This is a genomic window from Methylomonas sp. Kb3 (genome assembly GCF_002834115.1).
Taxonomy (GTDB): domain Bacteria; phylum Pseudomonadota; class Gammaproteobacteria; order Methylococcales; family Methylomonadaceae; genus Methylomonas; species Methylomonas defluvii.
The window spans coordinates 1-57671 of the sequence record NZ_PIZT01000008.1 but is presented as its reverse complement, the minus strand read 5'-3'; the positions used below and the strand labels follow the sequence as shown (position 1 = coordinate 57671).

44 protein-coding genes, 1 pseudogene and 2 riboswitches are annotated in these 57671 nt (G+C 52.2%); of the genes and pseudogenes, 12 read left to right on the top strand and 33 right to left on the bottom strand.

The window, feature by feature from the left end:
* The first annotated feature begins 50 nt into the window (after window positions 1-50).
* From CWO84_RS06770 to CWO84_RS06750, 4 genes are all read left to right on the top strand, one after another.
* Window positions 51-908 carry an NADP-dependent methylenetetrahydromethanopterin/methylenetetrahydrofolate dehydrogenase gene (locus CWO84_RS06770; protein WP_033158995.1) on the top strand — a complete coding sequence of 286 codons (858 nt, stop codon included), beginning with the start codon at window positions 51-53 and terminating at the stop codon, window positions 906-908.
* Between the two features lie 17 nt (window positions 909-925).
* The gene (locus tag CWO84_RS06765) at window positions 926-2281 is read left to right on the top strand and encodes a glycerate kinase (RefSeq protein WP_101052128.1); all 1356 of its coding nucleotides are present in this window, start codon (window positions 926-928) and stop codon (window positions 2279-2281) included.
* Window positions 2282-2305: 24 nt separating this feature from the next.
* Window positions 2306-3565, top strand: coding sequence for a serine hydroxymethyltransferase (gene glyA, locus CWO84_RS06760; protein ID WP_101052127.1), 1260 nt, complete (start codon window positions 2306-2308; stop codon window positions 3563-3565).
* A gap of 407 nt (window positions 3566-3972) precedes the next feature.
* Window positions 3973-4692 carry a hypothetical protein gene (locus CWO84_RS06750; protein WP_033159041.1) on the top strand — a complete coding sequence of 240 codons (720 nt, stop codon included), beginning with the start codon at window positions 3973-3975 and terminating at the stop codon, window positions 4690-4692.
* Between the two features lie 540 nt (window positions 4693-5232).
* Here the strand turns inward: CWO84_RS06750 and lolD are convergent.
* The 3 genes from lolD to fur are packed head-to-tail and all read right to left on the bottom strand — an operon-like array spanning window position 5233 to window position 7596.
* On the bottom strand, window positions 5233-5931 hold the full coding sequence (gene lolD, locus CWO84_RS06745) for a lipoprotein-releasing ABC transporter ATP-binding protein LolD (RefSeq protein ID WP_033158998.1): 699 nt from the start codon (window positions 5929-5931) through the stop codon (window positions 5233-5235).
* A complete protein-coding gene (locus CWO84_RS06740) occupies window positions 5924-7171 on the bottom strand; it encodes a lipoprotein-releasing ABC transporter permease subunit (RefSeq protein WP_033158999.1) in 1248 nt (415 codons plus the stop codon). Before CWO84_RS06740 ends, lolD begins: the two co-directional genes overlap by 8 nt.
* 2 nt (window positions 7172-7173) lie before the next feature.
* Window positions 7174-7596 (bottom strand): ferric iron uptake transcriptional regulator, encoded by a 423-nt coding sequence (fur, locus tag CWO84_RS06735; protein WP_026146882.1) that lies wholly within the window; start codon window positions 7594-7596, stop codon window positions 7174-7176.
* Between the two features lie 115 nt (window positions 7597-7711).
* On the opposite strand from fur, the gene bamE reads away from it, so the two are divergent.
* A complete protein-coding gene (gene bamE / locus CWO84_RS06730) occupies window positions 7712-8266 on the top strand; it encodes an outer membrane protein assembly factor BamE (RefSeq protein WP_033159000.1) in 555 nt (184 codons plus the stop codon).
* A gap of 18 nt (window positions 8267-8284) precedes the next feature.
* Here bamE and CWO84_RS06725 read toward each other — a convergent pair whose 3' ends face one another.
* The 5 genes from CWO84_RS06725 to CWO84_RS06705 are packed head-to-tail and all read right to left on the bottom strand — an operon-like array spanning window position 8285 to window position 11090.
* Window positions 8285-8758 (bottom strand): NYN domain-containing protein, encoded by a 474-nt coding sequence (locus CWO84_RS06725; protein ID WP_033159001.1) that lies wholly within the window; start codon window positions 8756-8758, stop codon window positions 8285-8287.
* 7 nt (window positions 8759-8765) lie between these two features.
* Window positions 8766-9080 carry a pyrimidine/purine nucleoside phosphorylase gene (locus CWO84_RS06720; protein ID WP_033159042.1) on the bottom strand — a complete coding sequence of 105 codons (315 nt, stop codon included), beginning with the start codon at window positions 9078-9080 and terminating at the stop codon, window positions 8766-8768.
* 36 nt (window positions 9081-9116) lie between these two features.
* Window positions 9117-9704, bottom strand: a complete 588-nt coding sequence (locus CWO84_RS06715; protein WP_033159002.1) for a class I SAM-dependent methyltransferase — start codon at window positions 9702-9704, stop codon at window positions 9117-9119.
* Window positions 9679-10734, bottom strand: coding sequence for an FAD-dependent oxidoreductase (locus tag CWO84_RS06710; RefSeq protein WP_033159003.1), 1056 nt, complete (start codon window positions 10732-10734; stop codon window positions 9679-9681). The genes CWO84_RS06715 and CWO84_RS06710 overlap by 26 nt, the downstream gene beginning before the upstream one ends.
* A gap of 5 nt (window positions 10735-10739) precedes the next feature.
* Window positions 10740-11090 (bottom strand): HopJ type III effector protein, encoded by a 351-nt coding sequence (locus tag CWO84_RS06705; protein WP_033159004.1) that lies wholly within the window; start codon window positions 11088-11090, stop codon window positions 10740-10742.
* 366 nt (window positions 11091-11456) lie between these two features.
* On the opposite strand from CWO84_RS06705, the gene CWO84_RS06695 reads away from it, so the two are divergent.
* Genes CWO84_RS06695 through CWO84_RS06680 form a run of 4 tightly spaced genes read left to right on the top strand, consistent with a single transcriptional unit; the run spans window position 11457 to window position 15877 of the window.
* On the top strand, window positions 11457-11966 hold the full coding sequence (locus tag CWO84_RS06695) for a polysaccharide biosynthesis/export family protein (RefSeq protein WP_033159006.1): 510 nt from the start codon (window positions 11457-11459) through the stop codon (window positions 11964-11966).
* A 25-nt stretch (window positions 11967-11991) separates the two neighbouring features.
* The gene (locus CWO84_RS06690; protein WP_033159007.1) at window positions 11992-13332 is read left to right on the top strand and encodes a TonB-dependent receptor; all 1341 of its coding nucleotides are present in this window, start codon (window positions 11992-11994) and stop codon (window positions 13330-13332) included.
* 1 nt (window position 13333) lies between these two features.
* Window positions 13334-15076 carry an LPS biosynthesis protein gene (locus tag CWO84_RS06685; RefSeq protein ID WP_033159008.1) on the top strand — a complete coding sequence of 581 codons (1743 nt, stop codon included), beginning with the start codon at window positions 13334-13336 and terminating at the stop codon, window positions 15074-15076.
* 18 nt (window positions 15077-15094) lie between these two features.
* On the top strand, window positions 15095-15877 hold the full coding sequence (locus CWO84_RS06680) for a CpsD/CapB family tyrosine-protein kinase (protein WP_033159009.1): 783 nt from the start codon (window positions 15095-15097) through the stop codon (window positions 15875-15877).
* Window positions 15878-15925: 48 nt separating this feature from the next.
* On the opposite strand, the gene CWO84_RS06675 is transcribed toward CWO84_RS06680, so the two are convergent.
* From CWO84_RS06675 to CWO84_RS24335, 21 genes are all read right to left on the bottom strand, one after another.
* Window positions 15926-18313 (bottom strand): tetratricopeptide repeat protein, encoded by a 2388-nt coding sequence (locus CWO84_RS06675; protein ID WP_033159010.1) that lies wholly within the window; start codon window positions 18311-18313, stop codon window positions 15926-15928.
* A 154-nt stretch (window positions 18314-18467) separates the two neighbouring features.
* Entirely contained in the window at window positions 18468-19127 is a 660-nt protein-coding gene (locus CWO84_RS06670) for a hypothetical protein (RefSeq protein ID WP_033159011.1), read from the bottom strand.
* A gap of 11 nt (window positions 19128-19138) precedes the next feature.
* A complete protein-coding gene (locus CWO84_RS06665; RefSeq protein ID WP_101052126.1) occupies window positions 19139-20833 on the bottom strand; it encodes a putative porin in 1695 nt (564 codons plus the stop codon).
* Window positions 20834-20851: 18 nt separating this feature from the next.
* Window positions 20852-21514: a TonB C-terminal domain-containing protein gene (locus CWO84_RS06660; RefSeq protein WP_240617987.1), complete on the bottom strand. Its 663-nt coding sequence runs from the start codon at window positions 21512-21514 to the stop codon at window positions 20852-20854.
* An 11-nt stretch (window positions 21515-21525) separates the two neighbouring features.
* Window positions 21526-21930 (bottom strand): biopolymer transporter ExbD, encoded by a 405-nt coding sequence (locus CWO84_RS06655; RefSeq protein ID WP_020482301.1) that lies wholly within the window; start codon window positions 21928-21930, stop codon window positions 21526-21528.
* 86 nt (window positions 21931-22016) lie between these two features.
* Window positions 22017-23804: a DUF2341 domain-containing protein gene (locus tag CWO84_RS06650; protein ID WP_101052124.1), complete on the bottom strand. Its 1788-nt coding sequence runs from the start codon at window positions 23802-23804 to the stop codon at window positions 22017-22019.
* Between the two features lie 193 nt (window positions 23805-23997).
* Entirely contained in the window at window positions 23998-34575 is a 10578-nt protein-coding gene (locus CWO84_RS06640; protein ID WP_101052122.1) for a filamentous haemagglutinin family protein, read from the bottom strand.
* A 42-nt stretch (window positions 34576-34617) separates the two neighbouring features.
* Window positions 34618-34696: riboswitch (cyclic di-GMP riboswitch) on the bottom strand.
* A 565-nt stretch (window positions 34697-35261) separates the two neighbouring features.
* Window positions 35262-36851, bottom strand: a complete 1590-nt coding sequence (locus CWO84_RS06635; protein WP_240617986.1) for a ShlB/FhaC/HecB family hemolysin secretion/activation protein — start codon at window positions 36849-36851, stop codon at window positions 35262-35264.
* A gap of 109 nt (window positions 36852-36960) precedes the next feature.
* Window positions 36961-38520 (bottom strand): hypothetical protein, encoded by a 1560-nt coding sequence (locus CWO84_RS06630; protein ID WP_101052120.1) that lies wholly within the window; start codon window positions 38518-38520, stop codon window positions 36961-36963.
* Window positions 38521-38620: 100 nt separating this feature from the next.
* Window positions 38621-39412 carry a hypothetical protein gene (locus CWO84_RS06625; RefSeq protein WP_101052119.1) on the bottom strand — a complete coding sequence of 264 codons (792 nt, stop codon included), beginning with the start codon at window positions 39410-39412 and terminating at the stop codon, window positions 38621-38623.
* A 39-nt stretch (window positions 39413-39451) separates the two neighbouring features.
* Window positions 39452-39530: riboswitch (cyclic di-GMP riboswitch) on the bottom strand.
* A 696-nt stretch (window positions 39531-40226) separates the two neighbouring features.
* Complete coding sequence (locus CWO84_RS06620) at window positions 40227-40742, bottom strand: type II secretion system protein M (protein WP_165786275.1); 516 nt, start codon at window positions 40740-40742, stop codon at window positions 40227-40229.
* Window positions 40723-41916: a type II secretion system protein GspL gene (gene gspL / locus CWO84_RS06615; RefSeq protein WP_101052117.1), complete on the bottom strand. Its 1194-nt coding sequence runs from the start codon at window positions 41914-41916 to the stop codon at window positions 40723-40725. The genes CWO84_RS06620 and gspL overlap by 20 nt, the downstream gene beginning before the upstream one ends.
* Complete coding sequence (gene gspK, locus CWO84_RS06610) at window positions 41909-42844, bottom strand: type II secretion system minor pseudopilin GspK (RefSeq protein WP_101052116.1); 936 nt, start codon at window positions 42842-42844, stop codon at window positions 41909-41911. The genes gspL and gspK overlap by 8 nt, the downstream gene beginning before the upstream one ends.
* Window positions 42841-43419 carry a type II secretion system minor pseudopilin GspJ gene (gspJ, locus tag CWO84_RS06605; RefSeq protein WP_101052115.1) on the bottom strand — a complete coding sequence of 193 codons (579 nt, stop codon included), beginning with the start codon at window positions 43417-43419 and terminating at the stop codon, window positions 42841-42843. Before gspJ ends, gspK begins: the two co-directional genes overlap by 4 nt.
* Window positions 43409-43786 (bottom strand): type II secretion system minor pseudopilin GspI, encoded by a 378-nt coding sequence (gspI, locus tag CWO84_RS06600; RefSeq protein ID WP_033159024.1) that lies wholly within the window; start codon window positions 43784-43786, stop codon window positions 43409-43411. Before gspI ends, gspJ begins: the two co-directional genes overlap by 11 nt.
* Window positions 43783-44325, bottom strand: a complete 543-nt coding sequence (gene gspH, locus CWO84_RS06595; RefSeq protein ID WP_129871374.1) for a type II secretion system minor pseudopilin GspH — start codon at window positions 44323-44325, stop codon at window positions 43783-43785. The genes gspI and gspH overlap by 4 nt, the downstream gene beginning before the upstream one ends.
* On the bottom strand, window positions 44310-44741 hold the full coding sequence (gene gspG, locus CWO84_RS06590) for a type II secretion system major pseudopilin GspG (RefSeq protein WP_033159026.1): 432 nt from the start codon (window positions 44739-44741) through the stop codon (window positions 44310-44312). Before gspG ends, gspH begins: the two co-directional genes overlap by 16 nt.
* 96 nt (window positions 44742-44837) lie before the next feature.
* A complete protein-coding gene (gene gspF / locus CWO84_RS06585) occupies window positions 44838-46049 on the bottom strand; it encodes a type II secretion system inner membrane protein GspF (protein ID WP_101052114.1) in 1212 nt (403 codons plus the stop codon).
* 6 nt (window positions 46050-46055) lie between these two features.
* Window positions 46056-47567 (bottom strand): type II secretion system ATPase GspE, encoded by a 1512-nt coding sequence (gspE, locus tag CWO84_RS06580; RefSeq protein ID WP_101052113.1) that lies wholly within the window; start codon window positions 47565-47567, stop codon window positions 46056-46058.
* On the bottom strand, window positions 47554-49458 hold the full coding sequence (gene gspD / locus CWO84_RS06575) for a type II secretion system secretin GspD (protein WP_033159029.1): 1905 nt from the start codon (window positions 49456-49458) through the stop codon (window positions 47554-47556). Before gspD ends, gspE begins: the two co-directional genes overlap by 14 nt.
* A 21-nt stretch (window positions 49459-49479) precedes the next feature.
* Window positions 49480-50025, bottom strand: a complete 546-nt coding sequence (locus CWO84_RS24335) for a type II secretion system protein N (RefSeq protein WP_165385939.1) — start codon at window positions 50023-50025, stop codon at window positions 49480-49482.
* Window positions 50026-50176: 151 nt separating this feature from the next.
* Here CWO84_RS24335 and CWO84_RS06565 point away from each other — a divergent pair, with 151 nt between their 5' ends.
* From CWO84_RS06565 to CWO84_RS24595, 3 genes are all read left to right on the top strand, one after another.
* Window positions 50177-51316, top strand: a complete 1140-nt coding sequence (locus tag CWO84_RS06565; protein WP_033159031.1) for a hypothetical protein — start codon at window positions 50177-50179, stop codon at window positions 51314-51316.
* Between the two features lie 57 nt (window positions 51317-51373).
* Window positions 51374-53623, top strand: a complete 2250-nt coding sequence (locus CWO84_RS06560; RefSeq protein ID WP_101052111.1) for a hypothetical protein — start codon at window positions 51374-51376, stop codon at window positions 53621-53623.
* Between the two features lie 655 nt (window positions 53624-54278).
* Entirely contained in the window at window positions 54279-54584 is a 306-nt protein-coding gene (locus CWO84_RS24595; RefSeq protein WP_225893066.1) for a T6SS effector amidase Tae4 family protein, read from the top strand.
* Between the two features lie 572 nt (window positions 54585-55156).
* On the opposite strand, the gene CWO84_RS24135 is transcribed toward CWO84_RS24595, so the two are convergent.
* The 4 genes and pseudogenes from CWO84_RS24135 to CWO84_RS24330 all read right to left on the bottom strand — a co-directional run.
* Window positions 55157-55873 carry a hypothetical protein gene (locus tag CWO84_RS24135; RefSeq protein ID WP_133120654.1) on the bottom strand — a complete coding sequence of 239 codons (717 nt, stop codon included), beginning with the start codon at window positions 55871-55873 and terminating at the stop codon, window positions 55157-55159.
* 293 nt (window positions 55874-56166) lie between these two features.
* Window positions 56167-56820: a metal-dependent hydrolase gene (locus CWO84_RS06550; protein ID WP_101052110.1), complete on the bottom strand. Its 654-nt coding sequence runs from the start codon at window positions 56818-56820 to the stop codon at window positions 56167-56169.
* Between the two features lie 3 nt (window positions 56821-56823).
* Entirely contained in the window at window positions 56824-57312 is a 489-nt protein-coding gene (locus tag CWO84_RS06545) for a transposase (RefSeq protein ID WP_240617985.1), read from the bottom strand.
* A pseudogene (locus CWO84_RS24330) lies at window positions 57197-57671 on the bottom strand (IS110 family transposase); the annotation flags it as partial. The gene CWO84_RS06545 and the pseudogene CWO84_RS24330, both read right to left, overlap by 116 nt.

Genomic DNA, 57671 nt, shown 5'->3' with positions numbered 1-57671 from the left:
GCGGCTAACCTTCTCCCACCGGGCCACCATTATTCATATCAGGTAGCTTAATGAAAAAATTGTTATTCCAGTTCGACACCGACACCCATCCCTCGGCTTTCGATACCGTAGTCGCTTACGACGGCGGCGCGGACCATGTCATTGGTTACGGCAACATTACCCCCGATAACGTCGGCGGCCTGGTCGACGGTACGATCTTCACTCGCGCCCCCAAAGACAAAAAAAACACGGCGATTTTTATCGGCGGCAGCAATATCGAGGCCGGCCAGCGTTTACTGATAGCGGTGCAAAAACATTTTTTCCCCGGGTTTCAAGTGTCGGTGATGCTGGACAGTAACGGCAGCAACACTACAGCCGCCGCCGCCGTCGCCAAACTGGGCAGCAGCGCAAGCCTGGCCGGCAAAAAAGCGGTGGTATTAGCTGGTACAGGTCCGGTCGGTCAACGTGCGGCGGCAATGATGGCGCTGGAAGGCGCGCATGTCAGCATCACGTCCCGACACATATTTAACGCGGAAAAAGCCTGCTTCGCGATGAAGGAGCGTTTCGGCGTAGATCTGACACCCATAGAAGCCGCCGATTACGACAGTCGCGCCGCCGCCATCCAAGACGCCAACGTCGTATTAGCGACCGGTGCTGCCGGTGTCCAATTATTAAAGCCGGAACATTGGCAAAACAATCCAAATCTGCAATTGTTGGCGGACGCCAACGCCACGCCGCCTGTCGGCATTGGCGGCACGGATGTACTGGATAGAGGCGAACAACGACACGGCAAAATCGTCTGGGGCGCCATCGGCTTCGGCGCGCTAAAACTAGCCCTACACCGCGCCTGTATCACCAAGCTATTTGAAAGCAATAAGCAGGTGTTCGACGCGGAAATCATCTTTGCACTCGCTAAAGCCATGGCTTAAGGTTCTGCCGGATCGATATGTCCGCAGTTCAGCCAAGTTATCGTGAACAGGCAGCCGCCATTTTTCGCGCCGGCGTTGCGGCGGCTGATCCGTATCTTGCCGTAAAACGTTTTCTCAGAGCCGATAGCGAACTGCTGCATATCGGTTCGGAACAAACCGGCTACCGCAGCGGCGACTGGCGGCGCATTCATTTAATATCTTTCGGTAAAGCTGCTTGCGCAATGGCCGATACGGCACAAACAATAATTCCCGAGTCTTGGCTTGCCGCTAAAGGCATTGTCGTGACCAATTACGACAACATTGATGTCGTCGAAAACTGTCAGGTATTCGGCGCCGGCCATCCGCTGCCGGACGCCGCTGGCTTGCATGCGGCAAAAGCCATCGCTACCCGCCTGAGCAACACGAATCCCGGCGAGTTGGTGTTGGTGTTGATTTCCGGCGGCGGCTCGGCATTGCTGCCCTACCCGGCCGTCGGCATCAATTTGGCGGATAAAATCGCCACCACCCGTCTATTACTGGCCTCCGGCGCAACCATCAACCAGATCAATTGCGTCCGCAAACATCTGTCTCGACTCAAAGGCGGCGGTCTTGCCCGATTTGCCGCACCCGCCGACTTGCACGCACTGATTTTATCCGACGTGCTGGATAACGATTTGAGCGCCATCGCCAGTGGCCCCACCGTGCCCGACGACACCACTTTCATAGACGCCGTCGCAATATTGGAATCGTTCGGCATATGGCAGAAAATACCATCCAGCGTGCAAAACTATTTGCAACAAGGCGCTCAAGGCTTGCAAATCGAAACGCCTAAAGACAGTGACCCGCTCTTCCGGCAGACGAGCCACCATTTGCTTGGCAGCAATGCCATTAGCGTTGACGCTGCAATCGATCAAGCATGCAAATTGGGCTATGACACCCAGCTTTACAGCAAACAGTTGGGCGGCGAAGCGCGCTTGGTTGCCGAGCAAATAGCACTGCATGCGCTATCCGCAACAGCCGGCATGACGCAACCGACAGCCGTCATCGCCGGCGGCGAAACCACTGTTACCTTAAAGGGCAATGGCAAGGGCGGCCGCAATCAGGAAATGGCTCTTGCCTTCGCCCTGGCCGCCGAAAAATACGGGCTGAACGGCGCTTGGACCTTTCTCAGCGGCGGTACTGATGGCCGCGACGGCCCTACCGATGCCGCCGGCGGCATCGTCGATGACGGCACTTTGCCACGCATCCGCGCCGCCGGACTCGACCCGGCGGCCTTGCTCGACGATAATGACTCATACCCTGCCTTGCAAGCGGCGAACGATTTACTGCTGAGCGGCGCAACCGGCACCAATGTCGCCGACCTGCAAGTCCTGCTGCTGCATCCCCACGAATAACCCGAACTTACTTTAGGAGACCCCATGTTTAGCGAATCGATGACCATCAAAGGCTTTGACGACGAACTATTTCAAGCGATGGAACAAGAACGCCAACGCCAGGAATACCATATCGAACTGATCGCCTCGGAAAACTATGCCAGCCCCCGAGTTTTGGAAGCCCAGGGCACGGTGCTGACCAACAAATACGCCGAAGGCTATCCGGAAAAACGCTACTACGGCGGCTGCGAATACGTCGATGTCGTTGAGCAATTGGCGATCGACCGCGCCAAAGAATTGTTCGGCGCCGATTACGCCAACGTGCAAGCTCACTCCGGTTCGCAGGCCAATATGGCAGTTTTCATGTCATTGATTCAACCGGGCGACACCATCCTGGGCTTGAGCCTGGCCGACGGCGGCCATTTAACCCACGGTGCCAAACCCAACTTTTCCGGCAAAATCTACAACGCCATCCAGTACGGCTTGAACAAAGACACCGGCGAAATCGATTACGAACAGGTCGAAGTCCTGGCCCTGGAACATAAACCTAAACTGATCATCGCCGGTTTCTCGGCTTATTCCCGCATTTGGGACTGGCAACGTTTTCGAAACATTGCCGATAAAGTTGGCGCTTACTTCGTCGTAGACATGGCCCATGTCGCCGGCCTAGTCGCAGCGGGTTTATATCCCAATCCGGTGCCGATTGCGGACGTGGTCACCAGCACCACCCACAAATCCCTGCGTGGCCCGCGCGGAGGCTTGATCTTGTGCAAACACAATCCGGACCTGGAAAAAAAGATCAACTCCAACATCTTCCCCGGCATCCAAGGTGGTCCGTTGATGCACGTGATCGCCGCCAAAGCCGTAGCCTTTAAAGAAGCGCTGACCCCGGAATTTAAAACGTATCAGCAACAAGTGGTGAAAAACGCCCAAGCCATGGCGGCGGTTTTTATCCAACGCGGTTTTGATGTGGTTTCCGGCGGCACCGACAACCACTTGATGCTGGTGTCTTTAATCCCCAAAGGCATCACCGGCAAAGCCGCCGACGCCGCATTAGGCCGGGCCCACATCACCGTCAACAAAAACGCGGTACCCAACGACCCGCAGTCACCGTTCGTCACCAGCGGCATCCGCGTCGGCACCCCTGCTCCCACCTCGCGCGGCTTCAAGGAATACGAAGTCCGTCAAGTGGCGGAATGGATGTGCGATGTGATGGATAACCTGGGGGATGAGAGTGTGATTGATGCGGTTAGGGAGAAGGTGCATTTGTTGTGTGCTAGGTTTCCGGTTTATTCAGCCAAATAGGATTTGATTTTATTCAGTTGATATTGTGTCGCTACCGCGACGGTTTATTTTGGTGTCGGGTCTCGGCCCGACGGCCGAGATACTTTCTTTTGCTCCGCCAAAAGAAAGTATCCAAAGAAAAGGCGGCCCGGATGCCGCTTTGATCCTGCGCTCCTCGCTTTTGAACGGGGTTGCCGAAAGGGGCTTCCTGCCCCTTCGGCAACGCGATGCATCCCTGCATCGCCCCTAACGGGCTGATCCGTTCAAAAGCTCCGGTGCTCGGCGCGACATACGGGAGAAACCCAAGCGCAAATCCCACCGCTTGTGCTCTTCAAAATTTTGTAGGGTACGTTAACAATAGCGTAATGCACCGAACGATCCAGAATCACAACTTAGCCTTAAGCAGCCAATTTATTTATGGAGGATTTATGAAAAAAGCCTGGATTTTTACGCTCACGACACTTCTAGCAGCTTGTTCCGCAACTGATATGCGGCCCCATCTGGAACAATCGATTGGAGACACTCCAAGAACTCAGTTTTCCACCGCTACAACTGTGGAAGAAATTAGAAATTTGCGCCCGCAGGCAACGATCCCATTGAAAGTCGCGGTAGTACCAGCCAACCACCGTCGAACGGAAATTTCAAAAGAAGAGCAAGAGGCTATAAACATTTGGGGCGAAAAGTTTAAGGCCTTGGGTTTTATTAAAAGCTTTGACATTGTCCCTCAATCCTTAATATCAAATTGTGGCTATCGAAGCGAAGGCAGTTGCTTCTCCAACGAATCACGCCTAGCCGGCGCAAGGATGGGAGCCGACACCATCTTGTTCATCAACGATAGTACGGATACAGATTCATACTTAAATCCATTGAGTATGTTAAATATATCCATCATTGGAATGTGGTTAGCTCCTGGGCACCACCGAGACTCATATTCGATATACGAGGCCTCCCTTCTTGACATAAACAATGGGTATTTGTACGGATTCGCACGGGATAGCGGCGAGTACAAAGCAATCCGTCCGTATATGTACGCGAACCGTAATACAGGGCAAAACGAAGCTCGGCTGGAAGCGTTGAACAAAGTTTTTCAAAAACTCTATGCCGCAGCCGAAGAACAGATGCATAAAGGTTTAAGTTTGCACAAATAGCCTAGATGAAACTCAGCGAAATCCAGAATCATTGAAGCCACCAAAACCTCGATTTCGTTTCACTCCATCGCAGTTTCATTGTTCCCTAACCGACTTTTAATTCCGGGACGATTTTTTATCCCGTATGCCGCGCCGAGCACCGGAGCTTTTGGCGAGAATTGCCCGAAGGGGTGCGGCAGGGATGCCGCACGTCGGCGGAGGGGCTGGGAAGCCCCTTCTGCCGACCCTCGTCAAAAGCGAGGAGCGCAGGGAATAAGCGGCATCCGGGTGGCCTTTTCTTTGGATACTTTCTTTTGGCCACGCACAAATTCGTCTGGAAGGAATTTGAACAGCCGACAGGCTGGCCCGAAGGGCGAAAACCAAGGATGGTTTTCGTAGCGAAAGTATCTCGGCTGTCGGGCCGAGACCCGACATTAAATCAAGCCGTCGCGATAGCGACACAACCATTTGAATCTCCTCTCCCCAACCCTCTCCATCAGGAGAGGGAGCAAACGCCCTGAGGAATTAAGGGCAGTACCAGAAAATCAGAGATAGCCGCCTTCAGCTATGATGCACCCTTTCCGGCACAATCAACCCATCCTCCATATAAAGCACATGATCCATTCGCCCAGCCAACTCAGGATCATGCGTCACCACCAAAAAACTCACCTGTAATTCCTGATTTAGCTCCAGCATCAACTGATAAATCTGCTCGGCGGTTTTGCTGTCCAGGTTGCCGGTAGGCTCGTCGGCCAGGACGCATTTAGGCTGATTAATCAAAGCCCGGGCTACAGCAGCGCGTTGCCGCTCGCCACCGGACAATTCGCCGGGCTTGTGCAGCATGCGATGCCCCAAGCCGACACGTTTGAGTAGCTCGGCAGCTTGCTGTTGGGCTTGCTTGATCGATTGGTTGCCGATCAACAATGGCATGGCGACGTTTTCCAGGATGGTAAATTCACCCAGCAAATGATGAAACTGGTAGATAAACCCCAGTGAACGATTACGAAGCTGACTCAGTTTGCCGGCGCTAATCTTATTCAAATCGGCGCCATCCAGCATCACCGAGCCGGAGCTGGGTTTTTCCAGGCCACCCAGCAAATGCAGCAAGGTGCTTTTGCCGGAGCCGGATGCGCCCATGATAGCGACACGCTGACCGGCATGAATCGCCAAATCGACGCCGCGCAACACTTCGACATTCAAATCGCCCTGTTCATAACGCTTGGTTAACTGCTGGCACTGCAACACGATGGCATTATTCATAACGCAACACCTCGGCAGGATTTATACGCGCCGCCTGCCAAGCTGGATACAGCGTCGCCAGCAAGGATAATAAAAACGCCACGCAGGCTATCCAATACACATCGGTCCAGATCAGTTTTGACGGCACTTCGCTGATGTAATACACATCGGCGGCCATGAACTGCACGCCAAAGGCTTTTTCGATGGCCGGCACAATGGTTTCCACATTTAGGGCCAGCAACACGCCGCCAACCGTGCCTAATAAAGTACCTATACTGCCGATGATACAGCCCAGAACAATAAAAATCCCCATCACCGACCCGTTCGATAAACCCTGAGTTTTCAGAATGGCGATGTCGCCGCGCTTGTCAGTGACCACCATCACTAGTGTGGAGACGATGTTAAACGCCGCTACTGCCACGATCAGCAGCAAAATGATAAACATCGCCCGCTTTTCGGTTTGCACGGCGCGGAAAAAGTTGCTGTGGGCTTTGGTCCAGTCGCTGACCCGAAACTCTTCGCCCAGCGTATCTGCCAAGCCTTGGGTAATGCGTGGCGCGTTGAATAAATCATCCAGCTTCAAACGCAAACCGGATACTGCCGACTCCAATCTGAACAATTTGCCGGCATCATCGAGATGCATCAGCGCCATATTGCGGTCGTATTCGTACATGCCGACTTTAAACACACCTACGACGGTGAAGCGCTTCATGCGCGGCAGAATCCCGGCCGGCGTGGAGTTAATTTGCGGCGTTATCACGGTGACCTTGTCACCCATCATCACGCCCAGATAACTTGCTAACTCGGCACCTAAAACGATGCCAAACTCGCCGGGGACTAAATCGTTCAAACTACCGAACATCATTTTATTGGCCACTTCAGACACTTTGGCTTCATATTCGGGCAACACGCCCTGCAACAAAGTGCCGCTGACTTGACGATCAGCATTCACCATCACCTGACCGTGGATAAACGGCGCAGCACCTTCGACATGAGGCATGCTGCGAGTGCGTTGCTCTAAAGCTTGCCAATCATCCAGCTGCCCGAAGCGGCCGGTAATTGTGCTGTGCGCGGTCATGCCCAGGATGCGCTCGCGCAATTCGGCTTCGAAACCATTCATGACCGACAGCACGGTAATCAAGGCGGTCACGCCCAATGCGATACCGAGTACGGATGTTAAAGTGATGAATGAAATAAATTGAGTGCGTTTTTTAGCACGGGTATAGCGTAACCCGATATACAGGATGAGAGGTTTAAACATGCTTAGGCTTTTGGGGGTTTACAAGCAGCGCAATAACCGTAAAGGTAGAGGCTGTGATCGGTAAGGGTGTAACCCAATCTTAGGGCAATTTCCGATTGGCGTTTTTCGATGACTTCATCGGTAAATTCGTCGACTTTTCCACACTTCATGCAGACGACGTGATCGTGGTGGCCGCCGCTATTTAGTTCGAATATCGAGTTGCCGCCCTCGAAATGATGACGGTTAACCAAGCCGGCGGCTTCGAACTGGGTCAACACCCGATAAACCGTCGCCAGGCCAATTTCCTCACCTTCCGCCAACAGAATTTTGTAGACCTTCTCGGCCGACAAATGCCTATCGTCCTGTTGTTTTTCCAGAATCTCCAGAATTTTGATTCTGGGCAAGGTCACCTTTAAGCCCGCATTACGCAAATCCTGAGTTTCCACAAGCCCCCTCCTTTAAACCGATAATCCGCAACATTGTATCGTTTTTTGCGCCAAGCCGCTGACAGAATTATGGGATAATGGCCCATCGTTTGTCGTCAGACTCCATTCTCTTCTCATGAAAAAATCGACTTTTTTGCTAGCGGCCGTCACCAGTTTATCGATTAACGCTTGCAGCACCATTCTCACTAACTTGCCCGGCGTGTACACCCTGGATATTGAGCAAGGCAATATCATCGATCAAAGCATGATTAACCAATTGCGGCCCAATATGACCAAGCGCCAGGTCTTGTATATCATGGGTTCGCCTATGCTGTCCGATGCCTTTCATGAAAAGCGCTGGGACTATTTATACTCTGAGCAACCGGGCGGCGAAGACCGGGTGCAAAAACGGGTGTCTTTATTTTTCAATGGTGACAATTTGATGGGCGTGCAAGGCGACTTCAGACCCAGCTCGATGCCGGTTGCCAAGGAATCCACGGAAACCAGCGTTGACGTACCAAAACGCGACCTGGAACGCTCGATGTGGGAAAAAATTAGCGGTTTATTCGGTAGCGACGAACCCGACACCTTTGCCCGCAGAAACAATCAAAACGCTACCGAACCCAAAGAAGCCGCCAGTTCCGCAGAGAAAGGCAAAGAATTGGTAGAAGAAGACGCCGACAAACAATAAGCAAAACGCCCAAACGTCTTACAGCAATAATGCGCCGGCAATGGCAATGAAATTGTCGGCCGCTTGAATCAAGGCCGGCGCGGTTAAACTATGAATGCCATAAACATCGCTGGCAGTACCGAAATCGCTGCGCACCTTTTGCAATAACAATTCGAAATCGCCATCCCCGGACAAGAGAATAATCCGATCAGCCTGCGCAGCGTAATCCATTACATCCAGGGTAATCCCCACATCCCAATCGCCCTTACTGGTACCGTCGCGGCGCTGAATATAGGGTTTTAGTTTGACGGTAAAACCGATATTTTTCAGGATCTGCTGAAAACCTTGTTGCTTGCTGTCTCCGCGGTCCGTCGCATATGCAATGGCAGCAACAACCTGTTTACCCGCGGTTGCCTGCTGCCAAAACGCGCTGTAATTGAAATGTTTCTGGTAGCGTTGCCGGGTGGTGTAGTAAATATTCTGCACATCGACAAAAATCGCTACCCTTTCCATCCGGCGCTTACTTCAAAAAAGAACAGCAGTAATCGCTGGCAACACTAACCTTCATGGTGAAAGCGGCATTGCCCGGCACATTGAAAGACTCGCCGCCTTTCACGGTTTGCCAGGCATCGTTACCGGGCAATAACACTTGCAGTTCGCCCGCCAGTATTTCCATCAATTCAGGTTCGGCCGTGTTAAAGGTATATTCGCCTGGCTGCATAAAACCCAAGGTTTTTGAAGAGCCATCGGCAAACTTAATGGTGCGGCTATTCACTTTTCCATCGAAATAGACATTGGCCTGTTTGACGATGGTGACGTTATTGAATTCTGACATGATGCACATCTATTGCTAGTAAAAAAAGGAGCGCAATCATAGCAGATCGGCTTGTTTGCGAATAACAAAAAGCCGGGGCGCACTAGGTTTGTCGTGACTGCTGAGAATGACCTCAGAAGTAAAATGGGTGCCATCCAACTGCCCGGACCATGCCGCCAACTGCTGGGTTTCCAGATCACCGCCGGCATGACCCGGATACGCCAATACCGTGATAACGGCGCGCGGCGCCAACAAGCCAGACGCGGCATTTAAGGCGGCCAGCGTCGAATCGATTTGGGTAATCACGGTTTTGTCGGCGCCGGGTAAATAACCCAGATTGAACATCACTGCTCTCACCCGGCCACGCCACTGCTCAGGAACATGCAACAGCATATCGGCATGGCTGGCGAGACGCAGTATCACCCGGCGCTGCAAATCGAGCTGAAGTAAACGCTGAAAACTGTTGATCAGCGCTTGCCGCTGAATATCAAATCCGAATACATGACCACTCGCCCCAACGCTCTGCGCCAGAAACACGGTATCGTGACCGTTACCCACTGTCGCGTCGACCGCCACGTCACCCGGATCTAGGTAAGAACCAACAATATGATGGGCAGTTTCAAGCAGGGATATAGGTTTTGTCATAGCGGCGTATATCACAAACGGGCGGCAAACCGGCGTACTGTTGCAAGTAATCGGCAAACCGGGCAGCGTACCAGGGAATCGCCAAGCTGCCCTTGGCGCCAAAGCCATTGAAAATATGCAGTTGCGGATATTTGGGATGCGTGCCGATAAACGGCTGTTTATCGCGTGTAGCCGGCCGGATTCCGGCGCGATGCTGATAAACATTAAGGTTTTGTTGTTGTGGGCAGACCGCACGTAAGCTCGCCAATAAAGCGGTTTTCGCTGCTTCGGTCGGCACATGATCTACTTGATCTGTTTCGAAAGTCGCACCGGTCTTAAAGCGCCCGGACTCCAATGGAATCAGCCAATGCCCGTAATTCAAAATCTGTTTTGGAATATCTTGCCTACTTTCGCAACCCAGTATTTCACCTTTTGCCAATTGAAACGGTAAATACTTAAACCATGGATTGGTAAGCGCCTGATAACCCTCGCAGAAAACAATATGCCGCGGATATATTTCCTGCCAACGCAGCGCCGGCTCGAGATTAATTTCTGCGTATTGCAGAGTGTGTCGCCGATAACAGTGCTTGTTCCGTAAAAAATCACGCAACCGACTCAGCAAAGCCTCGGTCCGCAAATAGCCGGTCTGGCCTTGTTGCAACACACCGTAAGGCGCGTTAATTCCCTTGGAGGCCGCCGCCAACTCCGACAAATAGTCACGATAATCCGCCTGACTCAAACGGCGTTCGGCAATTTCAAGCTCTTTGGCGGTGCGCAAAATTTTCAGCATTGGCATTTGCTGATAGAAGGCTTGTCCAAACTGTCTCTCAAGTTGCCGATAAGCATGCATTGCGACCGGCAGCAGGTTTTCCACATCCACCTGCTTTACCAAGCGCTGCCCGGTCACTGGATTGATTAAACCGGCTGCGACTTGCGAGGCGTTCTCCGCGCCGTCGTCCACCACCAAGATTCGCATTGGCCGCTGCAATAACTCCCAAGCCAATAAACTGCCAGCCAAACCCTGACCGATCAGCAGTACATCGATTTGCACGGCAATTATTGGGCTTGCAAGGCCTCGCCTTTAAAAACAATGCCTTCCCAACCATCACGCATAAAGTGTCTGATATTTTGATGATCGTCGCCGGACGGGTTACCCAATACATCTTGGCGATAATAATCACCGAAGAGCGCCAGAGTTTGTTCGACAGTCAGTTTATGCAATTTGGCGAATGCAAAAATCTTGCAAGAGCCCTCATTACGACCCGCTTCGTTTACCAGAGGCTGTTGCAAGCCGTTACTAAATTCGGTGGGTTGGTATTGATAATGCTCGGCAATGAGCGCAATGACTTCCTGAAATTCGACCGCTTGCCCGGACTTAACACGTTGTAAAAAATCGTTCACTGTCACTGCCTTACTCCCGAAGTTTTATTAATTTTTGGTTAATTTACTGTTTGATTCGAACAAAACACAGTCATTCCCGGTTATAATCGCATGAAATGTCTAGGTGTTTCTCACCTAAGACTGCGTTTGGGATCGTCTTATTCTTGTTATATTCCGTTACTAAAATCCCGCCTTACTTTGGCGTTTGGCTCGAAAAGTGCGGTTTGCAACCTCAATAACATCATAAAGGAATACATTTTGAAACAGATAATTACTCTTTTCTCGTTTTGTCTGCTTTGCTCCTCCACTGCCCTGGCAGAACCGGAAACCCCGATCCCACCTGCACCGCCAATAGAGCCCATTAACAACACTACAATCAGCCCTGCACCTACGGTGACTATAGAGCAGACCAATTATGCGGCTTACCAACTATCGCCTGGTGATGCATTGGAAATCACAGTCTGGAAAGAAGAAGGCTTACAACAATTGCAAATCCTGATTTCCCCGGACGGCACGATTATTTTCCCCTTGATCGGCACCGTCGGTGCTGCCGGTAAAACCATTACCGAACTGAAAGACAATTTGACCAGCCGATTGGCCGATTACATATCCGACCCCTCGATTTCGGTTAAATTACTCAACAACCAGGGCAACTCGATCTTTGTGATCGGTAAAGTCAATAAGCCCGGACAAGTGTTTTCCGGCAGACGCCTCGATGTGCTGCAAGCCCTGAGTCTGGCCGGCGGCCTGACCGTGTTTGCCAAGGAAGGTTCGATTAGCATTATTCGCCGCACCGGCGATCAAGTTAAAGTGTTTCCTTTCGACTACAGCGATGTGATTGATGGCGAAGACCTGGAACAAAACATCCTGCTGGAACCGGGAGACACGGTTACCGTACCCTAAGCGGAATTAGATAGAAGCACTATCTATGAAGATAAAAACGGATTTTTTGCTACCTGCGTTGGTTTTATTCAGCACCGATGGCTATGCGCTGGATTTGCTGTTCAAACCGGAGTTTAGCTTTAAGGAGCGCTTTGACGATAATGTACGCATGCAGATTCATCCAAAGCATAGCAATTTTATCAGCACCCTTTCTCCAGGTGTGATGTTCGGCTATCTTGCCGACGACAACGAATTGAATACCCGTTTTAAGTGGAATGAGTTGATTTACAGTAGCGACTCGGCGCTGGATTTTTCCGAAAAACTAGTCAACCTCAGCCACAAATATCAGGGCGAGCGTTTAAAAACCGATCTAGCAGCAAGCTATGCGGAAGAATCCTCGATTAATAACCAACTTGACCCTACAGTAATCGACCCAACACAGATCAACGAAGCAGGTGGCGTGCAACTTCTCGTACCACGGAACACCAAATCAGTCTCCCCAACTGTCACTTATAACTTGAACGAGAAAAGCTCTCTACAATTGGGTTATAGCTACCAGGATGTGGCGTTTGACAGAGCGCAAAACCTGATAAATAACATTAATTACTCGGATTATAGTTTCCAGCAATATTCGGCAACGGCCAGCCATGCCTACACCGAACGCTTGTCATTTAACCTGACAGGTGCGTATTCGGTGTATGAATCGGCAAACGAGAGTCCAGGAATCGGTCTTTTCAATCCTTTTCCTTTTCCTGTACCATTGCGATTTTATCAAACCGCGCCAATAACAACAGGTTTCAGCCAAAAATCGACTACGTTCACTTACCAGGCGGGTGTGCAATATCTATTTGACGAGCAGACCCAATTAGCATTTTCAGCTGGGATTCGCGACACAACAACTGACAGCACTCAATTCACCAGCTCGTCAAACCCTGCGCCAGAGCTTAATAGTCGGTCTTCCTTATCCAAAAACACCATAGGCAACGTATTTTCGGCAAGCTTGGCTCGTAAAAGCGACTGGGGTGACTTCAGCTTAAGTGCCGGACAACAGCTCAACCCGGCCAGCACCGGTCAGCAACAAACCTCAACCACCTTTTCAGCCCGAGGCCGATACAATCTCACGGAGCGCTTATCCACCGGTATCAACGCCAATTACTTGCTATCTGAATCGATATCCACATTTAGTAACGATACCAGCAGAAGCAATAACCGCACATTTATTACCCTATCACCGAATGTTCAATGGCGCTGGACGCCGGAAATCAATTTGGATCTGTCTTATAGCTATCGCCAGCAAGTGTATGAATCAAACAACCAGACCATCACCGGCGACAGCGTACAACTACAATTCTCTTATCAACCGCAAATCAATCGTCAGGTGAAATAGCGTGGAAAATCAAGCCATCGACATCAAGGACTATCTAAAAATCATCAAACGACGTAGACGGTTTTTAGTTATTCCGTTTCTAATCATTGCGCTGATCAGCATCGTTTTGGCAGTGCTGTTACCGGCAGTTTACCGCTCTACTTCCACCATTCTGATCGAGGCGCAAGAAATCCCCGCCGAACTGGTGCATTCCACAGTGACCACCTTCGCCGACCAGCGGATTCAGATGATCAGCCAACGGATCATGACCCGACCGAATTTGACGGAAATCATCAAGAAATACGATCTCTATGCCGAGGAACGGCAAAAAAAGCCGGAAGAAGTCATTCTGGAAAAAATGCGTAAAAGCATCAAAGTCGAAACCATCAGTGCCGACGTCGCCAATAACAAAAGCGGCCCTGCCCAACAAGCTACGATAGCCTTTACGCTAACATTTGACGATAAATCACCCGCGCTCGCGCAAAAAGTCGCTAACGAATTGACTTCCTTGTTCCTGAAAGAAAACATCAAGTCACGCACCGAATCTGCGGAAAATGCAGCATTGTTTTTGAGTGAGGAATCAAAGCGCCTGAAAGCCAAAATCCAGGAAATTCAACAAAACTTAGCTACGTTCAAGGAAAAGAACCTGAACCAACTGCCGCAAATCAGTGCCATGAATCAGCAAGAACTGACCTCCTTGAGCAATCAGTTATTGCAATTGGATAGCCAAGAACGAACGCTGCAAGATAGGCGTTATTACCTTGAAGGCGAACTGGCGCAAATCGATCCCAACACCATGGCTACCAACGCCGTGGGCAATCGGGTGTTCGATATGAAAGACCGTTTGAAGGAACTACAATCGCAATATCCATCGGTGTTATCCAACCATTCTGCGAACCATCCCGATGTGATTAAAATCAAACGGGAAATCGACTCATTGCAAAAAGAAATCGGCTCCAACACCGATCTGAATGCGATGAACGGCGAACTAACCGACAGAAAAGCAGAATTGGCCTTGTTGTTGAAACAGTATTCGGACAAACACCCTGACGTGGTGAAACTGCAAAAACAAATCAGCGCCTTGCAACAAAGCCTGGCTAGCGCGAAACAAAGCGACTACAGCAATGCCAGTATTCAACCGGATAACCCGGCCTATATCACCTTGAAATCGCAACTAGCTTCAGTGAATACCGAAATCGAATCGTTGAATTTCACACGTAGTCGCGTACAGAGCAAAATGGAAGAGTTACGCTCAAGCCTACGCCAATCGCCATTGGTTGAAAAAGAATACATGGATTTGATCCAGGATCTGGACAATACCAATCTGCGCTACCGTGAAGTGAGTGCGCGAGAAATGGAAGCGCAAATCTCGCAGCAATTGGAAATGGAAAGAAAAGGCGAGCGTTTTACTTTAATCGACCCCCCCCAAGAACCATTACAACCGGTTAGCCCGAATCGAATTGCGATTATGGTACTGGGCATGGTGTTGGCGGTGGCGAGCGGCTTAGGGGCGGTGGCATTGACCGAAATGCTGGACTCGACCGTTAATAGCCCAAAAGCGGTCGCGGCGATTCTGGGTGTGGAACCTTTGGCGTCGATACCTTATTTCGAAAGCCAGAGGGAACATCAAGCACATAGAAACGAAAGACGGCTGTTGTTGATAGGCATGGCAATAGCCGGCGTTCTGGCTGTCATCGCATTTCATTTTATCGTCATGCCGCTAGATGTATTTTGGTACAAATTACTACGTGTCGTGGGCAATTAATCATTTAAGGGAAAATTCATGAACCCCATTGAAAACCTCGTGGAAAAAAGTAATCCAGCCGCAGCCGGATTAGCCAATCAACCCGGCGACAAAGTCAGCATCGCTTACACCAAAACGCGGGTGCACACTCCGGATCAAAACTTACTGAAGCAAAACCGGATTATTTCCGCAGCGTTACCTGGAAAATGGCTGGAATCCTACCGCATGCTACGCACCCGCTGCTTGCAGCAAATGGATGCGATGGAATGGAAAACCATGGCTATCACCAGCCCCAGCGAAGGTACCGGCAATAGCTTAACAGCCGCAAATTTAGCCATCAGCATGGCGATGGAACTTGACCGCACAGCCCTGCTGGTGGATGCCAATTTCCAAAATCCCAGCATTAATCAATTATTCGGCATTCAGCCGGGCGCAGGTCTTAGCGATTATTTGTTGAACGACACCGAGTTAAGCTCCATGCTGATTAATCCGGGCATCGAGCGTCTGGTAGTGCTGCCGGCCGGCAAACCTTTATTCAACTCAACTGAGATGTTGCGCTCACCGAAAATGGTACGACTGGTTAACGAACTGAAAAGCCGTTACCCATCGCGTATCATTATTTTCGATATGCCGCCGATCCTGTCGCACGATGATACACTGGGTTTTTCGCCTTATGTGGATTGCGTGTTGTTGGTGATCGACGAGGGGCATACCAAGACGGATCAATTGAAGCACGCGGCCTCTTTGTTAAAAGACACCAACGTACTGGGGACAGTATTCAATAAAGCCACCGACATTAAAATCGGCTATACCGGGGTTTAAGCCGGTCTGACGTGGCTACCTGCGGTAGCCACGTCCCTACATTTCCTATCAGAGTTTACTCAAAACATCCTTCGCTTCATTCAAGCCATCGAACTCCACTTTTTTATCGACCGCTTTTTGCAAATATTCGCGGGCTTTAACCGGATCGTTTTGCTTGAAATACACCATACCCAAATGATAATTACTGATCGGCGATTGCGGATCGCGTTCAATCACCTTCAACAATATCTCTTTAGCCTTATCGTAATTGCTTTGTTTATAGGCCACCCAAGCAACCGTATCCATCATATTGGGATTATTGGTTTGCAATAAAGGTTCGGCCAATTTGGCTGCCCGTTCCAAACTATCCGGACCGGCGGAAAAATCCGACAAGTAACTGGCCAGATTGTTAACCGCCACCACCGAATCCGGATGCAGTTTGTAAGATTCTTCGTAAAGCGCCAGCACCTTCTCATGCTGACCGTCACGATGATACAAACGCGCCAAGTCGTCGACCAGCTCCAATGCCCCTTTAGTTTTTTCAATCCCTTTTTTGTAGATATTGATGGCCTCGGCCTGGTTTTTTTGTGCCAACTCGATCAAGGCCAAGTTCCGATAAGGGCTATACCACTCCGGTTTGATATTCAAAGCCTTTGTGTAAGCTGTTTTTGCTTCGGCAAATTTCTGTTCGTTCAGATAAGCACCACCCAGCAAATTGTAAGCAACGAAATGATCGGGCTGCTGTTTAATGACTTGCTGCAATTTACCGATAGCCTTATCCGACTGCTTCAATACCAAATAGCTTTTGACCATCTCGGTCAAAGGCTCAATCGCATCCGGCTTACGCGCCAAGGCCTGTTGAAAGGCTTCGGTGCTGGCTTCCAGCTTGCCTTCCGCCTGATAGCCCAAGCCGGACATGTAAAAGCCGGTGGCGTCTTTATCGGATAACTGTTGCACCTGTTTGGCAATCTCTTGCGCTTTATCCCAATGCTTTTGCGACAACTCCATTTTAAACAGCGCCTCCAAGCCTTTCAGACTTTTCGGATTGGCTTTCATCAGTGCTTCAAGCTGCTGCTTGGCTTGATCTTGGTGCCCCGCTTTCATATGCAAGCCAACCAAATCCAGCCGGGCGGTCTCATCGCCCGGTGCGACGGCCACCACTTTTTCCATATTTTCTCTGGCCAGTTCTTCTTCGTTATTGCGCAGATGTGCTGCGGCCAGCATTTTCAACACACCGATATTGTTGGGTTGATCAACCAATACCGAGCGAAAATCGGCAATTGCGTCGGGAATTTTGTTTTCACCCAAAGCAAACTGACCGCGCAGCGTCAAAGCCTCGGCATCGCGCGGATTGTTATCCAACACTTCCTTGATCAAGGCCTTAGCCTCGTCGCCGCGCTTGGTCATTGCATACAAAGCCGCTAATTTATTTCGTGCGGTGATGCCGCTGGGTCCCAATTTATCCTGATCGACGACTTCTTTCATAGTCGCTTCGGCCTTATCGACTTGCTTTTGGGCAAGCTGGATATTCGCCAGTTTGAATTTCAACTCATACGCTTGCGGCTTTTGCTCTATCATCGGTAGCAGCTCTGCAATCGCCACTTCCGGACTGCGCTTTTCCAACAGGAAGTCGACCAAATAAGTTTTGGCGGTATCGTTGTCCGGCAATTTGCTAACCGCATCGCGTAAAGTCGCTTCGGCTTTATCGACTTGTTTGGTACCGACTTGGAACAAGGCTAACGTACGGTAATGCTGTAATTGCTGCGGCTCCAGTTTGACAATTTCCAACAACATGGCCTCTGAATCGGCAATCTGATTGTTTTTAGCGTACAAACCGGCCAGCATGCTGCGCAACGCCACATTATCCGGCTTCTTTTCAATAGTTTGCTTCAACAAAGCAATCGCTTCGCCTACTTTATCTAAACGCGCTTTAATCGAGGCCATCATCAAGGTCGCCGGCACATCGTCCGGACTGTTTTTCAAGGCGCGCTCCACCGTCATAATCGCGCCATCGCTGTTATTTTTGGCTGCTTGTACGCCGGCGAACAACACCAAAGCCTCAACATTGTCCGGTTCCTTCGCTAAAGCTTCGCCGACCATTTTTTCCGCATCGTCTACCGCGCGATTTAATAACAGCAGCTGACCAACCCGCACCCGCGCCATCACATGATTTTCATTGCCGGCAACCACGGTACTGTATTCCTTAAAGGCATTTTCGATTTTGCCTTGTTTACTCAGGGCTTCCGCAATCTGGAAGTGAGTTTCCCAGTCCTTGGGATCGATTTGCAGCACGTTTTTATAGGCAAGCAACGCTTTCTCATAATCACCCGCTTGATATAGCTGTTTGCCTTCTTCCATGTATTTCGCTTTCCGTTCATCGGCGCCGTTACAGGCCACCAAGCCGGTCGATAACACAACAATGCCTAGATTTTTTAAAAAATTTTGTTTCGTTGTCATTAGTCTCTCGATAATTCGTGCATTTGATTATGTAGCCGCCATGATGGAGCGCCGCTTTTTGGGATTTTAACTTATTTACGCGACCAAGCCTTAAGGCTTTCGGTAAATCAGCTAGGGTCGAGGTGCGGCATGTTGCCGCACCTGAGTAGAGAAACTATTGGACGCCAGCCGGCGCTGTGCCGCTATCCGCAGCAGATTGTTTTTGATATTTACCGGCGTTCAACTTGTCCTCATATTCCTGGACGATAGTTTCCATTTCCACACTGTTGAATTGCAGCAAGGCTTCATTCTGCAACACACTAGCCAGTGCGCCTTTGTTTTCGTAGCGTTCCAGCAATTCCTTGGCGGCCTCGTAAAGTTTCACATTATGAATATCGCAAACCCCCAATTGCTGCTCGGTTGCTTGCTGCTTGGCAGTTAATGCCGTTAATTGCGCTTGCAAATCGGCTTTAGCCTGACTCAATTCCTTATGCTTTTCCATCACGTCGGAGAGTCTGGCATTGCTTTTCTCCAAACGCTCGCGCACCTCACCATTGGCATTTCGCTGCGCGGATAACTCGCTGCTGATTTGCTCCTTGGCCGCCACTGCCGCCGAATGGGCTTTTTTCAACTGCTCAAGCTCCTGTAACTCCTCGGCTAACTTGGCCGATTCGGCCTTTGCCGCATCGCGTTCGGCAGTCAGGCTTTTAACCATCGCTTGCAGCTTTAAAACAGCGCCATCGTTCTTGGCAGCCTCACGCGGCGCGGCCTGACTGGTGGACCAGCTACTGCCAATAAGCACAAACAATACGGCCACTTTCGGAAATATATTCATCGGCAACCTACCTAGAATTGCGTATTGACGTCGATCTGCAACACATCGATACCAAGAGGGGGTCCCGTGATGATATCGGCACTCAACCAGCGGCCGGTCAACCAAACGTTTTTCATCAAGCCATAGTTACCGCCGATGAACCAGCCCTTACTGTTGGTACCGCCGAGGTGGAAATCAGAATCGGTGAATGCATCCAATACCGCATCGCGCTCCACGTACTTATAGGCAGCAAACACATTCCAATGACCGGCCACTTCGGCTCTTGGCCAACCGAAATCCGCCCTAAACTGCCAGGCGTTGGTTTTACCCTCAACCACCGTACCGTTCAGCATCCGGCTGACCGCAGCTTTATTAAAGCCGACGTTTTTAGCGTAGTCGCCGCTCAAGCGCAGATGGTAAGGGGCAAACAAAGTCATTTCATACGAAACATTGGCGTTGACGATATTGTAATCAGACGCCAAACCGACCATGCCCGGATTGGAAGCCAAAGCCCCCGTGCCTTCTCGGCAAATCGACGCCAAGGTATTGCCGCCCTGCATGAATTCCGGACGCGAAGCAGTGTTGCCGCGCGTATTGAGATCGCAAGTGCCTAAAACGCTGGTATTTTGCTTAGCCTCGACGTTGACGTAATCGAAATAAGCCAACGCGGCCTTTAAATTATCTTGATTGACAAAGCCCCAATCCACGCCGACTTGACCGCCGAACAACCATTTATCGCTGCTCAGCGCCGATTCTTGTAATGGAAACGCCCCGGCTGTCGCAAAAACGGAATGGGTGTGGTCGTCGTTAGCCATCAAGCTGTCCGATCCGCCCAAACGGTGGCGCACGGTGCCGGCAAAACCTTCGAAAGATAAATCCGTATCCCACACCAATTCGCTACCGCCGGTAAACTCACCGCCGCCGGTATACCAGGGGTTCTTGATCCGGCCGCCGGACAAGGTCAGCCATTTGAATTTATTGTCGTCAATCGCATCGTACTGCAGATAGGCCCGGTCCACGGTGAAATCGTATTTTTGTCCGGTAAAGCCCAAAGACTGGTTGGTAGATACCGGGTCACGTTGATTACCCGTCGCCAAACGCACACCGGCTTTCATACCATCGGTAATCGTTGCATCAATGCCCAAGCGCAAGCGCTCGCGAAAATGCTGTCTGTCGGTAGTCGTATTCAAGAATTGATCCACACCCGCCGCGTTCAGACCGCCTCTTTCGTTAACCGCCTGCCAGTCAATATAAGAATTGGCGATGTTTTCCTTGGCCATCATCTCATGCTGAGAACGTAAACGAATATCGCCGGACAGCTTGAAACGCCTGGTCCACTCCGGCAACGCATTAGGCAAGCCCCACTGTTCGTTCTTGGCCTTTTGCATCACATCACCGACCACTTCTTCGCGCAACTCGCTACGCACTTGTTGGCGAATTTCGTCCTTTACAAAATCAGGCACATAAGCCACCCGCACTTCATCGGCCGGCACGGCTTCCTTGACACCGGCCGCCTTGGCTTCGGCCACTTGCTGGCCGGCTTCGACTTCGGCTTGTTTGATCATCTCGTTGGCAGCCTTGTCGGTAATCACCCCTTGTTTGACCAATTGCTTGATCAAATTAGTGGTGGTATTGCGCAATTTCAGCAACTCTTCCTTTTCTCCGGCCTGCACGGTGCCGATCAGCCCGGATAGCGCCAGGGCCATCAGCTGTTTCTTATTCGCCATTGTTTTACCTGTGGATACTTAAATACGTGATGAAATTTTTAACTTGATCGGTTGCTGCATACCCGGTGGCGGCGCCTCCGCCACGCGGTCGAATTTGTTTAATAAGCGGCTGAGCAATTCGTCGATGTCCGCATCGTTGCTGCCCTTGGCCAGTTCGATGCGCTCTACCGAACCGTCGGCTTTCAGCCAGACCTTGACGATGGCGGTATAGCCCTTGCGGCGCAATTCTTCGTGGCTGCTGAGAATGTTCAGAATCCCGTTCTTGACCAAACCGCCGTACCAGGCAAACGGGTTGCCGGCGCCACCGCCGAACAAGCCGGTACCGCCCTTGCGGGCCGCCAGACCGAAACCGTCCGATCCCGCCGTGCCCTCAGCATCCAGCCCCAGATCGCGCGGCGGCGCTTGTTCTGGCTCGGGTTCCGGCTCAGGCTCGGGCTCCGGGTCGGGTTCCTTGATTTTTTCCTTGATCTCCGGCTCGGGCGGCTTCTCAACTTTCGGCGGTGGCGGCGGAGGGGGCGGCGGTTTAAACAGGGTCACCGGCTGAATTTTTTTCTCGTTTTTCGCCGGTTTTTTGTCGACGAATTCCATAATGATTTTAACGACGTAAAAAATCGCGATAGCGGCGATTACGGCAGCGATGAGCATCGGAATATAAACCCGCCAATGTTTCTTCTTTGACATGTCGCAAGACTTTATTTGGTCAGATTTTGGGTAACCAGACCAACCTGGGTAATTTCCAGTTTGCCGAGCAAAGCCAAAATATCGACGACGCTTTGATACTGGACAGTAGCGTCCCCCTTAACCACCACCGGCAGTTCCGGATTGGCGGCCTTGTATTGCATCAGCGTCGATTCCAGTTGCTCCATCGTCACCGGAAAAGTGTCGAGAAATAGCGTGCCATCGGCAGTTACTGTAATGGCTTTAGTTTGCGGCTTGGCCAGACTGGGCGTATTGCTAGCCTTAGGTAGATTGACCTGCACGCCTTGCACTGCTGCGGTGGTCATCAGAATAAACACCACCAGCAACACATAAGCCAAATCCAGCATCGGCGTAACGTTGATTTCGTCGTACGCTGCGTTTTCTTCTTGAACTTTCATTGAGTCTTCTCGGGTTTTCGTAGGGTACGCAGCGCGTACCGGCAGACTTTGGCAAGGTACGCATTGCGTACCCTACGAACGTTTAATTAGCTATGCTGCTCGGCCAGTTTGGCGACGAACTCGTCAACAAACACGTGCATGTCGGCGGTCACAGCCTTGATCATGCTGCCCAGGTAGTTGTAGGCAAACAGCGCCGGAATCGCCACTCCCAAGCCGGCGACGGTGGCCGCCAGCGCCGCGGCGATACCCGGGGCGATGGCATTGACATTCACTTCGCCGCTGGCGGCAATCGCCGCGAACGTGATCATGACCCCGACCACGGTGCCGAGCAGCCCCAGGAACGGTCCACCGGAAATCGCGATGGTCAACAACACCATTTGCGAGTTGAGTTTTTGCAGTTCCCGCACCAACACGCCGTCCATTGAGGCCTTTACCGCATTCAAAGCCTGGGCGGACAAGCCCTGGTCGGCCGCCTCAGCGCCCACGCTTTTCGCCAGACGTTTATTCATTTCCTGCACGCCGACGTGGTAAATCCGGTAGATCGATGAACCCGCAAACGCCGCATGATTGCCGGTCAAGGACAGCAACAACGGCGATTCGTCATAATCTTCCTGGCCGTCTTCGTCCTGGTGATCCAGATTGCTGATATTTTTGGCGCCCAGTTGGCTGAAAGCCTCTTCGAATTTCTTGTTCTCACTGCGGGTACGGTTCAACACAATCGCCTTACTGACGATCACCAAGGTACTGACGATAAACATCACCCCCAGAATCCCGATGATGACCCAGCCGTCCACGGTGACGTTATCCAGCGTAGACATCAAATAGGATTCGCCGCCCTCCTCACTGTCGGGCGTGCTGTCTTCGCCGTAGTTCAACAACGCCGACGACTGGCCTTGCATCATTGCCGCGAATTGCAGGTAATTCTGATCGCGAGCGACCTTCGCAATACCAAATTCATCAACGGCACCGACCAAGCCACGCGAACCATCCACTGCCGCGCCTATGCTCATATCACCCAACAGCGACGGCACGCTGGCCGGCAGGATCCCAACCGGTTTACCGTCCACATACAAGGTAAAACCGTCTTTATTCCCGGCGACTGACAAATACTGCCAAGTGGCCAAATTCAGATCGGCGGAACTGACCAACTGCTTACGATTAACCTCCAAAACCGGGGTTTGACCTCTAACAGATAAAATCAGCCCATCCCGCGCGAATATCACCCCGTCGGTTTGGGCTTGATCGATTTTTACCCACGCCGAAACGGTCCAGCCAAATTCGACGGCCATCTGAATCGCGGGGGTTGCCGCAATGCGTATCGATTGACTACCGTTAAAACCGCCCGCTTCGCCAATGGCTCCACCTTCCACAACGGTTTGGGTAGCGGTGGCCGGTTGATTGGCGTAGGCCGTAGCGTCTTTAACCGGACCGGCTTCGAAGTGATAGGCAACCGCTTGCGCCACATCGAAAATTCCCGGCGCATCTTGGCCGTCTACAGCCTTGGGATTGCCATAATACATCCAGAACATCGGCTCATCGGCCGTCGCAATGTCCTTGGGCAATTTCACCCAAATCAAAGCCATTTCGTTGACCGTATCGATTTTCTCTATGTAAAACTTCAGCGGCGTTTTGTCGTCGCCGGCCATGAAGCGCAAATCCTTGCCTTTTTCACCCAAATCGGCGAAGAAGCTGAAATTGCCGGTATGCAGTCGCACCAGCACCAAGCCCTCCGCTACCGGCGTCACGCCGCCCTGCTGCAATTGCTGGGCATCTATGGTTATTTTCTTTCTATAACCCCAATCGTCGTTCCACCAAGCTTGCGCCAGTCCGGGCATCGCCAACAGGGCCGCTACTAAAAACACAATCCGTTTCATGATCACTCTCAAATCAAAACATAAACTGGATTATCCCAACGTTTTTTTACATGATTATGACGGGCGGGAAAGAATCGAAAAAACGGGAAAAAATAGTATTAATCCGACCGATTTAGCGCAGGCCGACACGCCCACTGCCCGCTGCGAACACGGGCAATTCAGCCATTGTCAGCCTGAATGGTGACTAAGCGGGTTATTCACCAAAACCCAGAATATCCACGCTCAAGATACCCAAGGTGTTGGCCGCGGCCTTAGCCAATTTTTCGGCTGCTTCCTTACCAACGCTGCCGGTGCTATCCAGCGATTTGCCGACCGCCGCCGCCACATTGCTGACACCGGTCAAACCGGCGGCGATGCTACCGGTCGCGGCGACCGGCACGCCCACGGCAGAACCACCAACATCAATATTATCCGCGCCGACAATGGCGGTGGCCGCCAGCGTGATGTTATTGCCTCTAATACCCGCCTCACCGGCATCGATGATGCCGCGCGGCGCAAACAATAACACGTCGCCTGCTCCTACCGTTCTGATACCGCCGCCCTGCAAGACCGGCGATACTTCCAGTACCGGCATCCCCGCCGCGTCGTAACTGACTTTAAGCGGTGGAGCCGCCAACGCGGTTTGCGCACTCCGACCGGCATCGACATCACCCTCAGTGGAACCGCCGGTAATATTGCCGTTACCCAAAGTCACCACGCGCTGGATGTTCACATCGATGTCGTTGCGGGCCAGCAGATTAGCCTCGCCCTGTTTTTTTACGATCACGCCCAACTCATCGTCTTCCTTTGCTAAACCAATATCGGCGGTTGCCAAGCCCACGGTAATGCCACCATTGGGAGTAAACAGATTGGCGTCGCCGCCGTCCTTGGTTTGTATCGAGCTTAAAAACAGCGATATATTGCCCAGCTTGGGCCTGACCAACTCACGGGCGTCGTCTTTCTCGCGGTCGCTAGCGCTGGCAAAAGTTTTGCCCTGCCGTGCCAACTCTGCCTCAATTTTTTGCTGCAGCGCGGCATTCAAACTATTCAAGATATTACTGGCGCTGGTATCGGCGTTAACTACAATGCCGTTCGCAGCATCAATGCGGTAATTGCTATTGCCTGCCAATAAGGTGGTACCGGGGAACAGCGACTCGATGGTAGCCAGCAATTTTAGCTCGGCCAGATCCTGCGCCTGTTTGGTGGTGGCTTTGGCCAGCGTGCTGGCATTGGCTTTTACCTCCTGCAAAAACACCGATTGCACGACGCTTAACAGCTTGCTGTCTAACCGGGCCTTATCCACCGTGGAAAGCCCGCTAAATGCCAGTTTGGCCGCATCGACACTTAACGACGGGTCGCCGGTGATGCTGCGCATTTCCTGCACGAACAAATTCAGGTAACGCTGATTTTCCAGGACGTATTTACCCGAGTTGAGCATAAACTCTTCGGCAAAGCCATTGCTGTTCAGCGCACCGCCAGCCAAACCGGCAATCACGGTAATGTTGGCACCGTCATCCGCCAGCGCGGCATTGGACTGGTCGCCTGAGGAAGTGATACCAATAGACGATCCCAAATTTACATCCCGGCCCGCCAGCGCGGTTAATTGTCCGGGACCGGCCACGTCTATACCTTGATCGGCTTCGATAATATTGCCGGTATCGGGGTGAATATTGATCGTGTAACGAATGTCTCGGCCGGCATTAAAGATACTGACCGCGTCGGCGTTGTTATGTTGAATATTAAACGTGGCGCGGACAATATCCTTACCGGCGCTGACCTCGGCGGGCTTGGCCAATACGAATACGATGTCATCGTCGATACGGCCAATGTTGCCGCTGCCGGTACTGATCAACACCGGATTCGGGTCATTGGCGTGCAGCGGCGTGCTGGCATGTATCGCGGTGGGCGATTGCGGTTGCTGAATATCCAGAACCTTTAGCACGTTGTCCAAGTCGGTTAAGGAAGACCCGACGAAGGGCAATGCGGCGCTAGGTAATCCCGCGGGTTCCGCATCGCTCAAAATAATCCGCGGATTACCCTCACCGGTTAAATTCTCAGCCGCAAATAACTCCAAGTCACCCTGCGCCGATGGGTACAAGGTGAAGCTCTTGTCCACGGCTATATTGCCGTTAAGTGCGTAGGCATGCAGGCCGGCGGGATAAACCAAAAAGCCTTCGGAGATATTGGTATTGGTGGCCTTCTTCAAACTGGCGATGTCGTTTTCCAGGCCAAGGTCGCCGGAAAGCGTGGTCAATGTCACATTGCTGTCGGTGCTATAGCGGAAAAACCGATTCGATGAGCCATTAATCAAATCGACCGACTCCGGCAAGGTCACGAACATCGGATCGACAATCGCTTCCAGGGCCATGGACTTGCCGGCGACGACATTAAACTGCGCATCGCCCAAAGCCAATATCGGATTCAAACCCTTGTTGGTACCGGCTTTCAAAGAGCCGTGCGCATAAATATCCGCCGCCCCGCCATCCACATAAAACACGCCGCCGGCGATATCGCCACCCGCCTGCAATTGCAGATTGCCGCCGCCGTTCACTTCCACCACATTGGTTTTGAACGTGATAACAGTGGCGTCCGCCACCGGTGTGTCCCGCTCGCCTACCTGTTTACCGGTGGTAGGTATCATCACCGACAAGTCTTCAACATTTCCGCCCGCGCTGATGCGGACATTACCGCCGCCGAAAGCGGTTACGCTTTGCTGATGCTGACGAGAAAAGCCACTTGAGTCGCTGATACCCAAGGCCACGCCCCAGGCTGTCGGACGTTCCGAGTTGAATTCCGTACTGTGCTGATTGCTGTTGGACCAATCGCCGGTACGTACCAACGCATCGCTGAGCAACTGCGCACTAGGTTTGGCGTCTATATCCCGCCCGACCTGAATACTAATGTCGCCGCCGTCCAAAGGATATTCTGCGTAGAACAATGCGGCCAAATCCGGTCCGCCGCTACCCCAGCGTTTGGCATCATCCACATCCGCCCGGCCCGCCGTGTAGATCGCCGAGTTTTGATTACCGTAAACCAAGTCACGCGCCGCGCGAATATCAATATCGCCGGTGCCGGTCCGCACGCTGACATCATTGGCTAAACTGACGTCGCCGCTGCCGGCGCTGGTCAACAGACTGGCAGAGGCCAGCACAGTCATTGCATCGGCGGAACCCAAATCGGCGCCGCCGATCAGTTGGTAACTCCACGAAGCTCCGGTTTGCAAATAATCGCTGACGTTGATAGCTCCAAAATTGGCGGAATTCAAAACCCCGGTGGAAAAGCCGTCGCTCAAATTGGCATTGATTAACAAATTGCCTTTCGCTCTAAGCGTTAACACCCCAACCAGATCGTTATTGGCGCCATAACGCCAGGCTTCTCCGCTATCGAGTTTTCCCAAATCCCAGGTTTCGGCGATGGTCAAATTGCCGCTACTGCGAACTTCCACGCCGGGGATGATGGTAAAACCGGCGCCAAAGCGGCTGTTAGCCACATTAGCCGCTGCCAAATCGGCCATATAAGCCAGATTATCGTTATGCATCGCCTGCTGTTCGGCGGAGGCGATACGGCTGTTGTGATAAATACGCGCGCCTTCAACGGTGACGTCGCTATCGCCAACGATAGTGCCTGCGGCAATGGGCTTGACGTTAATGTCCGCCAGACCGTCGCTGTCGGTATCGTCGCGGTCGGCACGTAAATACACCTCGCCCGCTACGCCGGCTCCAGCCGCTGCAACGTTGATGCGCGCGCCGGGCTGGATGTCAATGCCGGCGCCATCGGCGGACGCATCGATAGACGACAAACTCACCTTGCCGCCGTTGCCGTTCGCCGCTTGCGCGTTCGCTAGAATCAGCGCCGAGCTATTCAGCGTCAGCAGATCTTCCGCCGCCAAAGTCACCGAACCGCCATTCGCACCCGCAGCATCCAAGGTGCCGGCAATGCTGATACTGCCGGTGTCGGCGCTCAGGTTGATCGCATTAGCATTCACGGTTTGCCCGGCATCAACCACGATATCGCCGCTGCGGGTTCTCAGTTCAACAGCACCGCTAAAACCGGCGGCGGTAAACACCGCATTTAACACACTAAAGCCGCCGGCGCTCAAACTGCCGGTATCAACGGCGACCTGGCCACCGTTTGCCTTACCGACGCCATGAGCATCGATAAAACCGTTGAATTGCACCTGGCCGGCGCCGGCTTGCGCGGACAGTAAACCGGCCAGCATCCCGGCATTACTGGCGTTTAACAGCAGCTTGCTGCCCGCTTCGGTGCTGACATTGCCATGCTGAGAACTCAGACTGATTTTGCCGCCGGATAGATTCACCGGCTTGCTTAAACCCGCATACGCCACAGCACCGGATACATCGATCAATGCATTCCCGCCTAAGGTCACATTACCCTGCAAAGCGTTCATGGACACGTTACCGGTTTGATACAACAAGGCCGTATTCAAACCAATGCTATCGGCTTCCAACAGTAATTGCGCAGCTATGCCTTGGGTAGAAGCGGTTAGCAACTGGCTGCCACCCGTGAGCGACAAGTTATGGCCGCTGGCACTGATGATGGTTTTAGCGCCGTTCTCGGCACTGACATAAGGTGTGCTGACACTTAAGTCGGCCAATGCGGTTAAGGTGCTGTCACCATTGCCCATCATGCGCTCACCGGCATTCACATTAACTGCGCTAAAACCGGACAGCTGGAATTTACCTTGGTCCAGCAGCAGCTCTTGCACATTGACATTCAACACCCCGCTGCCGTCACCCGCCAAAACACTACCCGTAGACTTGCTATTGGCAAGACTCAAGGTTTTCGCATTCAAAGATAGGGTTTTCCCGACATTGGCTTTACCGGCCAGACCCAAGGCATCAATGCGTAAATCGCCGAACTGAAAAGGCTGACCAAGGGCATCGGTTTGCAATAACTCACCGTACAAATTGACCATACCCCGGCTGCTCAACACCAGTTGATTAACAGTCAAGTGTGCGAGCTGAGTATTATCCAGCGACAGGCCGTTCACTACACCGGCGGTCTCGCCGAGGTTGATGGTCTCCGCGCCCAGATACAAGGAACCGCCGGCCAGATTCAATTCGCCTGCCATTTTGGTCCGCCGTGTCGAGTCCAGCGCCACCGAACCCGCGCCGGCCGAAATGACCGCGCCGGCACTTATGTTTAGATCGCCTTTCAAGCCCTTGGCGCCGGTTCGGTTGATCGTTGCCTGTTTGCCCGCCGATGCGCGCAGTAAGGCGCCGTCGCCGTTCAGCTCCAGCACCGTATCGCCATCGGTATCCGCAACCGCGCCGCTGGCTTCGATTTTGACACCCTGTTCAAGCGTGACGGTTTCGCTGGCGGCCAGCAAGGCCTCCGGCGCTTTCAAGGTCGTGTTTTGGGCTAGCGTCACTGACTTGGCAATAACATCCAGCTTGGTATGGCCAGTCGCGGCATCAAAGCTTCTCACCGCACCCAGCAACAAGCTATCCACTCTAAACTTATCCAGGTCGCTAACCAACAATTCGACATCGTCGGTTGCGGCGGTTGTGCCCAAGGCCAATTTATCCGCCACGATGTCGACCAAGCCGCCACGTCCGCCCTCGACTACATCGGCCACCACGGTGGGTAGCTCCAGACGGGTTTTGGCGTTTAGCACCAATTGCCCGGCATCTTGCGGCAGACGCGGAATCGCCAGTTCTTTATTTACCGCTCTATCCGCGAAAAATTGGTTGGCCGAGCTGATGTTGTATTCGCTGCGGGTTTTAGCAATGCTGCCGGCTTCGACCACATACTCCGACCAATACTGATCGCGGATGTCTGTTCCGGCAACGCTGCGGTAGCCGGTAACGACAGCAGCGCCATCGACCCGGGTTCTACTGGTGCCGGGAATGGCATTGGCGCTGCCGGCGACCGGCGACACCAAAAATGCATCCGGCAATAAGGCGTAACGAGCCGGCAGTAAGGCGTAGTAGCCGGCGGCAAGGCCGCTACCGGCACCGATGTAAATGCTGTCGCCAGTCTTCAAACCTGATTCGGGAAACGATTTGGGGTCGAACGGCGAATAACCGGACATACCCGGCACGACCGCAAAGCGCTGATCAGTATCAAGAACATCTACCGAACCGCCATCACCGGGAATAAATTCGAAGCCCAATAAATCGCCGCCGCCGGATAAATCCACCAAAGCACCGTCTTCCCGAAGGATTTGCGTGGCCTTAACGGTTATTTTCTTCTCGGGGCTTTCAAACACCCGCTTTTTATCCGTTTCTGCCGGTTTCAGATCGGGGTTAACCACGTTCAGGTTGTTGCCAGTGCCGGCCAAGGGCAGCAGCCATTCCAGGCCGCCTTGGGTGACGCCCAGCGGGATGATTTGCCCCTTGGCCGAGACCGACGTAACGCTGTCGGCTCCGAAGGTCACCGATTTTGTCGCCTCCAAAACGATCTCGCCCAATGGCGCGGTGAGCACGCCGTTTTGGACGATATTCGGACCCTGCACGGTCAAACTGCCCAAGGCAGACAGCACCGGCGTTGCATGACCGCTTTTGTTGAAAGTCACCGTGCCGTTCGGATCGCCGGCGACCGCCAAGGTAAACTCGGTCAAGGAGGTGGGATAAACCTGCGCCGCAGTTAAATTAAGCTTGGAAAAGGTTTTAAACTCGCCGACAAAATCCAATTCCTTACTATCAATCCTTATACCTTTCAGGCGAATATCACCGTCGGCGGCGAGATCAACCGTATTAAAACCGGTCGTTACCGAACCACCGACCAAATCGATTAAATCGGCATTAACCGCCAATCTGCCATCGCCGTTGCTGGTTTTTACTAGCGGTGCGCGATAGCTATCCGACCCCAAAGTCGCGGTGGTAGCGCTGACTTGCACATTACCGGTATCGGCGGCGGTGTTCCGCTCCCAACCGAAATTGACTGCATCCAAAGCAATAGCGTTATTCAGTTGCAGATCGACATCGCCCGTAAACCGAATCTCACCCTTCTCTCCGGATACGGCCAGATCCAGAGAGCTAAAACCGCCCTCGCTAATCTGCTCGGCAGCCAGATAGCCAATGCCGGTCAGCCGATCACCGGGCGAATCTTTCTTGGGTAATGAATCGCCGGGTTTAGAAAAAACGGCGGAAAACGGTACATTGCGTTCCTGGGAGATTTTCAAAATGCGCGGCGCGCGCGGAAAGATTGAGTTTTCTACATCCGGATCGGCACGATTGTCTACGTTAAGAAACACCGACAGTTTGCCGCCGGAGGTGCCGGGCGCAACGCCGCCGGCGGCTTGCATATCGCCGTCCAGGAACGCGCCTTCGGCGGCGGTGATATTGATGCTGCCGGCGTGCGAACCTACTAGCGTGGCGGCAAAACTCGCGCCTATCGCGGCGGGACTATTAACCGGTAAATCCAGGATGTCTTGGCTACCGGAAACATTGATCAAAGAGCCGGCCTGGGAGGCAAAAAAGCCGCGTTGCGCATTGACGAGCACCTTGCCGCCGTCAAAAACCTTACCGATACGCCGGCCCAAGCCGTCCACGGTAATTTGACTGCCGCCGGACACATCGATGCGGGCAGTGCTACCCAGCCAGATGCCTTGATTCTGCTGGTACTGCGGATCGACCTCACTTTGATCGGGAATAATATCCAGAGCCAGGGTACCGCCATGTGCGATGATCCGGCCATCCAGCACCAGGGACGAATCGGACTCCAGCGTAACGCTGCTTAAATCGTCGGCGTTAATCGTTGCGGTAGCAGCCACCAGCAAATTGCTGTTGGCATTAATCCCGGCGGCATGGTCGGATCGCAAGATCAATTTGCTGGGTGCGCGCAGCTCCGGCAACAAGGTCGTCAAATCCGAGAATGCTTCGATACCGTCGGCGTTAGCCTGTTCCAGATAGGTGTTATTTAGTACTCTGTTCTGTTGGCGCAGCTGGATATTGGCACCGTCGTCCACCGTCAATCCGTTTAGGTTTGCACCTATATCGAACTCGGCAAAGCCGCCTTCGCCGAAAAACGTCGTAGCGATTTGCAAAGGCTGTACGCCGCCATCGCCTATGCTAGGCGTCTCTTCCCGGCGAATGGCTACCGCGTTGGCTTTTACGGTAAAACCGCCGCCTTGTTGCATGGCATAAGCGTGCATGACACCATCCAGCAACACGTTGGCGCCGGCCTTGTCTATGGCAGGTTCGGCGACCAACATAATACCGCCCTCTTTAAAAGTATCACCCTCGCCGGTGTTTCTTTGCGCCTTACCGGCTTCCAGCCTGCGGTCTTCGTGCAACCAGGCCCCGGCGCTGATGTCGATCAAACTGCCGGCCCGCAAATACACCCCACCGCCGTTACCCTTGGCCTTGGCTATAAAGGTACCGCCGTCTATGGCCACCGTCTTGCCGTCAAGATTTTCAGGCTGGGCGAAATCGTTAATCCATTCCCCGCGCAAATCTATTTTGGCGCCGGAAGCCAGATTAATCTCACCTTGCAGCCCAGGCGCGTTGGTTTCGGCGGTTTCCAGTTTTACCGTGGCGCCGGCACCAACGATATTGCCGCGCACGTCAATCGCGCCGCCTTGTAACGTCAGATTACCGCCGGCCGCCAAGCGCAAAGTCGCATTCTCGGCAAGGCTGATGTTACCGTTGGTTTTAAACACCGCAGTATGCACGCCGCCGTCGATGAGCTTGTTGGCATCCACGGCCAAAGCCATGGCCAAGCCGTCATTTCCGACCGGGAACACCTCGTCGATATCCAAATCAATGCTGTTTTGCACGCCAGCGGAGAAAATCAAGGCCTGTGCATTACTCAGGGTAAACGCGGTATCGACCGTCAGACGGCTGCCTTTGGCCTGCTCGGCCAGCGTCCGCTGCCGCCTGCCGCTGGTGGTTTTACCCAGCAGGTCGCCGTCTAAAATGGCGTTGTTGGCTCGAATCATCAGGCTGCCGGCGTCCTGGCCTTCCACATAACCCGGTTCGAAACGCGCCAGCGTGAATGGACCGTCGATTTTCCAGACTTTGGTGATGCCCCATTTTTGATATTTTTTCACCACCTCGCCGTAAATCGCCTCGTAAGGCACCAAAGGATCGGCTTCGCTAATATCCACCAAGCGGCCATTAGCCAGCAGCTTACTGGTGGTAATAAAGCCATCCAGATAAGTAATCTCGCCACCGGAAAAGTCCAGAACCGCACCTTTTTCCAGGATGACATCGCCTTCGGAGTTAAGCGCGATCTCGCCGCCGTTAACCATCCTTTCGGCGACCGTGCGGCCAATCCCCGCCACGGTAGGCGCAATATCGGTTAGCGGCGTACCTTCTCGGATGTCCACCAGGACGGTCTTACCTTTTAATATGCCGGTTTTTTGCAACGGCGCGTCTTTCAATTCAAAGTTGCGCAGCTCCACTTCCAAGACATTGCTTTCCATGGTGCGGATGACTTTATCGGTACCGGACACATCGATTTTCGCGCCGGCATCGATCAGGATCCGGCTATCGTTTTTTAGGCTGTTGTCGGCAACCGGATTTAACGGCGATTTAGTCGCGGTAATTGATACCTTGCCCGAAGGCGCGTTGATTTCCGACCCAGCCTGTAAATGCACCTTATCAGCCATAATCTCGACCCGAGATTGCGGCTGCACCTGACCGGGTACAGCGGTTTTTTCTACCAACACCTTGACGGTTTCGCCGGATTCCAAAGTTTGCGTTTCCTCTATGTATTCCACCTCCGGCAGAATCTCTGTGGTGCTGCCCACACCCAAAGTCACTTGTGCGGAACGCCCCAAACCATCGCCTTTATCTGTCGTGCGGGTGGTCCCCTTTGCGGCTATTACTGTCTCGCCGCCTTCGGTTTTGGTGGTGAAACCCTCCCTAGCCAACAGGCGGATAGTGCCGTTGACGTTGGTGGAGGTTGTTGCCGACACCTTGCCGCTTTGTTTGACGGCAAAACCCATCAAGGTGACGTTACCGCGATTGGCAACGATGTTACCCAAGTTTTCCACCTTGCCGCCGGTTTCGACTTCCACCAGCAAGCCGCGCACGTCGTTATTGCTTCTGTCATCGGCGGTAGGAGCTTCCTGCAAGTACACCTTGTCGGTTGCCGCCGCCATGATCACCTGGCCGCCGGGCGATTCCACATCACCTTTGTTCATGATGCTCGGGGCAATCACCAGGATGCGGCCGCCCTCGCCGGACTTAATCCGCGCCCCGCTTTCCACTTTGATTTCGATGGGGACTTTTTGACCGTCGGCATCCAGCTTAAAACTGCCGTCGGTATTTTTTTGATAATAATCGCCGGAACCTACAAAAGCGGCGCGACCATCCTTGGAGACAGTGCCTATGGTTTCTTTATCAAAGGTTTTTTCGAAACTGACATCCATCGTCGAAGCCACCAAACCGCGGGCATTGACCACGGAATCCCTACCGAACACGAAACCGTTTTTATTGACCAAATATATCTGGCCGTTAGCGGTTACCGAACCCAAAATCTGGCTGGGATTTTTACTGGGATCGACGATTTTGTTTAGGGCGATGGCGCTGGCGCTGGGCTGTTTAAACTCGACGGAACTCTCGGCACTGACGTTGAATTTATCCCAATTCAGAATAACCCGGTCGGTTTCCTGATTAATGGTCATATTATTGCCGATGACGGAACGACTGGCGCCGCCCATGCTGGCCCAAACCGCGCTGGGCACCGGTAACTCGGCGCAGACCGGCGAGACGAAAGCGATGAGCATACTGCCCGCGACTGCCGACTTTACGCAAGCCGCAATAGGATTTAATCTGAAAAATACCGCGTCGCCATGCTGATGCTGTTGTCTATTAGTCATAATTTCGCCTGTGCCAATCCAAGAAACAACCGAATAAAATCAGTTGGCAACCCGGCTGTCTTGACTGACAAGACCCGCGGCTTTCCGCCCCCGCCTCGCAACGGGTTTAGCAATATTTAAATAAAATGGTAAAAATTATAAAAATAACTTTTAACTACCTTAATAAGCATAAAATGCTGAATAAATACTAATTTAAAACCATTGCATAATAACTGTACAAAAGTAGTATCAAGGCAATATAAAATATTACATATTTATTACATGAAATAGATTTGTAATAAATATGTAATATTATTAGGCGAAACCTATAATCTAAAATAATCGTATTGCCCGCAAAAGCGGCTGCCCAGGGAAATCCACAACCTGGATTCGCTGCACGGTCTGCGGCTCCCGCATACGCGAGAATGACGAGTTTTTAGAGACCCTCTAGGGAGCCACTGATAGTGCCTTTTCCCTCAGCAGGCTGTCGTAAACACGCCTTGCCCGGAAGGCGATACCGTTAATTCTTAAGGGTCCGCGTAGGGTGGATAAGCCTTGCGCATCCACCACGATTGCCGGATGCGCTTCGCTTATCCAGCCTACGATTCATTAACGCTGTTTTGACTGAATAATTAAGACAGGAGCGAATAACCCAAAGACACCAATTAATTCGCTCCCGTCTTCCGCAACCATTCAGCCGCCGCGCCCTAAAATTGCGTAGCAATCCTAAAGTCCACCCTATTCTCGCCGCGCCGGACAGTGCCTTGGTCGAGCAGCGGAATGCCAAAATCAAACTCGCCTTGCACATGTTTAAACATATCGAAACGTAAACCCACGCCGGTACTGGCCAGCGCCATTTCGTTAGCATTACCCGGCAAGGCATCGACAATCCAGCCTTTCCCGGCATCGACAAACACCAGCGCCCGCATTTTGTCGAACTCGTCCCATTCGTCCGGCACCAGCCGGGGGCTATACCATTCCAGCGAGGCGGTCACCCCGTCATCAGACAGCGCATTGGTTTCCAAATAACCGCGCACGGTTTGATAGCCGCCCATTGAAAACTGCTCGTTACTGATTAACGGCGAATCGGTGATCTGTCCGGACATGCGCGCCGCCACTTCCATACCCCATGGCAAATCATGCCGGTAGTCCATACCGCCGCTCAGATAGATAAAATTGGATCGGGCTAAAAAGCGCTTGTCGGCAAACTGCTGCTCATCGCTGCCCAAGCCGCGTATCGCAAAATTAACACCCACATTGAAAGACAGCAAAGACTCGGCATCGCGGTAATTGCCGCTGTACTGGGCCATGAACGGCAGATAACTGATAGGGGTTTTTAAGGTATCCGAACCTAATAAATTCAAATCTTCCTTAAAGTCTTTGTAATCAACGCCTAGCGTCGCAGTGTGGGTGTAATTATTTAGGGTCTTCAGCGGCGACACAAAACGCGCGCCGTAAATATCACCGCTACCAATCACCGATAAGGCGCCGGCACTGGCAATTTGCGAGGTAGAAGACGAACTGACCGCGTATAAAGCCAAGCGCTTATCGTCGTCAATGATAGGCATGACATAACTGCCCACCAATACCTCCACTTCGTCCGGATTTTCCGGCGAGGTTTGATACATAAACGAAGCACTGTGAAATTTTTGCCAGAGATTGTCGTAACGCAGCGATACCAAGGTCCGTAAGCGGCTGGTGTTTTGCGTATTGTGGGAATTCACTTCCACCTTGCCGTGCAAAGGCAGTTCGTCTTTCACCTTTAGATCCACTTCCAGCGTGCCCGGCGTTTCACCGGCGCGCAGCACCGGCACCACGGTTCTATCCTGGCTCTCGCCGGCCAACGTGGTCAATTGCTCCTGCATTTTTTGTAGATTGGGAACATTACCCTCTGCCAGCTCAGGTACTTTGGCTTTAATGGCCCCCAACGAGAAATAACGGGAATCGGTAACCCGCAAGCGCGACACCTTGCCTTCCGTCACCTGTAAATACACCACGCCGCCCACCACGTTTTGCTCGGGAATATCCACAGAGACAGTTTGATAACCTTTGCTGCGATACAGCTCTTCCAGTGCGCTACGCGCTTCTTCCACGGTATCGATGGTTTTTTTCGGACCTAAAAACCGGTAAACCGTGCGTTCAACCAGTTTCCGGTCCAATAAGGTGCTGCCCTTCATCCGCAGCTCCAGTAAATCGAATTGATTGCCGGTTTCTTCCGCCTGGCCAAGCGCGCTGGCCGTCAGCAACACAGCCGCGAGACCGAACCGGACCGAGCCTAAAAACAAATGTTGTTTCATTTCACCCATCGCAAAAAAAGACAGCCTCCGCAAGCGAAGGCTGTTTGTATTCAATGCGCATCCTTGCGCGAACCTCCAGCTATTACACTAAAGGTTTGTTACATGCTGATTACATCGGCTTGTTGGTGTTGGTAGATGCTTTGATAACCGGCACTTGGCAGTTGCTCAAAGAACCTGCAGCAGCATGCGAGTAAGGCATAACAGGCGCATTGACGTTCAAGGTGTCGGTGAAGTTGTTGCCGTTACCGATAGCCAGATAACCTGATTGACCGAATGGGTGAACAAAACCAATGTTCAACTCGGTAGCCAGAATGGTTGGTGAAGCCGCATCGGCAGCGATTTTAGCGATGACGGTAGATTTATCCGCGCTGATACCTTTACGCCATTGGAAGGTTTGCTCAACCCAATCCATATACTTGCCTCTGAAGGCTTGTTCCAGAGTCGGTGCTACACCGTCCACTTTAATAAAGCGGTAATGCTTGGCATGCGTAGCATTGTTTTCCAAGCTTTGTTGACCGATGGCCCAGCCTCTGTTACCGGCAGTATTAACCGCGGTGTTGAATACGTCAGGGTTAGTCGTGGTGATTTGTTTAGCCACCGCTTCGCCGTCGGCAAAGTCTTCCAGACACAATTCCATATCGCCGGAACCACTAATTTCGTGCTTCACAGGACCGGCCAAAGAAGAACCTACCCAGTCAGGATTCAAACCGGCCGTGCTGCAAGGGTTGTTTAGGAATTTAACGTACTGTTGCGCGCCGGTACCGGAACCGTCGATACGTTTGCAAAAATGCACTTTAGTATCGTTAGGGGTTACGTTTCTGACAGTGCCGTCGGAATCGGTGTAAGTCAAACCGGCAGTCAAGCTGGTTAAGGCCGTGCCGTTTACTTTAAACTCGGACCATCTTTTGATTTGACCGGAGATCAACTCAGCCACTTGTTGTTTGCTCAAGCTAGGCATACAAGCTTCGGTGTAATCGCCCGGTGCGCAGCTGCCGCCAAAACCGGCCAACAGGTTTTGCGCTCTTTGTAAAGCCACATACAAGTTATCGGAAACCGGCACGCCAAATACCAAGGCCGCCGCAGGCACCACGTTCAGAGCCGCGTCGGCAGCCACTGGATCAACCGCAGAAGCGTTTGAAGGTTTGTTTGGGCCAACAAACAATTTTGGCTCAACATCGGAAATACCGGCATCGGACAGCACGTTGGTCAGGTTAGCGCCGCTGGCGTTGCAAAACCAAGTGTTGGTCGCGCCTTGTTGCGTGCAGTTACCGTTGTCGATACGCATCGCCGCAATCGCCACGCCGTCGATCAGCGGGTTAACGCCTTGCGCAGAACCGCCGGCAGAACGTTTGTGGAACAGGACTTTAGCCGTGGTTGCCGCAGAACCGTTGACGGTCAGGCCGGGTACGTTAGTAGAGTTCAGTGTGCAGAAATAAGCACTATGGTTTTTACCTTCGGAACCCGCTGTACCGTTATCTTTAAATACATCCAAAGTACCGGCGTCGCACAAGTTCACAAACAAGGCAGCCAGGGCTTTGTCTTGCGCGCTAGCGCCGGACATGAAGATTTCGATATCCGGCGTAACGCTTGGCGCATGCGCGGATGCGCCTTGCGAAAAACCTGCCAGAGAAGCCACTGCGATAGCAGCAGACAATAATTGCTTTTTCATTGTATATCTCTCAATGGATTAAATTTAAAGTGTGAGCCGACCCGTTCATGAAGGGGGAACCAGCAAAACAGAATCCGGCCGGCTCAAGCCGCTTACGGAATTAAACCGCCAGCGATTTACGACGAGTGGCGCGCAGTACACCCATCAGACCGGCGCCGAACATCCAAACCGCAGCAGGTAGTGGCACAGCAGCAGGCGCAGCGGTATAGGTCAAAGAACCGACGTTGCCGTTGATTGCGAAATTCCATACGCCTGGGAAAGTGACTAATTCGCCGGTGTCGAAGTCATCGGCATTGGCTCTTTCGCGAACAAAAGACAATGCTGTGCCTAACTGACCTTGCGCGGTAAATGGCAAGGCAGTTTGGAAATCGTTACCGTAAACAGCTGTGTATCCTTGCTGGCCGACAGTTTTGAAGGTACTCAAGTTGTTGCTGTTAGCATCTTGAGTTTGGATATAGCTGACCAAATCATTCCATTTACCCATCGTGTTGCTAATGTCTGGAGCGTTCGCGTCGATGCTGGATGGTGAAGGCACTACAGAAGTGGTGTAAAAACCAAATTTAGCTAAGTCGGTCAATTCATTCAATACACCATGACCACCAGAAACACCCCAGGCAACGTTGTTGCCGGCAGTGTAAGCAGCAGCGAACGATTGGAAGTTGTTGTCGCTCAGTGTGAATGACAATGGTTGGCTAGGATTAGCCAAAAATTGTTCAACAGTGATGCCCAAATCCAGCGTGTAAGAGTTTTGTGCTGTGTAGTTAACCAGGTTAAACAAAAACTCACTACCGTCTGCTGTTGCATCGCCGATAGCTTGGATACGCGCTTCCGCGGCGCCTGAAGCGGCCGCTGCCAATACTGCAACTGCCAACAATTTTTTAGACAATTTCATTTTTAAAACCTCATGTTTAAATTTCGATTAATGACATAAGGTGACAGCCCAGCCGTCTTGACCTGCAAGACCCGTGACTTTCCGTCCCCGCTTCACAACGAGTTTGGCTTTTACACGCTTTAGATTGCACTCGACACCATCTAACATCCTGACAGCGCCGCTTTGTTGCCCCCGCTACCATGTTCCGCCTAGCCTCCTCCCTATCCTCTTCCTTCGCCGCTCCTTGTTCGTGCCGTCCATGTTCCCTAGTTGCTCCCGAATCTTTGCTGAACGGCCGTTCCTCAACCCCTCAACTTGGCGCGAATTATTCCAGAGCAATAGCGGCGTTTCGGTTACAGCATTGTTAAATTAACGTGACATGTAATACATCTGTATTACAAAGCCGGCCGCTAACACGAAAATTCAGCGGATGACCGGGCGGGAGGGAGTGATGAAATCTAAGATTCTATTTGCGGGGGTCGCATCAGTGCGATTCAGTTAAGGAAGAAACCCCTTTTCCTCCGGGAGAAGCTGGGAATGCGGGAATCAAATAAACTATTTTCGGTGTAGCCTAGGTATTAGTGGCCGCTAGCTCTCGACGGCAAGGGCCTTGCTGACTATTGAGCAAGTTAGTTAAACCCAAAAAGTCCGTCATGCCGCCGGGATAAGGGCGTCCGGTGCCATGGATGGCAAGCTTCGAACTCTGCGTGCGCTGAACACGGCATTCCCCGACAAGCAAACGCCTTGCGACCGCTTCACCAATCGATTGGGAACACTGGGCTCCCGCCTGCGCGGGAGCGACGGACGTTAAAGGCCAGGCTAATATGAAGGCGGGCTAAACAACGCCCAACAAGACTTTGGCGTTAACGATACCGTCCGCATCGGCCGGTTTTTCCACATCGATTTGCAGCACTTGCAAGCGGTGTTTGGTTTCCAAAATTGTCAACCATGACATCAGTCGGTCGAAGGCCAGATTTTCCAGCCAGACGCTGACTTTGTCCTCGCCTTCCGGTGACAGATGTTTGATCGCCGGTTTTATATCCAGCTGTTGGCTGCTGAAATCGACTAACGCCAGCGGCGATTGATTACCGCCATCCACTGCCGGCGTATCAACCGCGGCTTGTTGCCGCAAAGCCGCCGCTTCGTTGCCGACTTGTTGTAAATAGCTATAGATTTGCCTTTGCGCCTGGATTTTTAGCGTCAGCAAGCGGCTTTGTTCAGCAATTGGTTGGTAAAACAGCAGGTATGCGCCATACATCAGCACGACCAGCACACCACCCAGCGCCAGTACTCGCTCTCTGGGCGTTAGTTCGGCAAAACGCTGCGCTATGTCATTTTTCGCGAATCTCAAGTTGCGCCTCCACGCCATTTGCGCCGCTGTCGGCGGATTGAAGTTTCACCTGCATGCTGGTTTGCAATTGTTGTTTGAATTGCTCCAGCTGGCCGATGTCATCGGCAACTACATGCAACTGCAAACCGCCGTTCAGGAAATTGAGTTTTTTCAGGTGCACGGCGGGCGTGTCTTTTAATACCAAGCCGGACCGGTAAAACAAGCGCATGAAGCCGCTACCGACGACGTCGTGTTGTTTTCTCAGCTGCGCCAGTTGTTGCTCGGCTTGGGCTTTAACATTGACGATGCGCTTCACCTCGGGAAAGCTTTGTTTGAACAGCGCTTGGGTTTTGGCTTCCAATTCGCTCAGCTCGGCTTGCTGTTGCCAGTAGGTGTGCAATAAGGCGTAGCTCTGCACCGCCAAAGCCGCACCCAAAATAATTGCTGCAGGCAGCCACTGCTGCCAACGGCCTACCTTTTGGCTACTAACGGCATAGGCACCGCTCAATAAACTCAGCTCTGCCGGCAACAACTCAACGGCGCTCGCCATGAATGGCAACGGTTTTGCTATGACTGTTTCCACACCGGTAGTTGCTAAACCTTCCGGCAGTTTGCTGTCTTCGCTGGCTTTGAATAGCAGTAAAGTCTGAAAATCAGCACCTTCGGCACGGGCTTTTTCCAACAATTGCGGCAGAAATTGCGTATCCACGCCGCCGCCCAGATAGGCAGCGCTACGCAAAATAGCGTTGCTGTCGTCGAGCAACAAGGTGGCTTGTCCGGCTTGATACGGCAGACATAAGGTTTCCGGATATGCGCCATCCAGCGGCAAACCGGCTTCCCGAAACGGCGTAAGCCATGTCGATAGCGTTTCGTGGGTAATCGCCGCGACGGCGAGTTTATCCCGATCCTGTTTTAACCAAACCAGATGATAATTTTCCACGTCCTCGGCCAACAGGTCTTCCAAGGCAAACGGCAAGGCTTTTTTCAGTTGCGCGGTGGTTTTAACCGCCAACTCGATTTCCAGCAATAGCACCGAAGCGGCCGGCAATAACAGCAGTACAGACTTACCCTGCGCAACAGCTGCTAACTGGGCCATCGTGCCGGATGCCGGCTGACTATCCGGCTCGGCAAGACTCAACCATTCCAGTTTATCGGCCGATTCGGAGATGAATCTGACCAGCAGTTTTTCAGCCATGCGCCAAGCCCTGGCGCTGCCGCTTCAAGACTTGCGCACCGCCGCTATCACGCTGCAATTGCGACTGAAACTGCAAATGGGTTTTGCCCATATCGATTTGCCCTTGTAGTAAAAAGTGTTGCGAACTGACCCCCAAGCCGTATTTACCGATGCCGGCATCGGCAACCGCTTCGTCCTTTAAAAACTCGGCGACTTTTTCGAAAGGCTTGCCTCTGGCTCTGAAGATGGATGCCGCCTGATCGGCGCTGATGTCGTCCGCCAAACAGCGCAGCACCATGGCGCTGGCGGTATTGATATTCAGCGGCGCGTAGCCTTCCACCACATACACATACGGCAATAATTTCGAATAAATCTCGCGCGTCATGCCTTGTACCAGCAATAACTCGCTGACATCTGCAAATTGCCGGTTCGCGGCGCGGTAGCCGGGCTTAGATCGGGTATAGGCGTCGTCTTCCGCACCGTGCGGATAGCTAGCGTCCATATCTGCGTCTATCCAATCCGTGATTGCCTGTACCAGCTCGGTTTTCAGTTTTAGCTGCGCCAGCAAGCGTTCCAAGCGTTTTACATCCGGCACGGATACTTTTCCCTCAACCAACAAGTTGTTCAGATTTATACGGCCTTGCAAATCCTCAATCTGTGCTTGCATCGTGCCGCCAGCCACCACGGTCGTTGCCAGCGGTTTGGACCAGGTATCATCCACACCATCGACATCACCAACTTTCGCATCAGCGGCCAGCCTGCCAATCGCCCAGCTTTCCAAGCCATAGGCATATTCCCAGGCTTGCATGCTGCGCAGCTGATTTTCGGTGCGGCGAATATCCATCTGCCGCGCTCTGGACATGGACACGACCGCTACCGTGGCGATGGCCAGTATCAGCATCACCGTGATCAACGCTATGCCGTGCTGCGCCCGATCTAGCATCTTCATTCCCGCACCAGAAACAGCCGGCGCATGTCGCCCAGGCCGGCCAAGTTAAAATTAGCTTCCACCGCTTTGGGTAAGCCAGTGCCACCTGCCGGCCAATGCGTCGTCCAGTCGCTGCCGTAAAAGCGCAGTTCAAGCGCGCCAACATTCAGCAATTTTTTCCGACGAAATTGCGTCTGCTGGGTACGGTCCAACACGATCCAGACCTGCCTGTACAAACTGCCGTTTTCCAGTCGATAACTGACACGCTGCAGATCACTTCGCATCGACAACGCCGACCATTCCGGCACGCTGCGGGTTAAAGTCAATAATTCTTCACCATTCCCACCGGAAAAAGCCGGCTGTTCGCTACCCAATTCGTCCCGAATCGAGCGTGGCAAAGCCTGGGCTAAATCTTCGTTAAGCAAATACAGGGTTTGCTGCAACGCGGCGATGCTGTCCGAGCGTTTTTCCGTGCCCGCTCTGGCATCCAACACCGCGCTCAAGCCGGCGTAGGCCATGGCCGCCATGATCGCGAACACGGCCATCGCGATCAGGACTTCCAGCAAGGTAAAACCGCGACTGGCGCTATTGTTCATGGCTGGCCGGAACATAACTAAGCAAACCGGCGTACGGCGATTTATCCCCTTCCAAAAACACTTCTATCCGGTAATCCCAAAGCGTGCCGCCGAGACTCGGCGTCACACCGCGCTTGGCCTGCCAATACCAGCGCCGCCCGGCCATGGTTTCCCACCCGTCCTGGTTCTCCGGCTTTTCGGTATCCAGGCGCAATTGCACCGCACGATTAGCGGCTATCGTCGCGGCTATAGTTTTGTTTTCCAGATACCAAAGGTTCTTGGTATTGTCGGCGGTAATTTTGATCAAGCCGGCCATCAGAATGGCTAACAGCGCCAGCGCAATCAGCACTTCCAATAGAGTGAAACCGCCGTTGCCGGGGTATTTCATGGCTTAATGGCGACGCTGGAAATTGCCAAGCCCCCATCCGCCGTATTACTCAGCCAAAACCGGAGATCGCTTTTTGCTAAATCCAACGCAATTTGAAACACCGCAGAGGCCCCGTCCGGGGTAAAGACAATCTGCGGTTCCGGATGAACTTTGCCGCCGAACCGTTGATTCAGATACACCGGCTTTTCGTCCAAGCTTAAAGCCAAGGTCATGCCTGTTGGCAAATTCCTCTGTCTGAATAGCGCATCATTATTCTCCGGCTGCCACTTGCTTTGGGTAGGCGAGAGAAACCTATACCCTTGGCCGACCAACTCCAGACCTATGCTTTCGCCGCGTATCATCGCTTCCTGCTCGGCCAGCGCCAGCAATTTTGCCAGCCGATCAACTTCCAATTGTTGCTGCTTACTATGATCGGCATTGCCCATCGCCAGCATCGCCATGCTGCTCATCAAGCCGATTAAAACCATCGCAATTAACAGTTCTATCAGCGTAAAACCACGCGCGCTCAAGCCGGAATTTGGCCTTATTTTTGCGCCCAATTGGTGATGTCCGCGCCGGCTTCGCTGCCGCCTTCCACGCCGTCGGCGCCGAAGGAATACAAATCAAATTCGCCGTGCGCGCCGGGCTGCATATAAAAATACGCTTTGCCCCATGCGTCGACCGGCAGTTGATCCAGATAGCCGCCCTGCTTCCAATGCGCGCCGGCCGGCAGATTAGCGGGTTTATGTACCAAAGCTTCCAGGCCTTGGTCGGTGGTGGGGTAGCTGAAGTTATCCAGTCTGTATAAATCCAGCGCGGCGCTGATGGCTCTGATGTCTTGCAAGGTGCGCGTGGCACGGGCTTCGTCTGGTCTGCCCATGATTTTTGGGACGACGATGGACGCCAAGATGCCCAAAATCACCACCACGATCATCACTTCGATCAGGGTAAAGCCTTGCTGTTTTTTATTGCTCATAAGGGTTTAAAGTCGGATTGGTTTAAACAGGTCCCGGCCTGCGGGACAACGGGGAGAAGATTAGAAAGCCAACGTGACAGGCGTATGACAAAACCGCTATCTAATCAATTGGTTCATTTCAAATATCGGTAACAGAATGGCCAGCACGATGGTTAGCACCACCAGACCCATGAACAAAATCAAGGCCGGCTCGAACAAGCCCATGGTCAGTTCGGTGAGCGCCTGAATATCACGTTCCTGATCGTCGGCGGCGCTTTCCAGCATGCGCGGTAATTGGCCGCTGGCCTCGCCACTGGCCACCAGATGTATCGTCACCGGCGGGAAGAAACCGCTGGCTTCCAGCGCCTTGTTCAAACTCTGCCCTTCCCGCACGCGAATCGCGGTATGCGCCACCGCCTGCCGCATCGCCTCGTTCGCCAACACCTGGCTGGAGATTTTCAAGGCTTCCAGCAACTCCACGCCGCTATTGGTCAAAATCGCCAAGGTGCGGGTAAAACGCGCGGTGTTTAAACCCTTGGAAAAGCGGGCGGTGATCGGCATGGTCAACAACCAACGGTGAAACAGCATGCGCGGCCGCTCCCGGCGCAAAATCAGCTTGGCGGCAACCGATAAAGCCACACCAAAAGCCAGTAGCAGCATGCCATTGCTCTGCAAAAAATCGCTGCAACTAATTAAGGCCTGGGTAATAGCCGGCAGCTCGTGGCCCATTTTGTCGAACACGCCGGTGATTTCCGGCACCACGTAAGCCAACAAGCCGATAACCACCAATATCGATACCGAAGACAGAAGCACCGGATAAATCATCGCCATCTGCAACTTACGGTGCAGCTGGCCTTTGTCGCTGAGATAATCGGCCAACTTTTCCAAGACCTGATCCAGCTTGCCCGAGGATTCGCCGGCTTCGATAGTGGCGCGGTACAAGGGCGGAAAGGTACTGGGAAACGCCTGACAGGCCACGGCCAGGCTTTGGCCCTCTAGAATCCGGCTTCTGATCGCCAGCAAAATCCGTCTGGCTCTGGCCGATTCCAATTGCCGGGCGATAATGCCCAGCGCTTCGTCTATCGCCAAACCGGACTTTAATAAAGCGGCCAATTGCCGGGTAATATGCGCCAGCGCGCGCATGCCGATGTTTTGCGCCAATAAGGGCGACTGGCCGCTGCGTTCTTTTTTATGAACTTCCTGAATGTCCAGCAGGGTTAAATCATTGGCTTTCAATTGTTGGCGCGCGGTTTTGATGGTGTCGCTCTCAATCGTGCCTTTAACCGACTTGCCCTTGCCGTTCAGCGCTTGATATTCGAAGACCGCCATGCCCAGTTAGTCCTTTAAGGTGATACGGATGGCTTCGTCGATACTGGTGTCGCCGTTCAGGACTTTTTCCAGCGCGCTTTGTTGAATGCTGCGCGAAGTCAGTCGGGCATGCCGTTCCAGTTCCTGGTCGCCGGCGCCGTCATGGATTAACTGCTGCATCGCGCTATCCAGCATGATCATTTCAAAGATCCCGGCCCGGCCCTTGTAACCGTGGTTATGACATTGCGGACAGCCTTGGGCTTGATACACCGTCACCCATTGCTCGGCGTCGCCGCTATAGCCCAGCTTGGCTAAATCCCGAGCCGGCACCTGCTCCGGCGTTTTGCAATGTGGACACAGTTTGCGCAACAAGCGCTGGGCGATGACGCCGACCAAACTGGATGCCAGCAAAAACGGCTCTATGCCCATGTCCCGCAGCCGGGTAATGGCACCCACGGCGGTGTTGGTATGCAAAGTCGATAGCACCAAATGGCCGGTCAAGCTGGCCTGCACCGCAATCTCGGCGGTTTCCCGGTCACGAATCTCGCCGACCATCACAATGTCCGGGTCCTGGCGCAGAATAGCCCGCAAGCCTTTGGCAAAGGTCATATCCACCTTGGCATTAACCTGGGTCTGGCCAACGCCGTCCAGATAGTATTCGATGGGGTCTTCGACGGTGAGAATATTACGGCTGCGTTGATTCAATTGATTAACCACCGCGTACAAGCTGGTGGTCTTGCCGGAACCGGTCGGCCCAGTCACTAAAATAATGCCATGCGGCCGGGCTATCATCTGCTGAATGCTGTCCAGTTCGTAATCCGACATGCCGACTTGCTTCAGGCTCAGTTGGTTGGCCTGCTTATCCAGCAAACGCAACACCACCCGCTCGCCGTGGCCGGAAGGCAAAGTCGATACCCGCACATCCACGGTACGGCCGCCGATATTCAAGGAGATGCGGCCATCCTGCGGCAAGCGCTTCTCGGCGATGTCCAGCTTGGCCATCACTTTCAGGCGGGAAATCACCATCGGTGCAAATTCGCGTTGCGGTTCGATAATCTCCCGTAAAGTACCATCCACCCGAAACCGCACCACCATACGCTTTTCGTAGGATTCGATATGAATATCCGAGGCGTTTTCCTTGATGGCCTCGGTGAGCAGTGCATTAATCAAGCGAATGATGGGCGCTTCGTCTTCGCTTTCCAGCAAGTCTTCCGGCTTGGGCAGATGCTGGGCCATCTCCGACAAATCCAGATTGTCCTGCATATCGGCCACCATCTGCTGAGCATGGCCGGTTTTGTGTTCGTAAACTGCTTGCAACAGTCGTTCGAATTCCTCCGCGCCGACTGATTCAAAACTCGCCGGCCGATCCACAAAGCGGCGGATTTCCAACAACGCCGTTACCGTGGCTTTGGGCTGGTAAACGATACGCGCCTGCTGCGCCGAATATTCGGCAACGAGCACGCCGTGACGTTTGGCAAAACCGTAAGACGGCAGCCTGTTATCGGTCGGGGCTGGCGCTGTTGGTTCAGCGGCTGCCATTGCGACTGGCCTCCCCGTTATCTTGCGCAGCCGCATTGTCGTCCGCTAAGTTATCCAGCAGAGGCTGTTTCTGCTCCGGCATCAACAGCACGCCGTCCTCGTTAAACTCTTGCTGCTTGTCGCGAATGTAGTTGTATTTGTCGTGGGTCAAACCGCTGGATTTACCCGCGTCCCGGATGATTTGCGGGCGCAAAAACACCATCAGATTCTTTTTGGTGATGGTCGTGGAATTGGTTTGGAACAAATAGCCCAGGTAAGGAATATCGCCCAACAGCGGCACCTTATCCACGGTTTCGGTGATGTCGTCTTCGATCAAGCCGCCCAATACCAATACCTTACCGTCATCAACCAATACGCTGGTTTCGATCTTGCGTTTATTGGTTTGTAAGTCGGCCCCGGTCGTGCCTTGCACGACGCTGGAAACCTCTTGCGCGACTTTCAATTTAACCGCGTTACCTTCGTTGATCTGCGGCAAGACTTTGAGTTTGATACCGATGTCTTCGCGCTGGATAGTCTGAAACGGGGTGCTCAGGCTGCCTCCGACCGACGGCGTGTATTGGCCTGTGGTTAATGGGATGTTGCGGCCGACTATCATGCTGGCTTCTTCATTATCCATCGTCACCAACGATGGTGTGGATAACACATTGACATCGGTATCGCTGGCAAAGGCGGTCAGCAAGGCTTTTAGTTCGCTGCCGGCCAAGTAACCGATGCTTAGGCCCTTGCCGGCGGAGGTAATGAATTGCGAAAGATTCAAAGAGTTGCCTTCGCCTTTTCTGCTGGCTGCAAACACGCTGCCATCGTCCTTGGTTTGCCATTCGACGCCGATATTTTGCGATTTGTCGTAGCTGACTTCAGCGATGATCGCTTCGATATGCACTTGCGCGCGGCGCACATCCAGCTGCCGGACCACCGATTTCAAGGTCAACATTAAATCGTGCGGCGCTGTGATAATCAGCGCATTGGCGGCTTCGTCCGCGCGAATATCAAAGTCCTTGGCGGTGGTGGCTTTGGTTTTGGCTTGATCGGCTTTTTCGTCTTTTAAAGATCCCACCCCGGTCAGCGTTTCCACCAATTCCTTGGCTACCGCGTAACGCATATAAATTACTTCGGTATTGCCGGCTTTTTCCATCGGCGTATCCAGATTGGCGATCAAGGCCCGCATCTGCAAGCGCATCTCCGGGTCGCCGCCCAGAATAATGGAATTGGAGCGTTCGTCGGCCACCATGGGCGGCGGGACAGCCGTGGTTTTTCCGGCATTATTGCTGGTAATCAGCGTATTCAGCGGCAGTATCAAATCGGCGGCGTTGGCATGGCGCAGATTGATAATTTCAATGTTTTGTAAATCGCTTTTATCGATTTGCTTGATCATCGCCGCCAAGCGCTTAACATTCGCGGCGGTATCGGACAGGATGACGGTGTTACTTTCCGGCACCGCACCGATAAAGGCGTATTGCGGCATCAAGGGTAACAAGGTTTGCACCAGTTGCGCCGCATCGACGTGATGCACCTGCAACACCCGGGTCAGTTGCTCGTCGCCGTTTTGCGGATTACCGCGCAACTCGCTTTCCTCGCCGTCCTGCTTGGCGGTGACGTTGGGAATAATCTTAACCACATTGCCGTTCGGAATCGCCGAGTAGCCGTGCACCTTTAGTATGGACAGGAATACATCGTAGACTTGCGCGGACTTCATGGGCGTGGAAGTCACCACCGATATATTGCCGGTAATGCGCGGGTCGATAATAAAGTTTTTACCGGTGACATCGGCAACCGTTTCGATCAGCGCGCGAATATCGACATCTTTCAGATTCAGCGAGAATTCGTCTTTTTCCGCCAGTACCATCGGGCAGAATATGGCCAGCAGCAAGCCGATCAACAAGCGTGTTTTCATTTGCAGTTTACAAGGGAGGGATTATTCGGCGGCGGTTGGCGCGTGGACGCTATCTTTTTTTAATAACAGGGATTCCCGGCGTTCGCCACGCTTCAGCAACACCCGGTCGGCTTCGACAGAATGCAACACCGCGCCGCCGGGCAGTTCATCGCCCAGCCTATATTTCTTTTGCTGGCCGTCGTCGGTTTGGATGATGCCGCTGGCATTTTCCGGATTCTTGGATAAAAACAGGATACCCAGCAGTTTGAGTTGCGATTGCGTCTCCGCAACGGCGCCATCACCAGACACGCTATTCGGGCTTTGCCCGAACAAATGCCAAGTGCCGATTTCCGACAAATCCATGGGCGGATTTTGCGTGACCATTTCGGGTGAGATGGGCGCTGCGGACTCTGCCGGCATCTGGTCGACATCGGCCAACGCATCGGGCAGATTGGCATACAACACCGCAAGCAAATAAACCGTAGCCAGCGCTGTGGCAAGCCATGGCAAAGAAGCGCCGCCGCCCAATCCACACGCCGCTGATTTCCAAGCGAAAGCAAATCTTGAATATCCCGCAAATTTCATCATGGATGAATTATGCTGGGAAAACATGACTGTTTTATGACAAAGCCGACCCGGCCAATAGCGCCCCATCCGCGCCGGCGGTTGACTTGCCGACGGCCCCAAAGCGCTGATAAAGTCGGCCGGAAAACCGAACCCAACCATATCAACTAAGCACATGAATGGATTATCAACCCTGGCACAGGCCTTTGGCGGCGAGGCGAGCCGCATCGAGGGAATCGACAAATTAGCCGGCGATTTAAATCGCTGGTATTTGCAACAGCCGGCGGATCGCAACTTTCTGCATCCCTGCTTAATCGGCGGCAAACCGGCCTTGGTGTGCCAAGCCGGCCTGAGCCGCGACGCCGCCTCAGCTTATGCCGAATTGGCAGCCATCGCCCGGCGCTACGACATCTATCTTAAAGAAGACAGCCGGCAGCGCGACGATAGCGCTATCTTGCATAACCGCCGCCGCGAAGTCAGTCTGGTGTTGAGTTTTTGCATAGGCATGCTGGGCTCTTCGCGCATCGTAAGCGCCAACGATTTGCAGCCGGTCAATGCCGTGCAGGCCGTCGCCAGCCAACTAGCCGAACCGGTCAACAGCATGCAGGCCAAGCTATCGGTAGATCCAGACGGCGCCGCGACGGTACGCTTGCGTCTGCGTAAACCGCCCAACGCAGCGGAAGTGATGGCGGCCTACAGTCAAAAGCAGGCCACGCTGAACAGCGATGCGCTGGCGAAAACGGAAATTGCCAATTTTCTAAGCACCATCTACCAGGCCGAGTCCGCCGATCCCTCTAGTATCCGCGCGGATCTGGCGGTGATGGCCGACTACTTTTCACACTACCCGCAAGCAGTGAATTTGCTTAACGAACTGCGTGGTCAAAAACTCGTACTCAAATACCGGCAAAATACCTGGCAAACCCAGGCTTTTGGCAACGAATTTGGTGTGGATAGCGTGACGATTTATTTCGACACCCGCTTGGGTGCGCAATTGCTGAACGAACCGGGCTGCGACAGTACACCCGCCTGTAGCATCTCGCCCGCCGACGCCTTACTGCACGAGTTGCTGCATGCCAAATTGATGTTGCTGGACAGCCAGCATTTCATAGACGGCGGCGGCATGACCCAAACCCTTTACCCTTTCGAGCACGAACGCGAAGTGATTCATCACGAAAACCGGCTTTACCAAGACATGAATCAATTGGACGGCCGCGCCCGGCCTTTAAGGCATAGACATAGCGGCGAGTTATTGCAAGTCTCCTGCCCGGCCTGCAACCCAATAAAGCAAGTTGCGTCAGGCGACCCAAGTCTGTAAAACTAACGAAATTTCGTGATAGACATAACAAAAACTACTCAACACAGGAGACACACCATGACGCCCATATCCAGCCGCAATGTTGCCGAAAAATGGCGGTTTGCCCGACTCGGCGGTTTCGATCAGGTTGAATTGCAGCGCGGTAGCGATTTAATCGGACTACCGGAACTGGATCAGAAATTATGGGCGGCGCTGAGTTGCCCGACCCACGGCTTGTTCTTCGACAACCAAACATTGGCGTTGCTGGATACCGATAACGACGGCCGCATCAGAGCGAACGAGGTCATCGAAGCGGTGCGTTGGGTGAGCAAGGTACTGAAAAACCCGGCCGATTTGATCCAACAAAACACCACACTGCCGCTGGCGGCGATTAACGATCAAGATGAAGAAGGTCAACAGCTACTGGCTTCCGCCGTCGAGATCTTAAAAAATCTGGGCAAGGCGGATGCGACCGAAATCACCGCCGATGATCTGGCCGATATGACCAAGATTTTCGCCAACACCCAATTTAACGGCGACGGCATTATTCCGGTTAAAGCCGCCGGCGATGAGGCCGGCCAGCAAGCCATCACCGACATCATCGCCTGCTTGGGCGAAATTCAGGACCGCAGCGGCGAGCCGGGCATTAATCTGGAAAAAATCGAACAGTTTTTTAAAGACGCCGGCGCATACTTCGATTGGTGGCAACAGAGCGACGCCGAAGCCGTGCGGATTCGCAATCAAATCGCCGACACCGAAGCGGCGGCGGCCTTGCTGGCGCAAGTAAAACCCAAAATCGACGACTTTTTTACCCGCTGCCAATTGGCGGAATTCGACACCGGCGCGACCGAGTTGTTGAACCCAGCCGACAGCCGCTACGAGCAACTGGCCGGCATCGATTTATCCGCCGGCAGCGAAGAGCTGGCTAAATTGCCGCTGGCTGCCATCGTCGCTGGCGGCAATTTGCCATTGACCACCGGTTTGAATCCGGCCTGGCGGGCGGCGATAGACCAGTTAAAAACCCAGGTGCTGACACCGCTGCTGGGCACTTTAGATAGCTTGTCCGACGCACAATGGCAAAGCGTGGTCGGCCAATTTGCCGATTACCAGGCTTGGTTGCAGAAAAAACCTGCCAATGCCGTGGAAGGCTTGGGGCTGGAGCGCATCAAAACGCTGTTGCAAAGCGATACGCAAGCCAAATTGACCGGCTTGGTCGAACAGGATTTGGCTTTGGAACCGCACGCCAAAGCCATCGATTCTGTCGTGCGCTTGCTGCATTACTACCGCGATCTGTACACCTTATTAAACAACTTCGTGTCGTTTCGCGATTTTTACAGCCCGGAACCGCACGCTATTTTCCAAGCCGGTACCTTATATCTGGACGGCAGAAGCTGCCAATTGTGCGTGAAAGTGGATGACGTGGACAGCCATAGCAAGTTGGCGGAACTGAGCAAAATCTTTCTAGCCTATTGCGTCTGCCGCCGCCAAGGCAGCAACGAAACCCTGACCATTGCCGCGGCCTTTACCGGCGGCGACAGCGACAATTTGCGCGTCGGCCGCAACGGCGTGTTTTACGACCGCAATGGCTTGGACTGGGATGCGACCATCGTCAAAATCATCGAAAACCCGATCAGCATCAAAGAAGCATTCTGGGCGCCTTATAAACGTGTCGCGCGGATGATTAACGAGCAATTGGAAAAAAGCGCGTCGGCCCGCGACAAAGCGGCCCACGAAAATACGTTTAAAGGCATTTCCGAAGCCGGCGCGAATGCCGGACAAGGCAAGGAACCGCCGGCCCCGTTCGACGTCGGCAAATTCGCCGGGATTTTCGCCGCCATCGGCTTGGCAATCGGCGCGATCGGTACTGCGCTGGCCACGGTGATGAGCAGCTTCATGGGCTTGGTTTGGTGGCAAATGCCGCTGGCCATCATCGGCGTGATGCTGGCGATTTCCGGCCCATCCATGTTTATCGCTTATTTGAAACTACGCCAACGCAATCTGGCACCGGTTCTGGACGCCTGCGGCTGGGCGGTGAATGCGAAAGCCTTTATCAACATCCCGTTCGGCCGCTTGTTGACCGGTGTCGCCAAATTACCGAAAGACGCGGAAATGCAAATGGTCGATCCATTCGGCGAAAAGCAAAGCCATTGGAAAAGCTACATGTTTTTGCTGATCCTGCTGGCCGGCGCGGCCTACGCCTGGCATAAAGGCTATATAGGGCCGAAGCAAGAACCGGAACAAGCGGCCCAGGTTGAGGGAAAAGCGGCGCAGGCTAAAGCGGAGGCACCGGCCGGAGCTCCAGCCAAGCCTGCGGAGCCGGCTAAGTAAACCTGTCGTTGCAAACCACCGGAGCGGCTGCGCTTATCAGCTGTTGCTCCGGTCCCGTCTAATGTTGGAAATGTAGGGCGTCAATAGGCGTAGCCGTATTGCGCCGCATATTGACCTTAAATCATTCGGCGCATTGCGCTAACGATAATCCCCCGTACGCGGGCTTAAAATCATTTGTTGGGCCGTCATGAAAACTCAGCTAATCCTATTTTGTTTGAACTTTGCTCTTATAGGCTGCGCTTCGCGATCAGGAATTCATGACGACAACCCGATAAAAGACATATCGAATTTGTACAATAGAAACGGCATCGTTGCAGCTCCCACTTTCGTTGGAAACGCTATTTGTGGCACACCGTTTATTTTGCTGGCTACTACGTTTGACGCCGTGTACATAGGTAAACTTGGGAAACGAACTGAAACGTACCGTTCCGCTATCAATAACAGCTACTTATTACCTGCTATGGCGTGTGGCGCAGCTACAGGCTTACCATTTATCCCGCTTTCCTATATTTTCGAGGAATCTCCTGTATATCTCTCAACCCCGTAGTACTCTGTTCCAAGTCAACAACCCCCTGTGATTTTTTACTCAATGCGGTACGTCAATAGGCGTAGCGCATGTTGGTATTAAATCATTCGGCGCATTGCGCTTACGCTAATGCGCCGTACGCGGTTATTAGCCCAGAATGCTGGTTATGCTAACACTTGCGCTACTCGAATGAGTATTGCACTTCTTCATTCTGCCGTTTCCTTCACGGGACGATTACCGATAAAAGCAGGATCTTTAAAAGGCAAAAAGATTGAACCAGGTGCAAAGTTATTAGCGGATCAGTTAATGTTATCTCACATTTTCGGCAGACCAGAAGTTATTGATCCTGCAAAAACTAAAACGTTACTTACAAATAAACGAGGCCTCATATTTTTTTGGAAAATTACCGGATATGATGGGGGCACATTGACCTGATTGAAACAAGCAATAATATCCAGCTATGCAATTCTCACTGTTACTTTAACTGCAAAGAAATATGGTTTTGGGCGCTAACCTAAAAACTTAATATGTTTAAAATTTTTTCCTCGCTCTTTTTGCCATTTTTTTTATAACGTAGGGTGGGCAAGGCGCAATAACCATCAGGCATTGCGCCGTATTTTCAAACTATTCAAATTCATATCAATCTCAACCCGATAAGGTGCGCCGATAGGATGCTGCCGACTTAAGGAGGCGCATCGTTGTGTGCCCGGCATGGGCTAAAACTAGTTATCTGAAAAGTGATAACCGGAGCCAGTAATGACAACCGTAGCGAAACGCGGGGGGGAACCGGCTAAGTAAACCTTTCTTTGCAAACCACCGGAGCGGCAGCGCTTATCAGCTGTTGCTCCGGTCACGTCAAATGTTGGAAGTCTAGGGTATCAATAGGCTTAGCCGTATTGCGCCGCTAAATCATAAGGCGCAAGCCCATTGGTTATTGCGCCTTGTTAGCTTGATTATTATCGCTTTTTGATGCCGCAGAAGCGACGAAGCAAGTATCGTTGCCTCTCTCAATTTGGTAGAGGGTGAACCAAGCTTTGTGAAAACCGAAAACATAGGCAACATAGCGCGGACAAAAATAGCAACATCCCATTAGGGAGCGGCACATTGCTAACTGGCATTAGCGTGCGCGTCCAAGAACCCGGCCCATTTGAGACAAGCGCTGACAAACTTGCATGTATATATTCAGACCCAGGGGGGAAACCATAGAAGTCGTCCGTATAAATTACACCTTCATAGTCAGGGCTGGAGGGGTTATTGAAAGCACTCTGTATGCTTGAATATACCTGATCATAAAAAGTGTAATAACCAGACCTGGCAACTATACGCCAACGTCCATCTACATTTCCTTCAGAATCGGTATCAAACATAATACTTACAGATTTAATCATACGGTAAGGATCTATCTGATAATGATCGATATTGGTATATCCGTCACTAATATAAAAACTCGCAAATGGTGAAGAGTCTTTTTTTGTCAGGTCAATTTCCGAGTAAAAACTAGTATTCTTAGGCACGAGGGAATCTTCGATTGCAAAGTCGATCCTTACACGGGAAAGGCGAGATCGATCAACATTATAGGGAGCTGACACACCCTCAACAGAAAAACTGTCGAATAAATTCCCAGTATAGCTATATTGAGCTAAAGCTGCGCTTGCTTGAAAGCTTACTAATGTAGATATAATTAATATAGTTGTCGATAATAAAATATTATTGAAATAATTCATAAACCCCTCTTTTATTGAAAATATTTGAAGAAACCTGCAATTTCTCAGCGTAATTTTTTCGAAAGTTGAATGGCACTTATTATCTCCTTTAAACTAAAAAACTTATGAAATAAGTCAGGATGAACACAGTTTTTGTGCTCACGAGGAATTACGACAATAAGTCATCAATAGGCATAGCCGTATTGCGCCGTATGTTGGTCATAAATCATTCGGTGCATTGCGCTTACGCTAATACACCCTGTGCGGGCTATTAGCGCACCTTATCGGGTTCAAAACATATAAATAACTTGTGTTTATCGTTTAAGACTAAACCCAACGAACATACCGACAACCAGGGTAATATAAAACACATAACGCATCGCTTTATATCTTTGAAACAATATCGCTTTCAATTTACATGAAATTAACATAGAAACAGGCATTAAAATCACTAACTCAATGAGGATATTACGCCAAAGATAAATGTTTTTTATATCGATATGCCCTGCGCTTGGCAAAATACCAAAAGGTAACTTTATTAAATTTGAATTTATTGGCCAAAACAGCGGCATAGGATGAACGCCCACCAGTAAATCCAATATCAAGTGAGAAAAGCTCGCCATATAAAACAACCCATGAGAAACCGAGATAAAAGTATTTTTTAATACAAATTTCTTGGCACATGAGGCAATCAAACCAATGACGAAACAAAATAATATTGAATGCGTTACTCTTGGCTCTATTTGATAGTCAAATACCCAATAAACCAAGTAATCCATATCTGGACTTATACCCAGTCCGATAAAAAACATACACATAAATGCAGCGCCGCCAGATTTAATTTCGTGCTTTCTGCCAAAAATGGCTGAATTGATCAAAGCATGCCCTACAATTGATGACATGTAATGTTTCCCATTTTTAAAATCAGTAACGTAGATACTCTGTTCAAAAGCAACAAATTTCATCATCTTTTACTCGGCGATGATGGATTCAGGGATGGCATAAAACCGCGTGTTATCGAACGGCTGATTGTGCTTCAACATGCCATGGATCGCATGCAGTAATTTACGCATGACGGCGCAGACGGCTTGCAAAGGTTTCTTGCCGTTGTCGATCAAATGCTGGAAATACGCTCGCACATGCGGATCGTGCTGTTTGGCACTCAAGGCCGGCATATACAACGCCGAACGAATATGCCGGTTACCGGCCTTGGACAGCCGCATTTTCTTGTGTACGCTTTTGCCGGATTCAAACGCCTTGGGATCGAGTCCGGCAAACTTGACCCATTCGCGATGCGACAGATTGGGCGGCAATAACAGCAACTCGCCCATCAAGGCAATGGCGCTAGTGTGGGCAATGCCTTTGATGCCGGTCAACAGGTCGAATATTCGTTGCAGTTCCGGATGCTGGTCGATCAACGCCAGCGCCTCGCCAGCCAACGTATCGATGCGTTTTTCCATACAGCAACTCGCCCATCAAGGCAATGGCGCTAGTTTGGGCAATGCCTTTGATGCCGGTCAACAGGTCGAATATTCGTTGCAGTTCCGGATGCTGGTCGATCAACGCCAGCGCCTCGCCAGCCAACGTATCGATGCGTTTTTCCAGCTGACTAATCGCCAATTTGGCATCGCGTAGTAGGGCCTTCGGCGTTTCCTCGGTCGCACTCAGCGCATGTAGATGATTTTTCGCGGCGGCCTTCTGACCGGTTAGCGCGTCGATACGGCGAGCATAGCCGCGCAAAGCCAGCGCTTGATTCGAAGGACGAGTCCAGGCGACGAAATCCATGCGCTCGACATATTCGGCCAAGGTGTTGGCATCG

Bases quoted from the DNA above. Each gene is read 5' to 3' on its own strand.
- CWO84_RS06770 (WP_033158995.1), top strand. From the start codon at position 51: ATGAAAAAATTGTTATTCCAGTTCGACACCGACACCCATCCCTCGGCT.
- CWO84_RS06765 (WP_101052128.1), top strand. From the start codon at position 926: ATGTCCGCAGTTCAGCCAAGTTATCGTGAACAGGCAGCCGCCATTTTT.
- glyA (WP_101052127.1), top strand. From the start codon at position 2,306: ATGTTTAGCGAATCGATGACCATCAAAGGCTTTGACGACGAACTATTT.
- CWO84_RS06750 (WP_033159041.1), top strand. From the start codon at position 3,973: ATGAAAAAAGCCTGGATTTTTACGCTCACGACACTTCTAGCAGCTTGT.
- lolD (WP_033158998.1), bottom strand. From the start codon at position 5,931: ATGAATAATGCCATCGTGTTGCAGTGCCAGCAGTTAACCAAGCGTTAT.
- CWO84_RS06740 (WP_033158999.1), bottom strand. From the start codon at position 7,171: ATGTTTAAACCTCTCATCCTGTATATCGGGTTACGCTATACCCGTGCT.
- bamE (WP_033159000.1), top strand. From the start codon at position 7,712: ATGAAAAAATCGACTTTTTTGCTAGCGGCCGTCACCAGTTTATCGATT.
- CWO84_RS06725 (WP_033159001.1), bottom strand. From the start codon at position 8,758: ATGGAAAGGGTAGCGATTTTTGTCGATGTGCAGAATATTTACTACACC.
- CWO84_RS06720 (WP_033159042.1), bottom strand. From the start codon at position 9,080: ATGTCAGAATTCAATAACGTCACCATCGTCAAACAGGCCAATGTCTAT.
- CWO84_RS06715 (WP_033159002.1), bottom strand. From the start codon at position 9,704: ATGACAAAACCTATATCCCTGCTTGAAACTGCCCATCATATTGTTGGT.
- CWO84_RS06690 (WP_033159007.1), top strand. From the start codon at position 11,992: ATGAAGATAAAAACGGATTTTTTGCTACCTGCGTTGGTTTTATTCAGC.
- CWO84_RS06680 (WP_033159009.1), top strand. From the start codon at position 15,095: ATGAACCCCATTGAAAACCTCGTGGAAAAAAGTAATCCAGCCGCAGCC.
- CWO84_RS06675 (WP_033159010.1), bottom strand. From the start codon at position 18,313: ATGACAACGAAACAAAATTTTTTAAAAAATCTAGGCATTGTTGTGTTA.
- CWO84_RS06670 (WP_033159011.1), bottom strand. From the start codon at position 19,127: ATGAATATATTTCCGAAAGTGGCCGTATTGTTTGTGCTTATTGGCAGT.
- CWO84_RS06665 (WP_101052126.1), bottom strand. From the start codon at position 20,833: ATGGCGAATAAGAAACAGCTGATGGCCCTGGCGCTATCCGGGCTGATC.
- CWO84_RS06660 (WP_240617987.1), bottom strand. From the start codon at position 21,514: ATGTCAAAGAAGAAACATTGGCGGGTTTATATTCCGATGCTCATCGCT.
- CWO84_RS06655 (WP_020482301.1), bottom strand. From the start codon at position 21,930: ATGAAAGTTCAAGAAGAAAACGCAGCGTACGACGAAATCAACGTTACG.
- CWO84_RS06650 (WP_101052124.1), bottom strand. From the start codon at position 23,804: ATGAAACGGATTGTGTTTTTAGTAGCGGCCCTGTTGGCGATGCCCGGA.
- CWO84_RS06640 (WP_101052122.1), bottom strand. From the start codon at position 34,575: ATGACTAATAGACAACAGCATCAGCATGGCGACGCGGTATTTTTCAGA.
- CWO84_RS06635 (WP_240617986.1), bottom strand. From the start codon at position 36,851: ATGAAACAACATTTGTTTTTAGGCTCGGTCCGGTTCGGTCTCGCGGCT.
- CWO84_RS06630 (WP_101052120.1), bottom strand. From the start codon at position 38,520: ATGAAAAAGCAATTATTGTCTGCTGCTATCGCAGTGGCTTCTCTGGCA.
- CWO84_RS06625 (WP_101052119.1), bottom strand. From the start codon at position 39,412: ATGAAATTGTCTAAAAAATTGTTGGCAGTTGCAGTATTGGCAGCGGCC.
- gspL (WP_101052117.1), bottom strand. From the start codon at position 41,916: ATGGCTGAAAAACTGCTGGTCAGATTCATCTCCGAATCGGCCGATAAA.
- gspK (WP_101052116.1), bottom strand. From the start codon at position 42,844: ATGAAGATGCTAGATCGGGCGCAGCACGGCATAGCGTTGATCACGGTG.
- gspJ (WP_101052115.1), bottom strand. From the start codon at position 43,419: ATGAACAATAGCGCCAGTCGCGGTTTTACCTTGCTGGAAGTCCTGATC.
- gspI (WP_033159024.1), bottom strand. From the start codon at position 43,786: ATGAAATACCCCGGCAACGGCGGTTTCACTCTATTGGAAGTGCTGATT.
- gspG (WP_033159026.1), bottom strand. From the start codon at position 44,741: ATGAGCAATAAAAAACAGCAAGGCTTTACCCTGATCGAAGTGATGATC.
- gspF (WP_101052114.1), bottom strand. From the start codon at position 46,049: ATGGCGGTCTTCGAATATCAAGCGCTGAACGGCAAGGGCAAGTCGGTT.
- gspE (WP_101052113.1), bottom strand. From the start codon at position 47,567: ATGGCAGCCGCTGAACCAACAGCGCCAGCCCCGACCGATAACAGGCTG.
- gspD (WP_033159029.1), bottom strand. From the start codon at position 49,458: ATGAAAACACGCTTGTTGATCGGCTTGCTGCTGGCCATATTCTGCCCG.
- CWO84_RS24335 (WP_165385939.1), bottom strand. From the start codon at position 50,025: ATGATGAAATTTGCGGGATATTCAAGATTTGCTTTCGCTTGGAAATCA.
- CWO84_RS06565 (WP_033159031.1), top strand. From the start codon at position 50,177: ATGAATGGATTATCAACCCTGGCACAGGCCTTTGGCGGCGAGGCGAGC.
- CWO84_RS06560 (WP_101052111.1), top strand. From the start codon at position 51,374: ATGACGCCCATATCCAGCCGCAATGTTGCCGAAAAATGGCGGTTTGCC.
- CWO84_RS24595 (WP_225893066.1), top strand. From the start codon at position 54,279: ATGCGCCGTACGCGGTTATTAGCCCAGAATGCTGGTTATGCTAACACT.
- CWO84_RS24135 (WP_133120654.1), bottom strand. From the start codon at position 55,873: ATGAATTATTTCAATAATATTTTATTATCGACAACTATATTAATTATA.
- CWO84_RS06550 (WP_101052110.1), bottom strand. From the start codon at position 56,820: ATGATGAAATTTGTTGCTTTTGAACAGAGTATCTACGTTACTGATTTT.
- CWO84_RS06545 (WP_240617985.1), bottom strand. From the start codon at position 57,312: ATGGAAAAACGCATCGATACGTTGGCTGGCGAGGCGCTGGCGTTGATC.